51 protein-coding genes (1 of these 51 only partly in view) are annotated in these 56095 nt (G+C 63.2%); 29 read left to right on the top strand and 22 right to left on the bottom strand.

Annotation, left to right across the window (positions count from 1 at the left end; genetic code table 11):
* Nucleotides 1-79: 79 nt before the first annotated feature.
* On the bottom strand, nt 80-1849 hold the full coding sequence (locus NKI97_RS18745) for a tetratricopeptide repeat protein (RefSeq protein ID WP_352835782.1): 1770 nt from the start codon (nt 1847-1849) through the stop codon (nt 80-82).
* Between the two features lie 30 nt (nt 1850-1879).
* Entirely contained in the window at nt 1880-3088 is a 1209-nt protein-coding gene (locus NKI97_RS18740; RefSeq protein WP_352451971.1) for a caspase family protein, read from the bottom strand.
* Between the two features lie 136 nt (nt 3089-3224).
* Here NKI97_RS18740 and NKI97_RS18735 point away from each other — a divergent pair, with 136 nt between their 5' ends.
* From NKI97_RS18735 to NKI97_RS18705, 6 genes are all read left to right on the top strand, one after another.
* Complete coding sequence (locus tag NKI97_RS18735; RefSeq protein WP_352451970.1) at nt 3225-4175, top strand: AEC family transporter; 951 nt, start codon at nt 3225-3227, stop codon at nt 4173-4175.
* Nucleotides 4176-4386: 211 nt separating this feature from the next.
* Nucleotides 4387-5844 (top strand): NAD-dependent succinate-semialdehyde dehydrogenase, encoded by a 1458-nt coding sequence (locus NKI97_RS18730; protein ID WP_352451969.1) that lies wholly within the window; start codon nt 4387-4389, stop codon nt 5842-5844.
* A gap of 81 nt (nt 5845-5925) precedes the next feature.
* Nucleotides 5926-6951: an aldose epimerase family protein gene (locus tag NKI97_RS18725; protein WP_352451968.1), complete on the top strand. Its 1026-nt coding sequence runs from the start codon at nt 5926-5928 to the stop codon at nt 6949-6951.
* A gap of 335 nt (nt 6952-7286) precedes the next feature.
* Nucleotides 7287-9215 (top strand): adenylate/guanylate cyclase domain-containing protein, encoded by a 1929-nt coding sequence (locus NKI97_RS18720; RefSeq protein ID WP_352835778.1) that lies wholly within the window; start codon nt 7287-7289, stop codon nt 9213-9215.
* Between the two features lie 1316 nt (nt 9216-10531).
* Nucleotides 10532-12268 (top strand): adenylate/guanylate cyclase domain-containing protein, encoded by a 1737-nt coding sequence (locus tag NKI97_RS18710; RefSeq protein ID WP_352835775.1) that lies wholly within the window; start codon nt 10532-10534, stop codon nt 12266-12268.
* Between the two features lie 187 nt (nt 12269-12455).
* The gene (locus NKI97_RS18705; protein WP_352726408.1) at nt 12456-12938 is read left to right on the top strand and encodes a GNAT family N-acetyltransferase; all 483 of its coding nucleotides are present in this window, start codon (nt 12456-12458) and stop codon (nt 12936-12938) included.
* Between the two features lie 499 nt (nt 12939-13437).
* Here the strand turns inward: NKI97_RS18705 and NKI97_RS18700 are convergent, their stop codons facing one another.
* The 5 genes from NKI97_RS18700 to NKI97_RS18680 form a co-directional block, all read right to left on the bottom strand.
* Nucleotides 13438-14358 carry a phosphorylase family protein gene (locus tag NKI97_RS18700; protein ID WP_352744755.1) on the bottom strand — a complete coding sequence of 307 codons (921 nt, stop codon included), beginning with the start codon at nt 14356-14358 and terminating at the stop codon, nt 13438-13440.
* Nucleotides 14359-14372: 14 nt separating this feature from the next.
* Nucleotides 14373-15164, bottom strand: a complete 792-nt coding sequence (locus NKI97_RS18695; RefSeq protein WP_352470332.1) for an ABC transporter permease — start codon at nt 15162-15164, stop codon at nt 14373-14375.
* Complete coding sequence (locus NKI97_RS18690; RefSeq protein ID WP_352470333.1) at nt 15157-16044, bottom strand: ABC transporter permease; 888 nt, start codon at nt 16042-16044, stop codon at nt 15157-15159. The genes NKI97_RS18695 and NKI97_RS18690 overlap by 8 nt, the downstream gene beginning before the upstream one ends.
* Nucleotides 16041-17078: an ABC transporter ATP-binding protein gene (locus tag NKI97_RS18685; RefSeq protein WP_352744840.1), complete on the bottom strand. Its 1038-nt coding sequence runs from the start codon at nt 17076-17078 to the stop codon at nt 16041-16043. The genes NKI97_RS18690 and NKI97_RS18685 overlap by 4 nt, the downstream gene beginning before the upstream one ends.
* A gap of 125 nt (nt 17079-17203) precedes the next feature.
* On the bottom strand, nt 17204-18244 hold the full coding sequence (locus NKI97_RS18680) for an ABC transporter substrate-binding protein (RefSeq protein ID WP_352747786.1): 1041 nt from the start codon (nt 18242-18244) through the stop codon (nt 17204-17206).
* Nucleotides 18245-18390: 146 nt separating this feature from the next.
* Here NKI97_RS18680 and NKI97_RS18675 point away from each other — a divergent pair, with 146 nt between their 5' ends.
* Nucleotides 18391-19440 (top strand): LacI family DNA-binding transcriptional regulator, encoded by a 1050-nt coding sequence (locus NKI97_RS18675; protein ID WP_352747784.1) that lies wholly within the window; start codon nt 18391-18393, stop codon nt 19438-19440.
* A gap of 12 nt (nt 19441-19452) precedes the next feature.
* Here NKI97_RS18675 and NKI97_RS18670 read toward each other — a convergent pair whose 3' ends face one another.
* A complete protein-coding gene (locus tag NKI97_RS18670) occupies nt 19453-20037 on the bottom strand; it encodes a TetR/AcrR family transcriptional regulator (RefSeq protein ID WP_352451959.1) in 585 nt (194 codons plus the stop codon).
* A 107-nt stretch (nt 20038-20144) separates the two neighbouring features.
* On the opposite strand from NKI97_RS18670, the gene NKI97_RS18665 reads away from it, so the two are divergent.
* The 3 genes from NKI97_RS18665 (at nt 20145) to NKI97_RS18655 (ending at nt 23001) form a co-directional block, all read left to right on the top strand.
* The gene (locus NKI97_RS18665) at nt 20145-20960 is read left to right on the top strand and encodes an oxidoreductase (protein ID WP_352451958.1); all 816 of its coding nucleotides are present in this window, start codon (nt 20145-20147) and stop codon (nt 20958-20960) included.
* A gap of 86 nt (nt 20961-21046) precedes the next feature.
* Nucleotides 21047-21994: an alpha/beta fold hydrolase gene (locus NKI97_RS18660; RefSeq protein WP_352744742.1), complete on the top strand. Its 948-nt coding sequence runs from the start codon at nt 21047-21049 to the stop codon at nt 21992-21994.
* Nucleotides 21995-21999: 5 nt separating this feature from the next.
* Complete coding sequence (locus NKI97_RS18655; RefSeq protein WP_352724868.1) at nt 22000-23001, top strand: NADP-dependent oxidoreductase; 1002 nt, start codon at nt 22000-22002, stop codon at nt 22999-23001.
* Here NKI97_RS18655 and NKI97_RS18650 read toward each other — a convergent pair.
* Complete coding sequence (locus NKI97_RS18650) at nt 22994-23923, bottom strand: sugar kinase (protein WP_352747779.1); 930 nt, start codon at nt 23921-23923, stop codon at nt 22994-22996. The genes NKI97_RS18655 and NKI97_RS18650 overlap by 8 nt on opposite strands.
* Nucleotides 23924-24080: 157 nt before the next feature.
* On the opposite strand from NKI97_RS18650, the gene NKI97_RS18645 reads away from it, so the two are divergent.
* On the top strand, nt 24081-24527 hold the full coding sequence (locus tag NKI97_RS18645; protein WP_352451991.1) for a FixH family protein: 447 nt from the start codon (nt 24081-24083) through the stop codon (nt 24525-24527).
* Nucleotides 24528-24534: 7 nt separating this feature from the next.
* On the top strand, nt 24535-25734 hold the full coding sequence (locus NKI97_RS18640) for a cytochrome-c peroxidase (protein WP_352835771.1): 1200 nt from the start codon (nt 24535-24537) through the stop codon (nt 25732-25734).
* A gap of 201 nt (nt 25735-25935) precedes the next feature.
* Here the strand turns inward: NKI97_RS18640 and NKI97_RS18635 are convergent, their stop codons facing one another.
* Nucleotides 25936-26388 (bottom strand): Lrp/AsnC family transcriptional regulator, encoded by a 453-nt coding sequence (locus tag NKI97_RS18635; RefSeq protein WP_023676441.1) that lies wholly within the window; start codon nt 26386-26388, stop codon nt 25936-25938.
* 163 nt (nt 26389-26551) lie between these two features.
* On the opposite strand from NKI97_RS18635, the gene putA reads away from it, so the two are divergent.
* A complete protein-coding gene (gene putA, locus NKI97_RS18630) occupies nt 26552-30163 on the top strand; it encodes a bifunctional proline dehydrogenase/L-glutamate gamma-semialdehyde dehydrogenase PutA (RefSeq protein WP_352835768.1) in 3612 nt (1203 codons plus the stop codon).
* Between the two features lie 66 nt (nt 30164-30229).
* Here putA and tolA read toward each other — a convergent pair whose 3' ends face one another.
* Genes tolA through NKI97_RS18615 form a run of 3 tightly spaced genes read right to left on the bottom strand, consistent with a single transcriptional unit; the run spans nt 30230 to nt 34206 of the window.
* On the bottom strand, nt 30230-31507 hold the full coding sequence (gene tolA / locus NKI97_RS18625; protein WP_352744734.1) for a cell envelope integrity protein TolA: 1278 nt from the start codon (nt 31505-31507) through the stop codon (nt 30230-30232).
* A gap of 48 nt (nt 31508-31555) precedes the next feature.
* Nucleotides 31556-31987, bottom strand: a complete 432-nt coding sequence (locus tag NKI97_RS18620; RefSeq protein ID WP_352835765.1) for a hypothetical protein — start codon at nt 31985-31987, stop codon at nt 31556-31558.
* A gap of 5 nt (nt 31988-31992) precedes the next feature.
* Nucleotides 31993-34206, bottom strand: coding sequence for a TonB-dependent hemoglobin/transferrin/lactoferrin family receptor (locus NKI97_RS18615; protein ID WP_502901441.1), 2214 nt, complete (start codon nt 34204-34206; stop codon nt 31993-31995).
* A gap of 201 nt (nt 34207-34407) precedes the next feature.
* Between NKI97_RS18615 and hemP the strand changes: the two genes are divergently transcribed.
* From hemP to NKI97_RS18590, 5 genes are read left to right on the top strand one after another with little or no spacing between them, the layout of a single operon-like run.
* The gene (hemP, locus tag NKI97_RS18610; protein ID WP_352451949.1) at nt 34408-34614 is read left to right on the top strand and encodes a hemin uptake protein HemP; all 207 of its coding nucleotides are present in this window, start codon (nt 34408-34410) and stop codon (nt 34612-34614) included.
* A gap of 9 nt (nt 34615-34623) precedes the next feature.
* On the top strand, nt 34624-35682 hold the full coding sequence (locus NKI97_RS18605; RefSeq protein ID WP_352835762.1) for a hemin-degrading factor: 1059 nt from the start codon (nt 34624-34626) through the stop codon (nt 35680-35682).
* Nucleotides 35683-35693: 11 nt separating this feature from the next.
* Nucleotides 35694-36602, top strand: coding sequence for a heme/hemin ABC transporter substrate-binding protein (locus tag NKI97_RS18600; protein WP_352747762.1), 909 nt, complete (start codon nt 35694-35696; stop codon nt 36600-36602).
* Between the two features lie 5 nt (nt 36603-36607).
* Nucleotides 36608-37705, top strand: a complete 1098-nt coding sequence (locus NKI97_RS18595) for a FecCD family ABC transporter permease (RefSeq protein ID WP_352835760.1) — start codon at nt 36608-36610, stop codon at nt 37703-37705.
* Nucleotides 37706-37715: 10 nt separating this feature from the next.
* Nucleotides 37716-38504, top strand: a complete 789-nt coding sequence (locus NKI97_RS18590; RefSeq protein ID WP_352835757.1) for a heme ABC transporter ATP-binding protein — start codon at nt 37716-37718, stop codon at nt 38502-38504.
* Nucleotides 38505-38569: 65 nt separating this feature from the next.
* On the opposite strand, the gene rirA is transcribed toward NKI97_RS18590, so the two are convergent.
* Complete coding sequence (gene rirA / locus NKI97_RS18585) at nt 38570-39031, bottom strand: iron-responsive transcriptional regulator RirA (protein WP_023676431.1); 462 nt, start codon at nt 39029-39031, stop codon at nt 38570-38572.
* A 192-nt stretch (nt 39032-39223) separates the two neighbouring features.
* Between rirA and NKI97_RS18580 the strand changes: the two genes are divergently transcribed.
* The 3 genes from NKI97_RS18580 to NKI97_RS18570 all read left to right on the top strand — a co-directional run bounded on the left by NKI97_RS18580 (nt 39224) and on the right by NKI97_RS18570 (nt 41676).
* Nucleotides 39224-40528 (top strand): DUF445 domain-containing protein, encoded by a 1305-nt coding sequence (locus tag NKI97_RS18580; protein WP_352835754.1) that lies wholly within the window; start codon nt 39224-39226, stop codon nt 40526-40528.
* Nucleotides 40529-40611: 83 nt separating this feature from the next.
* On the top strand, nt 40612-41040 hold the full coding sequence (locus NKI97_RS18575) for a phasin family protein (RefSeq protein ID WP_352835751.1): 429 nt from the start codon (nt 40612-40614) through the stop codon (nt 41038-41040).
* A gap of 138 nt (nt 41041-41178) precedes the next feature.
* Complete coding sequence (locus NKI97_RS18570; protein WP_292664992.1) at nt 41179-41676, top strand: MaoC family dehydratase; 498 nt, start codon at nt 41179-41181, stop codon at nt 41674-41676.
* Between the two features lie 30 nt (nt 41677-41706).
* Here NKI97_RS18570 and NKI97_RS18565 read toward each other — a convergent pair whose 3' ends face one another.
* Complete coding sequence (locus NKI97_RS18565) at nt 41707-43110, bottom strand: aminotransferase-like domain-containing protein (RefSeq protein WP_352451942.1); 1404 nt, start codon at nt 43108-43110, stop codon at nt 41707-41709.
* A 113-nt stretch (nt 43111-43223) separates the two neighbouring features.
* On the opposite strand from NKI97_RS18565, the gene NKI97_RS18560 reads away from it, so the two are divergent.
* Nucleotides 43224-44123 carry a DMT family transporter gene (locus tag NKI97_RS18560; RefSeq protein WP_352451990.1) on the top strand — a complete coding sequence of 300 codons (900 nt, stop codon included), beginning with the start codon at nt 43224-43226 and terminating at the stop codon, nt 44121-44123.
* Between the two features lie 42 nt (nt 44124-44165).
* Here the strand turns inward: NKI97_RS18560 and NKI97_RS18555 are convergent, their stop codons facing one another.
* Nucleotides 44166-45614 carry an MFS transporter gene (locus NKI97_RS18555; protein WP_502901440.1) on the bottom strand — a complete coding sequence of 483 codons (1449 nt, stop codon included), beginning with the start codon at nt 45612-45614 and terminating at the stop codon, nt 44166-44168.
* Between the two features lie 139 nt (nt 45615-45753).
* Between NKI97_RS18555 and NKI97_RS18550 the strand changes: the two genes are divergently transcribed.
* Nucleotides 45754-46647 (top strand): LysR family transcriptional regulator, encoded by an 894-nt coding sequence (locus NKI97_RS18550; protein ID WP_352835802.1) that lies wholly within the window; start codon nt 45754-45756, stop codon nt 46645-46647.
* Between the two features lie 19 nt (nt 46648-46666).
* Here the strand turns inward: NKI97_RS18550 and NKI97_RS18545 are convergent, their stop codons facing one another.
* From NKI97_RS18545 to NKI97_RS18535, 3 genes are read right to left on the bottom strand one after another with little or no spacing between them, the layout of a single operon-like run.
* Nucleotides 46667-47707: a zinc-dependent alcohol dehydrogenase family protein gene (locus tag NKI97_RS18545; RefSeq protein ID WP_352451941.1), complete on the bottom strand. Its 1041-nt coding sequence runs from the start codon at nt 47705-47707 to the stop codon at nt 46667-46669.
* A 33-nt stretch (nt 47708-47740) separates the two neighbouring features.
* Complete coding sequence (gene maiA, locus NKI97_RS18540) at nt 47741-48391, bottom strand: maleylacetoacetate isomerase (protein ID WP_352451940.1); 651 nt, start codon at nt 48389-48391, stop codon at nt 47741-47743.
* A complete protein-coding gene (locus tag NKI97_RS18535) occupies nt 48388-49098 on the bottom strand; it encodes a fumarylacetoacetate hydrolase family protein (RefSeq protein WP_352451939.1) in 711 nt (236 codons plus the stop codon). The genes maiA and NKI97_RS18535 overlap by 4 nt, the downstream gene beginning before the upstream one ends.
* A 372-nt stretch (nt 49099-49470) precedes the next feature.
* On the opposite strand from NKI97_RS18535, the gene NKI97_RS18530 reads away from it, so the two are divergent.
* Nucleotides 49471-50493 carry an acyltransferase family protein gene (locus tag NKI97_RS18530; RefSeq protein ID WP_352451938.1) on the top strand — a complete coding sequence of 341 codons (1023 nt, stop codon included), beginning with the start codon at nt 49471-49473 and terminating at the stop codon, nt 50491-50493.
* Nucleotides 50494-50512: 19 nt separating this feature from the next.
* On the opposite strand, the gene NKI97_RS18525 is transcribed toward NKI97_RS18530, so the two are convergent.
* Together NKI97_RS18525 and NKI97_RS18520 are read right to left on the bottom strand one after the other, a co-directional pair.
* Nucleotides 50513-51001: a GNAT family N-acetyltransferase gene (locus tag NKI97_RS18525; protein ID WP_352451987.1), complete on the bottom strand. Its 489-nt coding sequence runs from the start codon at nt 50999-51001 to the stop codon at nt 50513-50515.
* Nucleotides 51002-51032: 31 nt separating this feature from the next.
* Nucleotides 51033-51797, bottom strand: coding sequence for a copper homeostasis protein CutC (locus tag NKI97_RS18520; RefSeq protein ID WP_352451937.1), 765 nt, complete (start codon nt 51795-51797; stop codon nt 51033-51035).
* Between the two features lie 241 nt (nt 51798-52038).
* Here NKI97_RS18520 and NKI97_RS18515 point away from each other — a divergent pair, with 241 nt between their 5' ends.
* Nucleotides 52039-52494, top strand: a complete 456-nt coding sequence (locus NKI97_RS18515; protein ID WP_352451936.1) for a carboxymuconolactone decarboxylase family protein — start codon at nt 52039-52041, stop codon at nt 52492-52494.
* 27 nt (nt 52495-52521) lie between these two features.
* Here the strand turns inward: NKI97_RS18515 and NKI97_RS18510 are convergent, their stop codons facing one another.
* Nucleotides 52522-53430, bottom strand: coding sequence for a LysR family transcriptional regulator (locus NKI97_RS18510; protein ID WP_352451935.1), 909 nt, complete (start codon nt 53428-53430; stop codon nt 52522-52524).
* Between the two features lie 122 nt (nt 53431-53552).
* Between NKI97_RS18510 and NKI97_RS18505 the strand changes: the two genes are divergently transcribed.
* The 4 genes from NKI97_RS18505 to NKI97_RS18490 all read left to right on the top strand — a co-directional run.
* Nucleotides 53553-54056, top strand: a complete 504-nt coding sequence (locus NKI97_RS18505) for a nuclear transport factor 2 family protein (RefSeq protein WP_352451934.1) — start codon at nt 53553-53555, stop codon at nt 54054-54056.
* Nucleotides 54057-54115: 59 nt separating this feature from the next.
* Complete coding sequence (locus NKI97_RS18500; protein ID WP_352451933.1) at nt 54116-55099, top strand: alpha/beta hydrolase; 984 nt, start codon at nt 54116-54118, stop codon at nt 55097-55099.
* Nucleotides 55096-55650, top strand: a complete 555-nt coding sequence (locus NKI97_RS18495; protein ID WP_352451932.1) for a nuclear transport factor 2 family protein — start codon at nt 55096-55098, stop codon at nt 55648-55650. Before NKI97_RS18500 ends, NKI97_RS18495 begins: the two co-directional genes overlap by 4 nt.
* A 130-nt stretch (nt 55651-55780) precedes the next feature.
* On the top strand, nt 55781-56095 hold the 5' portion of the coding sequence (locus tag NKI97_RS18490; protein ID WP_352835744.1) for a nuclear transport factor 2 family protein. 132 nt of this gene lie beyond the right edge of the window; only the first 315 of its 447 coding nucleotides appear in the window; the start codon lies at nt 55781-55783; its stop codon lies off the right edge, out of view.

Genomic DNA, 56095 nt, shown 5'->3' with positions numbered 1-56095 from the left:
GGCGGGCCCCGGTGACCGGCATATAGGGATGGCAAAGCCGGCTGAAAGACAAGCCGAGTGCAACCTGCGGCCGAAAAGCCTATTTCTTCGCTATCTGCTTCTTCACCAGATCGATCTTGCGGTCGGTCAGGGGGATGGGGAGTGTGTAGCCGGCTTCGGTAAAGCCCTGCTTGGCGTTCTCGAAGAATTCGATCGCCTTTTGGTATTCGGCATTGCCACCGCCATAGCTGCCGCGGTTCCAGTGGACGTCGCCGAGATTGTTCTGCTCGAAGGCCCATTGCATCGGCTGGCTTTCGCGAGTGAAGACCTTGAGCGTTGCCTCGAAGGCGGCTTCGGCTTCGTCCAGATATTTGCCGGTGCGTTCGAGATTGCCGAGATTGATCAGGCTCATGCCGATGCCGTTCTGCGCGTTTGCCCAATCGACGGGCGCGGTTTCGAAGGTCAGTACCTCCAGCGCCGCCCGGCGCGCGGCGATCGATCCGGCCAGTTTGCCGGGATCGGCCTCGCTCATGCTCAGCCATTGCAGCGCCGAGCCTAGACCAGCCTGCGCCAGTGCCCATTGCCGCGGCGTCGTCTCGCGCTTGTATTCGCGAAGTGCATCGCGATAGGCCTCGATCGCCTCCTCGTAGTGCACCGGCTTGTCGGTCACGCCGCCGAGCAGTTGCAGCGTGTTGCCGAGATTGTAGTGGGTCATCGCCCAGTCGAGCGGAAACTCCTTTTTGGTATAGACGCGCTGTGCCGCCCGGTATGCAGCGGCCGATTGCTCAAGCCTGGCAGGATCGCGCGTGCGCTGGCCGAGCGTCTGGCAGATCGAGCCGAGATTGTTCTCCGCTGAAGCCCAATCCGTCGGAAAGCGCTGGCGTGTGAATATGGTCAGCGCGTCGCCATAGGCGGCAGCCGCCTCTTCGAGCAGGCCGGTGCCGAGATCGAAACGGGCAGCACTGCTCAACGCGTTACCCAGATTGAGACGGCTGCTCGCCCAGGAGAGGGGGAAGGTGTCGCGGGTGCGGATTTCGAGCGCGGCGCGGAATGCCGCGGCTGCCTCGTCGATTTTTGCCTTGTCGTTGCGTTGCGTGCCGAGAGACACCAGCGTATTGCCGAGATTGTGCTGGACCATCGCCCACTGAACGGGCGCCTTTTCGCGCGTGTATTCTTCAAGCGCCAGCCGGTAGGCGGCCTCGGCCTCGGTCAGGCGCTCGTCTCCCGGTTCGCGCTCCGAAAGCGCGTAAAGCGCAAGGCCAAGGTTGCTTTGCGAGGCGGCCCAGTCCAGCGGGACTTTGTCGCGCGGCCGCTTCTCCAGCGTGGCGCGCATCGCCACCACCGCCTCGTTCAAGCGTTTCGGGTCGCTCTCGCGTTCGCCGATCTTCAACAGCACATTGGCCAGGTTGTTCTGGGCCGCGGCCCAGTTGATGTCGTCCTTCTCGCGCTCGAACACGGCAAGCGAATCGCGAAAGATTTTCGCTGCCTCTTCCAGCCGGTCGGTTTCGCGCTCGCGCTCGCCGATCGTCTGCAGCACCACAGCCATGTTGTTGCGGGTGATCGCCCAGTCGCGGTTCTGCTCGCCATTGGGGATGAAGTTCAGGATGACGCGGTAGGCGTCGATGGCGCGCTGCAGCGCTTGCCTGTCGCCGGTGGCGTTGCCATGCGCGTTAAGCGCTTCCGCCTCCTGGTTCTTGTAGTTCCAGCGCAGCCTGTCGTCCCATTTCTCGACCAGCGAGAAGGCCTTGCCGTAATCGTTGGCGGCCGACAGATAGTCGAAGACCAGCGCCGAAGCGTCGGCGCGCCTGGCATAGATCGCCGCGTCGGCAAGACGCTTCTGTCTGACCAGATCCTCTGCCCGATCGACCACGCCGCTGGCCTGCTCGACCCGGCCCACCGCCTAGTCGAGGAAGTTGCGCGCGGTGACGATGGCGCCCTGGCCGATCGCCTTGTCGGCCGAGGCGACGAGGCGGCTGATCTCGGGGTCGTCGGTGCGCAGCGCGTCGCGCTCGGAGATCATCTTCTTCAGGCGCTCGGCCTGGGCGTCGAGCAGCTTTTGCAGGTCGGTGGGGTCCTCCGGCATCTTTTCGGTGCCGAGCGCCTTCAACACGCCATAAAGCGCGTCGAGCGGCACGCCGTCCTGCAGCGAGGCCAGTTCGACCTGTGCCCGCTTGGGGTCAGGCAACTCGGCGATCGTCAGCAGCAATTGCCGCCGCTCGCCGGTGATCAGGCCGTCGTCGCCGGTCGGTTCCTGCGGTGCTGCGCCGAAGTAGAGCAGCCGGCGCAGGCTTTCATTGACCCATGGCCGCTGCTTGGCCTTGGTGTCGAGATAGACCTCCTCTGTCACCATGCGCATGACCGAGCCGAATTCGGTGCCCTTCATCGCCGCGAGATGGCGCAGAAGTGCCGCTGCGTAGGGGCTGTTTTCGCCGACGATGCCATCGAGTGCCGGCCGCCCCGGCTCGGCGGCAAAGCCGATCACCGTTCCGAGATTTTCCGTCGCGGTCGCGTTTGCCAGTGCCCTGGCGCCGCGCACCGGCTCCAGGCCGCCGGCGCCAATCGGCGAGGCCGAGGCCGTCGGCGCCCGGCGCAGCACCGCATCCGCCGGAAACGGGTTGGTGCGGCAGGCATCGAGCAGCATGATCGTTACCGGCACGGTCGTGTTCAATTCGTCCATGACGGCGGAGATCGGCACCAGGGCCTGATCGGCGTCCTTCAATGAAGAAACGTCGGCGTCGACCGGCACCAGATAGTTGTCGCCGCCGGCCTCGATGCCGTGGCCGGAATAGTAGATCAAGGCGACGTCGGCGTCCTCTGCATCCTCGGCGAAACGCTCGAGGTCGCGCTTCAGCTTTGCCGTGTCGCGGTCGGTGACGCTGCGCGCGTCGAAGCCGAGATCGGTCAGCATCTTGGTGATGTCGCGGGCGTCGTTGGCGGGGTTGGGAAGAGCCGCTATGTGCTGGTATTTCGACTGGCCGACAATCAGCGCCACGCCCTTGAGGCTCGCCGGCTCCGCGCGAAGCAAGGTCGTGACTAGGCAGAGCAGGGCGGCGACGAAAACCGTCAGCCACGCCTGCTTGAAGAAGTGCTGATTTCCGACAAGGCCCATTCGCCGCGTGTCCCCCGACAACTCTGTATAGCGCCGGCATCCAACCATGAGCAAATTCGGGCAAGATCCGAGCGGCCGGATTGTTGGCCGGGAAGGGCGATTGCGCCGCCGCCGGGGCTCGCCTATCACGGGAAAAATGTCTCCGCTTACCGAAACCGTCCTCTTCGTCTTCAGTCTCGTCGGGCTCGGCTATCTTGCCGGGTTGACCGGCTATTTGAAGCCGGCGAGCGGCGAGGGCGTATCCGAATTCGCCATCAACGTGGCAATGCCGCTTTTGCTGTTCCAGACCATGGTAAAGGCCGATTTCCACGGCGTGGCGCCGTGGTCGCTATGGGGCGCTTATTTCGCGGCGGTCGCGCTCACCTGGGCCACCGGCCATCTGGTTATTACGCGCATTTTCGGACGAGACGCCCGCGCCGGCGTCGTCGGCGGCGTATCGTCGTCCTACTCCAACGTCGTCCTGCTCGGCGCGCCCTTCATCATCGGCGTGTTCGGGCCGGCCGGGTTCGAAGTGCTGTCACTGCTCGTCTCCATTCACCTGCCAGTGATGATGATGGCCTCGATCATCCTTTTCGAGATGTTCGGCCGCGGCGGCAGCGAGCCTGTGCATCCGCTCCGCGTCGTCAGGAGCTTTCTCAGGCGGGTATTCATCAATCCGCTGATCATAGGCATACTGGCCGGGCTGGCGTGGCGCTTCACCGGTGCGCCGCTGCCGGTGCTTGCGACGCGGCTGAGCGACGCGCTGGCCGGCACGGCCGCCCCGGTGGCGCTGTTCGCCATGGGGCTCAGCCTGCGCCGTTTCGGCATTTCCGGCAATGTAAGGCCGGCGCTGGCGCTGTCGGCGCTGAAACTGTTCCTAATGCCGGCGCTGGTTCTCGGCCTGGTCTGGCTGATCGGCCTGCCGCCATTGACGGCCAAGGTGGCGGTCATGGTTGCGGCGTTGCCGTCCGGCATCAATTCCTATCTCATCGCGGTGCAGTTCAACACCGGCCAGGCGCTGGCGTCGAACCAGATGACCATCGCCACCGCCTGTGCGGTCGTGACCACTGCGTTTTGGCTAACAGTGGTCGTCCATGTTTTTGGATAAGAACTCGGGTTTTTGGATAAGAGCCCGGGTTTTTGGATGAGAACCCGGCTGCATCGCCTCTCGCTTTGGCTGGCCCAAACCCTATATGCCATCTTGTGATTGCTTGCGGGGCTTGCCCTGGGCTAAGAGCAGTGGCTCTAGCGATGCTATCGCGCACGTCCATTCACGAAATCAGCGACCGGCCCGCCAGGTGCCGAACGGAGGCGAGATCATGCTTCAGAAAACCAGCCATTTCATGCGGCAGGCCAATCTCATCAATGGCGAATGGGTGCAGGCCGATTCAGGCCAGACGGTCGACGTCAACAATCCTGCCACCGGCCTCAAGATCGGCACCGTGCCGAAGTCGGGCAAGGCCGAGACCCGCCGCGCCATCGAAGCCGCCGACGCGGCCTTCCAGACATGGCGCAAGACCACCGCGCTCGAACGCTCGAAGCTGTTGCGCAAGCTGCACGACGCGATGATGGACAATCAGGACGTGCTGGCCGAACTGCTGACCATCGAACAGGGCAAGTCGCTGTTCGAATCGAAGGGCGAGATCGGCTCGGCCGCGTCCTACATATTGTGGTTCGCCGAAGAAGGCCGCCGCACCTATGGCGACGTCGTGCCGTCGCCCTGGGCGGACCGCCGTATCCTGGTGACCAAGGAACCGGTCGGCGTCATCGCCGCCATCACGCCATGGAATTTCCCGTCCTCGATGCTGGCCCGCAAGCTCGGCCCAGCACTTGCCGCCGGCTGTACCGCCGTGGTCAAGCCGGCGTCGCAGACGCCTTATTCCGGCCTTGCCTGGGGCGCGCTTGCCGAGGAAGTCGGCTTCCCCAAAGGCGTAATCAATATCCTGACCGGCGCTGCCGGTGAGATCGGCGACGAGATCTGTGCCAACCCGCTGGTCAAGAAGATCACCTTCACCGGCTCGACGGAGGTCGGCAAGATCCTGATCCAGAAGTCGTCGGTGACCGTCAAGAAAGTGTCGATGGAGCTCGGTGGCAATGCGCCGTTCATCGTCTTCGACGACGCCGACATCAAGCGGGCCGTCGCCGGCGCCATCACCGCCAAGTACCGCAATTCCGGCCAGACCTGCGTCTGCACCAACCGCTTCCTGGTGCAGGCCGGCATCTACGACCAGTTTGTCGAAAAGTTGGCTGCTGCGAGCAACGGGCTGAAGGTCGGTTCCGGCCTCGAAGACGGCGTCCAGCAGGGGCCGCTGATCGACGAAAAGGCGGTGGAGAAGGTCGAGGAGTTGATTGCCGACGCTACCGCCAAGGGCGGCAAGGTCGTCGCCGGCGGCAAGCGCCACGCGCTCGGCGGCTCGTTCTTCCAGCCGACGGTGATCGCCAATGCGACGCCGAGGATGCGCTTCATGAAGGAAGAGATCTTTGGCCCGGTAGCGCCGGTATTCAAGTTCGAGACCGAGGAAGAGGCCGTAGCACTCGCCAACGACACCGAGTTCGGCCTGGCCTGCTACTTCTACACCGGCGATCTCGGCCGCGCCTTCCGGGTCATGGAAGGGCTCAAATACGGCATGGTCGGCGTCAATGAAGGGCTCATCACTACCCCTGAAGCGCCGTTCGGCGGCGTCAAGGAATCGGGCCTCGGCAAGGAAGGCGGCCATCAGGGCATCGAGGACTATCTCGACACCAAATATGTCTGCATCGGCGGACTTGGTCTCTAGAAGCCTCATGCGGTAATACCGAAAAAGAACCCTGAGCCGCTTCGAAAGGCCGGGCTGGCGTCGAGCAACGAACTTGCGAGCATGGCGATGAAGGACGGCGAGGTTTTCGGCACGACGCAGGCGGGCGAGGAAGTCCGCCGTTTCACCATTCGTGGCGGCGGCCTCACCGCCAACATCATCGGCCTGGGTGCGATCATCCAGGATCTGCACCTGGCCGGGCACGACGCACCGCTGGTGCTCGGCTATGATCGTTTCGAGCACTATGAGACGGATACCGCCTTCTTCGGCACTGTCGTCGGGCGCTATGCCAACCGTATCCGCGACGGCCGCTTCACGCTTGCCGGCAAACGCTACCAGACCGAGCGCAATTTCCTCGAAAAGCACACGCTGCATGGCGGTTCGCAAGGTTTTTCGCGCCGTGCCTGGGCGGTTTCGCTGCATGGCAGGGATTTTGTCACGCTGACATTGCACGACCCGGACGGCACGATGGGCTTTCCCGGCGCGCTCGACGTGACCTGCACCTACCGGCTGAAGATCCCCGGCACGCTCAGCGTCGAACTGACCGCCACCTGCGAGGAGCCGACGCTCTGCAACCTCACCCAGCATTCCTATTTCAACCTGGACGACGGCGGCGCCGGCGACATTCTCGACCACCGGCTGATGCTGAATGCCGGCGCTTATCTTCCTGTCGACGCCGATCTGATCCCGACAGGCACGGTCAAGCCGGTTGACGGCACACCTTTCGATTTTCGCCAGGCGCGGCCGCTGCGCATGGAGACCGAGGGCGAGCAGCTCCCTTACGACCAGAATTTCTGCCTCGCCTCGACGCGTGGGCCGCTGAAGCAGGCGTCGTGGGCGCAAGGCGCGAATTCCGGCGTCGAGATGGAACTCTGGACCACCGAGCCGGGCGTCCAGCTCTATACCGGCCAGTATCTGGCACCGTCCTCGCCTGGACTGGGCGGGCGTCAATACAAGGCGTTTTCGGGCTTTTGCCTGGAGCCGCAAATCTGGCCGGATGCGCCCAACCGGCCCTATTTCCCGCAAGCCACGCTGTGGCCGGGCCAGATCTACCATCACGTGACGGAATACCGGTTCAGGCTGCCTTAGGGCATGACCCCCGGAAACCGGCATGGTTTTGCTGCGCTGACCTCCGGTTCGGAAAGGATCATGCAAAATTCAAAGTGTTATAGCGTCCTTTGCGCGTCCAATGACGCGCGGCGCTCTGGAGTCAAAACGCAATCACTCTGAACGACCGACTTCGAACCCTCTCGGACCTTTGACGCCGAGAGCCCTGACGACGCAAGTTGACCCGTTGAAGACGTTCATCCGCACCCGGTCGAAAGTCAGGAACGGCTGACGAGCGGTCATTCACCGCGCGGCCAACGGCGCGTTCTGGCTCCGACGCTTCCATGGGTGTAGGGTTGTGCCATAAAGAGGCGCATATGGCGGTTCCCCCTCTCAATCGGAAGCTGCTGGCGATCCTGGCGGCCGATATGGTTGGCTACTCGAAAGCGATGGAGGCCGATGAGGCCGGAACCATTGAGCGATTGAAAACCGTTCGTTCCGAGGTGTTCGACCCCGCCATCTCCCAGCACCATGGCCGCGTCGTCAAGTTGATGGGCGATGGCGCGCTTGTCGCCTTCGAAAGCGTGGTCGACGCAGTCGCCTGCGCAGCGGAAATCCAAAGCGCGGCGGCCGCGCGCAATGAAGGTCTGCCAGAGCCTGAGCGCATCGTGTTCCGCATCGGGGTCAATCTGGGCGACGTTGCGCTGGTTGACGGCGATGTCTATGGCGACGGCGTCAATGTCGCCGCGCGGTTGCAGCAACTCGCTGAGCCGGGCGGCGTGATCGTATCGGGCACGGCCTTTGACCATCTGCAGGGCAAGCTTGATTTGCCCCTCGATTTCGCCGGCGAGCAGCAGGTCAAGAACATCAGCCGCCCCGTGCGGATGTACCGACTGAGGCTCGATGGCAAGCGGGTGCGTTGGACCTTACGCAAGGCGATGCCGCGCTGGACCAGGACGACTGCAGCGGCCATCGTCGTGCTGGCTCTGGCGGGTGGAGGGACCTGGTGGTTCTTTCAGCCCGCGCCGCTGGGGGCCAAGCCATCGGTCGCGGTGCTGCCCTTCAATAATTATGGCGGCGACGAGGCCACCGGGCGTTTGGCCGATGGCTTGACTGAGGATATCATAACCGACCTCGCGCGGTTTCCCGAACTTGAGGTCGTGGCCCGGAATTCGACGGAAGTTTACAAAGGCAAGCCGGTGGATGCCCGCCAGGTAGCAAGTGCGCTCCATGTCGGCTTCGTACTAGAAGGCTCTATCCAGCGGCAAAATGGGCGGGTGCGGGTCACCGCGCAGTTGATCGATGCACAAACCGGCAACCATCTTTGGTCGGATCGTTGGGACCGGCCTGCTGAGGACGTTTTCGCCGTCCAGACCGAGATCGCAGAGCAAGTCACCAACCGTCTGGGCGGCGGCGTAGGGTTGATTCAGGCGGCCGGGCGGGCCGCGGCCAAACGTAAACGACCTGAAAACCTGAATGCTTATGATTATTATCTGCTCGGGACCGAGAAGATTGAAAAGATCACCATAGCGGATGAGGAGGAGGCCATCGCGCTTCTCAACCGCGCCGTTGAGCTGGACCCCGGGCTGGCCCGGGCCTGGGTAGAACTTTATCATGCTCATGGTATATTGGCTGGCTTCGGTATCAATCCCGAGAGCGAGATCAAGGCGGCTGCCGATGTGGCCGAACGCGCGGTGCGGCTCGATCCAAGTGACGCTGAGGCACACGCCGTGTTTGGTATGAGCCTCAGCCAGAAGGGCGACAACGCCCGCGCCAAGGCTGAGCTGGACACGGCCCTTCGTCTAGCTCCCGGTTCGTCCGAAATCCTGACATTCTATACCGGCTTTGCGGCACGCTTCAATGAACCCGAACGCGGCGCTCAGATGGTCGACCAAGTAATGCGGCTCGACCCGAACTACCCGATGTGGACGTCCAACTTCTTCGCCCCTGCCTATTTTATGGCCGGCCGATATGAGGACGCGTTGAAGATGCTGGAGCGCATGACGCCTAACAACTACGACAAGTGGAAGTGGGTGGTGCTTAGCAGCTCCCTTGCGGCTCTGGGTCGAATGGATGAGGCGAATGCTTCGGTTAGGGAAACTCTCAAGCAGTACCCGGACCTGACCGTCGAGAGCATGATTAATGAAGTGGGCTTGAGCACTAAAGAGCGCAGCCGGTTTATTGAAACAATGCCGCTCGCCGGCTTTCCGGCTTGCACCAAGCCCGAGGCGCTGGCGAAACTCGCCAAACCTGTGCGATTGTCGGAATGCGAGACGGGGGAGGCGAAGCCTCTCGGGCAGCCATAGAACACCCCTGTGCAAAGAAAGGCGAGGGCCGCTGCTCGCCAGCGCGCGAACGGCGCGCGTTGCCAGGAACGACCGCTGTGCATCGAAAGCGACAGTTCACTGGCCAAACGATGAATGGCGGCAAGTGGCGCTTAAATTTGGGTCCTTATCGGCTGCCGGAGAGCCAATCGCTCTCGAGTGCAGGCACTCCAGTGGAGTCCAGACGTTGGATTGGACCCTCGACCTCTACAAAAGCTCACTGAGCTTCGGGTCGGGCTACGACGGCATTCCGAAGCGATCGCTTCGGCGAGAAGTCGTCGTTCTCAATCGGGCGAAGGGGGAGACATCGGCGAAGACGGCATAAGGGAGGATGGGCCAGACCGAGCCGACGGAAAGGTCGTAGCCATTGGAGCGCATAGCGCCTGGCCGGGAGGCCGCCGCCAGCCAGACCTACGCGGCGCGTCGTTGAGCGAGGTGGAGACCCGAACGGGCTCGACGAGGGTCCACGGCGGTCACAATGTGGTGGTGGTGATCGCAGTAGACGCGATCCGGCGAAGTTGGCCCAGCACAAAAACGATAGCCGCCGGGTACTGACGGGTCTTCGCTCACCGGGAAGCGGCACTGATAGAGGCCTAGCTGAATGAGAGGGACGTCTCTCGAAGTTAGTCTGATATTTTCAGGCATGATGGTTTCCTAGTTCACAGCAATTGCCGGCTGACGGCCGCAGTGCGACCCGTCGGGGCGAGCTTCTCTCGTTTGGGAGGGCTACGGACTATATGGTGTTGGTAGCACCGTCAATGAAGCCCGACGCCCTGCTTCTGAAGCCAATAGTTTGCGACTTAAGGCCACACCCGCGAACGCATTGGCAATCTACCATCGTGTCCCCGAGGCACCCGCCCGCCGGTGTTTGTCGGCGGCGGGGCACTGGCTTGTGGCCCCCTATGAGACGCGCTCTGCCGACCCCCTCGTTCACAGTCCGGACCACCTCATGCCGGGTCGCTCTAGCCGCCAAAACCCAAATCACTCTAAGACGACCGAGTTCCGACCCTTGCAGTCGATCAGTTGCGAGCGTCGCATGACGCGATCTGACCCTGAGCTGCCCTTCGTCGGCCCATTTCACTGCCCGATAGCCGACATTCGCGGCACTCGGCACTGACCCCTTGCTGACCTTCTCCAAGACGAGCCCCAAGCGCAAGTCGTGGCCCCAGTGGGGACAATCGACAGGCGCGATCACCCTATGTAGCTGCTTGGCGATCGAGCCTCGAAGTCAACCTGATAGACTTTTGAAATGGGCGGCATAAAATTCGCTTTTCTGCTTTCAATGAAAGCAACGCGAAATGGCCGAAGAACGCGCCCAACGCCGCCTTGCCGCCATATTGGCTGCCGACGTGGTGGGCTACAGTCGACTTCTGGACCAGGACGAGCAAGGAACGTTGGCCGCTTTAAGGAGGAGGAGGAAGGAAATCCTCGAACCACTCGTCCGCGACCGTCATGGCCGTATTGTGAAACTGATGGGTGATGGCGTTCTGGTCGAGTTCGGAAGCGCGGTGAACGCCGTGTCATGCGCCGTGGACCTTCAGAAGCGGATGGCGGCCGCAAACGAGGGTGTGACCGCCGACCGGAGAATCTACCTGCATATCGGCATCAATCTGGGCGATGTCGTTGTCGAGGACGGCGATCTGTTCGGCGACGGCGTCATTGTCGCAGTGCGGCTCCAGGCAATGGCCGGGGCAGGAGACGTCTGTGTGTCCGGCAGCGTCTACGACCAAGTCAAGCGGAAGCTCGATTGCGGCTTCGACGAACTTGGTCCGCAAGCGATCAAGAACGTCACCGAACCAGTGTCTGTCTACCGGATCCGGCTGTCGACCGCATCGGACGATGGCGGGTTCGCGGAGAAAGCGCCTCTGCAGCTCCCCGCCAAGCCCTCCATTGCCGTCCTCCCCTTTACGAACATGAGCAATGATCCGGAGCAGGAGGCATTTGTCGATGGCCTCACCGAAGACTTGATCACGGATCTGTCGAGGACAAGCGAGTTGTTCGTCATCGCCAGCAACTCGGCATTTGCATACAAAGGCAGGCACGTGGATGTGCGTCGCATCGCGCGAGAACTGGGAGTTCGCCATCTTCTTGAAGGTAGTGCACGGCGGGCCGCTGGACGGGTGCGTATCAACGCCCAACTGATCGACGCGATCGCGGGTGACCACCTTTGGGCCGAAAGATTCGACCGGAGCCTAGAAGATATCTTCGCCGTTCAGGACGAGGTGACCGGCAAGATTGTCGAGGCTCTGGTTGGACGCCTGACCACCGCGCCGGCGCGCAACAGACCGAGCAACCTGGAGGCCTATGATCTCTGTGTGCGTGCCCGGGCCCTTGGCTTGCAAACCGCGCTCACCGCGAAAGAGGCCATTTTGCTGCTAGACCGGGCAATCGCGCTCGACCCGGAATACGCGGAGGCGCACCGTTGGCTGGCACTCAACCTCTGGCTGGGCTGGGAGTTCTGGGACGAACCGATGGACCCCAACCGCGCAAGAGCGCTCGCCGAAGCACAGCTGGCGGTCGAACTCGACCCGAACGACGCCGGGAACAGATGGGTATTGGGCGTCATACTTGGACATGAGAGTCGCTGGGTGGAATCGGATGCCGAATTCGATGCTGCCCACGAGTTGGACCCCAACCACGCCGACGCTTGGGCAATGCAGGCCGAGTTGACGACGGAAAAGGGCCGACCTGCCGAAGCCATAGAGCAGGTCCGCAGGGCACTGCGACTCAACCCTCACCCGCCCGGTTGGTATTACTGGATGTTGGGCCAGGCCCAATATGCCATGGGCGACTACGAATCCGCGATCCAAACGCTGCGCAGGCCCGAAACCTATCGCACGACTTCACGACGCCTGCTTGCAGCAAGCCTTGCGCAACTTGGCCGTTTGGAGGAAGCGCGCTGGGAGGCGAAAATGTTCATGATAAGCAATCCGCACTTCACTATCCGGCACTGGTCGGATTCGCAGCCATTCCCAGCCGAAGACGTGCGCCGGCATATCGTGGAAGGTTATCGCATGGCGGGGCTGCCAGAATGACTGTCATTGGTTATACCTTCGGCCTGCTGTCGACAGGCGTCCCAAGGCTGCCGCAGCAACGAATATTTTGGTCTTCTGACGGAACGAAATTCGCCATATCGTGCGTTTGTTTCGCCTCATGGTGTGCTTGAACATGGCCAGTGAAGACTTTCGGCACCGGATAGCGCGACGCGAGGACCTCGCCTCCATGATTGCGCTCATGGATGCAGCGATCTCCGAACTCCAGAAACCGTTTCTCGACGATGACCAGATCCGATCCAGCCGCGCAATCATGGGACTGGACACGCAGCTTGTCGATGATGGCACCTATTTCGTCGTGGAGCACGAGGGCGTCCTGGCAGGCTGCGGTGGCTGGAGCCGGCGCACGACCATGTATGGTGGTGATCAGTCACCGGGACGCAACGCGGCACTGCTTGATCCAACCACGGACGCGGCGCGTATCAGAGCCATGTATACGCATCCGGACTTTGTCCGGCGAGGCGTCGGTCGCCTTATCCTTTCGCTGTGTGAACGTGCCGCTAAGGCTGAGGGCTTCCGCCGTGCCGATCTGGCAGCCACGATGGCAGGAGTGCCGCTCTATCGAGCCTGCGGCTACCAGCCCGCCGAGAAATTCGTCGATGACCGTGGCGGCGCTCCGGTTCCGATCCTGATGATGAGCAAGACGCTCTGAGCTACGCTCAAAGGCCACTCGCTCGCGGCCGGCATTCGCTCCGGCCAGTTTGGCAGGAGGAGGATGCTGGAGATTGAACCAGGCCATCTCGAACGAAACAGTACTTCGCCTGTACTTCCGCTCCATGGTCGAGTCGCGACCGACGTGGAGGTTTTCGCGAACGTCTCGAGATGGCGCACGTGGTCGGGTGGCGCGTTGAGTTTAACCGGATCAAACGACCATCCGCTTCGGGTCCGCATCAGGTCGTAGCGAGAACGACCGCAATGGTGAAGGGCCATGATTGTCAGCAAATGGCGCTCTGTGCTCATTCCCGCCGACTAATTCAAACGGCAAGTTCCGCCCATCTGGGCCATTGGCGGCAGCCAGTCTGATTGAGTTTTGACCCTAATCCTCAAACGCCGCCCTCAGCGTTTCGAACGTCGCAAACACGCCCAATGCAGCGCCCTCGGGATTCTTGGTCGGTGGCAGAGCTTCAGCTATCCGGCGCACCAAGGTCGTCTCAGAACCGGCTGGAGCGTTCTTTCGGCTGAGGCGACTTCAAGCCGTGACAGGAGCATTCCGGATCAGCGGGAAGTCGCGCGGCGGTCTCCAGCGCGACCCGCGACGCAGTCATGGAGAGGCTCGGCAACACGTCCTCCTGCAGCAGTTTCTGGCGATTGCGATCCATATAGTCGTTGAAGCCCGCCGTCACGAACGCGCAAGGCACGAAACACGCGCCGATCTCGCGCGACAAGGTCGCCTCAGGGGCTATGGAATGGTTGAGTACATCGGCCCCCATGCCCCGATATGCCAAGGCTTCGGCAGGCGTTGTCAGCCGGGGCCCATAACAATGGGCAGCCACCAACTGCTGTTCGATGCCATAAACGCGGCATTCGGCTGGCCAATGACGGCGCGCCGTTTCGACCAGAACCGCCGCACATCTTGGACACACGATTTGCTTGCCCGAACAGTCAAAGCTCTGACGGTCAGGAAGCAGTGAAAACGGGGTCTGCGTCAGTTCGATGATATCGGCGGGCACCACCATGTCGCCCGGCTGGATCGCCTTGTTGACGGCGCCTACAGTCGAGCAGGCGAGAACTTGCCGTACACCCGCCCGCATCAATACCCAGAACGCGCGGCGATGGCAGGAATGGTCGATACGGTCGCGGGGATTGCCGTGCGAATACATGCACAGCGCGCGTTTTGCTCTCCCTTCGGCTGTGATCGACGCATCGAACTCGAGCAGCTTCCAGTTGTCGGTGCGACCGAAAGGTGTTTCAAAACTCATGTCGCGCCGCAAGGTGCGCACACCATCGAATTCGACATCTTCCGGGAAGGCAAGCCCCCAGTTTGCCGACCCGGTGATGATGGCCAACCCTACCTGAGGGATGTCCGTCGAATGATCCGTCAGATCGTCGGCTGCATGGTAATTGGTGGGCATGTTTCCAGTCTCGGTCAGGATTTTTGGCGAAGGGTCACAATCAGGACCACAGCCACGACGATGACGGTCCACAATGTCGAGATCGCCGCAATGGTCGGATCGATCTGATCGCGCAGCGACAGGAACATAAGCTTCGGCATCGTGCTGTTGCGACCACTTGCGATGAAGATCGAAATCACGGACTCGTCGAGCGAAGTCAGGAACGCCATCAATGTCGCCGACAGCAAGCTGATCCGAAGTTGCGGAACGATGATTCCGCCAATGGACCTGGCCCAGTTTGCACCGAGGCTGCGCGCCGCCTGAACCTGGTTCCAGTCAAAGCGGGCGAGAGCGGGTAGCAACACAATGCAGGCGACCGGAACGGCCAGCACCACATGTCCGACCAGCACACCGAATAGCGTTCCGATCAGATGTTGTGCGGCCAACACAAAGAAGAGACCGATCGCAAGCAGGATACCTGGAGTGATCGAGGGGGTCAGCAGGACGCTCTGGATGGCCGCAGCGGTCTTTCCGCCCAGCCGATTCATTGAAATGCAGGCGAGCAGCGCGAAAGGCACCGCGATCAACGCCGTCAACGTCCCAAGGATCAAACTCGTTCTGAGCGCGGCCATCCACGTTGCCGAGCCGAAGAAGTTCTCGTACCAGCGCAATGAGTAGGCGTGCGGCGGAAACTCGAGGAGATTCGACGCCGAAAAGGAAAGCGGCACCACCACGAGCGTCGGCAGCATCAGAAATGCCATGACAAGAGCGGCAAAGCTCCAGAGCAAAGTGCGGGCGAGCCTGTTTTGCGGATAGGCTTCAAGCATGGGAGGCTTCCACGGTGTTCCGGGCAACCAGACGGCGTGCCGCCAGCAACATCACGCCGATCAGCGCCATAAGAACGAGGAGCAGAATGCCCAGGACGCTTGCCGACCCCCAGTCCTGAAAGGTCGAGAGTGTACGCTCGATCCGGGTAGAGAGCGGATTTACCTTGCCGCCGCCAAGCACCGCCGGCGTGATGAAAAAACCTATGGCGTAGATGAGGACGATGATCGAACCCGAGAAGATGCCGCCCGCCGAAAGCGGCATAATGACTGTGCGGATGACCTGCCTGAGAGTGGCTCCCATGCTCGCAGCCGCGCGAATGAGATTTGGGTCGATATCGCGCATCGCAGCATAAACAGGCAGCAGAAAAAGTGGCAGCATGTAGTGCACCATGCCGATGAGCGTTCCCGTGAAGTTGTAGACCAGCGGCAATGGCTCCGCCGTCAGGCCTGAACCGGTCAAAGCCGCGTTGATCAGGCCGTCGCGCCGCAAGAGCACGAGCCAACCATAGGTACGCACCAGAATAGAGGTCCACAGCGGCAGCATGACGAACGCCATGAGCACGTTGGCCAGCCTTGGTCTGACGCTGGCTAGCGCCAGCGCCAGAGGAGTGCCGAGGAGAATGCAGCCCGCCAGCGTACCCAAGGACAGTTCGAGGGTCGTGACGAGCGCCGACCACGTCAGTCCGCTCGAAAGGACCTTCTCGTAGTTGCCGACGGTGTACTCACCCCCGGTGGTCAGGAAGGATTGCCGGATGATCCAAAGGATGGGCAGTATCGCCGCCAGTCCAACGATGAACAGCGCCGGGAGCGAAAGTGATAGAAAAAACCGCCGCTCGCGCCGCGCATCCGCCGCGAGCGCCGGGTCCCGGACGACGGTCACGCCATCGCTCCCGGTATCGCGTGAATCTTCGCTGCTGGTGCATATGCGGTCATCCGCTGACCGGCGGCAAGCTCGGCGCAGCCGCCGGCCAGCGCTGCCGGAATGCAGACAAGAACCTCTTGCCCGCCGTCAAGCGCCAGCGTCAAAAGCCAGTTCTCGCCGCGGAACGCTTTGGCGCGCAGTATTCCTTCGAGAGCCACTCCGTCTCCCCCGACGAGCTTCGCATCAAGATGGAAGCTTTCGGCGCGGATCATCAGGGTTTCGCGTGATGCTTCGGCGCCGTCGATTCTGCGCGCTGAGCCCGGGGCCACAATGTTGGCCTCGCCCATGAACTCCGCGACGAAGCGGGTCGATGGACGATCATAAATCCGCTGCGGCGTATCTATCTGCTGGATGCGGCCAGAATTCATCACCGCAATCCGGTCAGACATAATCAGCGCTTCGCGCTGGTCGTGGGTTACATAGATTGTGGTGATCCGTAGATGATCATGCAGACGCCGGATCTCATACTGCATGGTCTCGCGCAGGTTCTTGTCGAGCGCCGACAGCGGCTCGTCCATCAACATCACGCGCGGTTCGAAGACGATAGCCCGCGCCAATGCCACCCGTTGACGTTGGCCGCCGGATAGTGCGGCAATATTGCGCTCCGCCAGACCATCCAGCTTCACGCGGGCCAAGGTATCAAGCGCCCGCTGACGCGCCTCCGCTCTCGGTACCTTGCGCAGCACCAGCGGATACGCGACGTTCGCCAGGACATTCATGTGGGGAAACAAGGCGTAATTCTGGAATACTATGCCGATGTCTCGTTTGTTGGGCGGCAGGCGGGTGATGTCTCGATCGCCCAAGAAAAGTTTACCGGAATCCGGCCTGACAAAACCGGCCAGAGCCATGAGTAACGTGGTCTTGCCCGATCCCGATGGTCCAAGCAGCGTGAGGAATTCGCCAGCCTGAATGTCGAGCGAAACATCATCCAGTGCGACGTAGGACCCATAAGCCTTGTGCACGCTTTCGATGGTGATCGCGAGCGACTTCATCATGTGCTCCAGCCTTGAAGCGCATCGCGTTCGACCGGCTTCACGCGACGCGCTTTAGGTTCTTGTTTTCATGCATGTCGTTGTCGCGCTGCACATTTTTGCGCGACATGCGTCAGAGCTGAGAGTCAGCGAGCCATCATTTCATCGAAGGCTCTTTGGGCAGCCTCGCCATTCTTGACCCACCATTCTGAATTGGAAAACACCGAAGTGCCAGCATTTTCAGGCGCTGTCGCAAGGGTCTTCAGACGGTCCTCGGGAATAAGGCCACCCTTATATGCCGCAGGATTGACTGGGCCGTAGGCAATGAAATCGGTCAGCTTGGCAACCCGCGCGGGCTGCGTCATCGCTGCGATGAGCTTCATCGCGGCTTCCTTGTTCGGCGCTCCCTTCGGCACCCCAAGACAGTCCGTGCCGATGACCGAACCCTTGAACGTGTAGTCAGCCGCGCCGCCATCGGCTTTCACGGTTTGGGCGCGTCCGTTCCAGGTAATGACCAAATCCGCCTCACCGTCTTTCAGCAACTGCGCGGACTGGGCGCCCGAGGTCCACCACACGGCGACATCTGGTTTGATCGCTTCAAGCCGCTTGATGGCGCGCTCTAGCCCTTCCGGCGTGCTGAGCACGGAATAGACGTCCGCCGGTGCCACGCCATCGGAGAGAAGCGCGATCTCGATCGAGTCTTGCGCATTGGCGCGCAACGCGCGACGGCCAGAAAATTTGGCAACATCCCAGAATTCCGCCCACGTCTTCGGCGGGTTCTCGCCATAGGTCTTGGTGTTCCACGACATGACGGTGCCATAGGAGTCAAACGGATAGCAGTAGTCGGACTTCGCACCCTCCGGCACGGATTTCGGATCGATGATCTTGTAGTCGAGTGGCTCCAGCAGCGATTGTGCGGCCGCCTGGGCACCTTCCGGTGAGCCCAGGTGAATGACGTCGGTCGTGACCGCACCCGAGGTGACCTGCATCTTCAAGGCGGCCAGGCCGTCGCTTAGGGTCTCCTCGCGGACATCATAGCCAAGCTCTTTTGCAGCAGGCCCCCACATGGCTTCCTTCATGGCATTACCATAATCCCCACCTGCGGTCGTGATGGTGACTGTTTGCGCATGAACGGGCAGGGCAGCCGAGATTGCGAATGCTGTTAAGGAAATGCGTAGCCAGGACATAGGTTCTCCTCCCCAACTTTATCAAACATCGCTCAAAAGAGCCATTATTTTGTAATCGTAACGTTACGATTGCATCTCAATGCGCTGGAGTCAAGCTGCTTCCTACGGGAGTTTCGATTGACCGGGATGTCGAATTCGGTAACGTTATGGCGGTCAGCAAATCAGCCGGCGCTTTCGCAAATGAAGTCGGGCGAACAATGGCCAATCTAAAGCAGATCGCCGCGGAACTTTCCCTCTCGGTGACCACGGTATCCCGCGCTCTGAAGGATGGGCCGGAGGTGCAGCCCTCGACCATAGCCCGCGTCAAGGAGGCGGCTAAGCGGGTCGGCTATTTACCAAATCATCATGGTCGCGCGCTCAAAACCGGTCGAACGCAGACGCTGACGGCAGTACTCCCGATGGAAACACGAGACCATCTGTCCGATCTGTTGAAGCTTCCTTTAATCGAAGGCATGACGCTGGCGGCGCGGCAAGCCGGTTATAGTCTGTCCATCTATTCCACCACTCCCGACGACGATCCCGTCGAGAGTGTGCAGCGGCAGCTTCAGGCGCGCAGCGCAGACGGCCTGATCATCACGCGCCTGGTGTCGGCTGATCCGCGCGTCAAGCTGCTGCTGGATAAACGCATGCCGTTCGTCGCGTTTGGAAGAACCGACCTGGATATCGCGTATCCTTATGTCGATGTCGACAATGAACAGATTGCCTACGAGGCGACCCGGCGGCTCATGGATAAGGGCTGTCGACGCATTGCGCTGCAACTTCTCGTTCCGGAGGACCAGGCGAGTGCCGTGCGTCTTTCCGGGTATGGAAGGGCAATGGCCGAGGCTGGTATTCCGATCGACCAATCGTTGATCGGTCATGGCATGTTCACCATGGAATCGAGCGCAGGCTGGTTCGATCGCTTGCTGGCGTCATCAGATCCGCCAACGGGCTTGGCGTGCGCCAACGAACTGGGCCTTCTGGGAGCGTTGCACGCTCTCGGCAAGCGGGGTCTCACACCAGGCCGCGACGTTCACATTGTCACCCGTGACAGCACGCGGCTGGCACGCTTCCTGCCGGCAAAGATCGGAGTTCATTCCGTGGATATGGCGGGTGTTGGACGCAAACTTATCGAAGTCCTGGAGAGCCGGATCATCAATCCGCTTGGGCCGGTGGAGACAGTCTTGGTGCAAGGCAGATTCGAGCCGGCCGAATAGTCCGGGCTGCCCTCAGGAGGCCACCTCGTCTTGAACCGGCCGGATCAGCGCCTTTGCGGCAGCTGCTCCCGCCGCTAGGATACGATCCGATAATTCCGTTCCTTCCACGGCGCGCGCGAGTTGAAGCGCGCCGATGAGCGTTGCAAACATGCCCAACGCAGCGCCCTCGGGATCGTTCGTCTGCGGCAGAGCTTCAGCTATCTGGCGCACCAGGGATTGAGCGCGCTCGGCATAGAGGGCTCGCGTTTCAGGCGGCTGCCGCGCGATTTCCGGCAACAACGCGGCCGAAGCGCAACCCTTTCCAGGATTGTCCCGGTGCTCGGCCGATAGATACGTCTCTATGGCCATTTCCGGACCGCCGGCGGCCAATGCTTCCTGCACTTCATGCGACTGCGCGTCCAAGGCCGCCGCCACGCTTTCACGGACGAGCTCCGCCTTCGACTGGAAGTGCGGATAGAAGGCGCCGTTCGTCAGCCCGGCGTCGCTCATGATGGTTGCCAGCCCGGACGCCGCGATGCCGTCAGATCGAAAACGTTCGGCGGCGACCTCCATGATCCGGCTGCGTGACGCGTCTTTTCGGCCCTTTTCGTAGCGCATGGTCTTTCTTTCCTGTCCTGCTATTGCATTATGCTCATAATCTGATATTACGATCATAATTCAACTCGTGGAAATAAGCTAGACCTCTCGAACCTGGAACATCAAAAATGAATGGGAATTCTGAAAAGACCGCAATCGTGACCGGAGCCTCCTCCGGCATCGGCCGCGCCAGCGCCGAGGCCTTGGCGCGGGCGGGTTTCACTGTCTTCGGGACAAGTCGCCGCAAGACCAGTAATGGTCCGGGCGGAGTGACCATGCTGGCATGCGACGTGACCGATGATGCGGCCGTCAATGCGCTCGTTGCCACCGTGCTCGCGCAGACCGGCCGGATCGACCTCCTGGTCAACAATGCCGGTGTCGGTCTGCTAGGAGGCGCCGAGGAATCCTCGGTCGCCCAGGTACAAGCCCTGTTCGACGTCAATCTGTTCGGCGTCATGCGAATGACCAATGCGGTGTTGCCGTCGATGCGGCGGCGCGGCGAAGGGCGCATCATCAATATCGGCTCCATTCTGGGACTGGTACCCGCGCCATACTCAGCTCATTACTCGGCGGTCAAGCACGCGCTCGAAGGCTATTCGGAATCGCTCGACCACGAGGTGCGCGCCTTCAACGTCCGCGTTTCCGTCATCGAGCCGGCATTCGTTCGCACCGTCTTCGACCAGAACGGCATCGAGCCGGATTCGCTGTTGAAGGAATACGATCGGGCTCGAGCCGGGCTCAAGGCGCTGCTGGGCGATGTGATGCCCAAAGCCGATCGGCCGGAAGTGGTGGCGGATGTGGTTGTCAAGGCAGCGACCGATGCCCGCCCGCGACGGCGCTATACCGCTGGCAACGCAGCGCGCCAGGTCAGCCTGCTGCGCCGCTTTGCCCCCGCGGGGATTTTCGACAAGAGCCTGCGCAAGCAGTTCCGCTTGCCGGTCTGAACAACGGCGAGGCAGAGGATTTCACGCACATGCGACTAGCAACTACGACACATTTGGCCAGGCCCTACGAAACGGAGGCGCCAAGCATGACACATAGATCCAATCGGTCGCCGCGTTCACCGGCGTTGTTCCAGGACGCGCCAACGCGCTCCGTCGATGTCGGCGGCATAGCTTTTGCGTACAGGGAACTCGGGCCCAGGACGGGCGTGCCAGTGATCCTGCTCAACCATCTGGCTGCTCAGCTGGACAATTTTGATCCGCGCATCGTCGATGGCCTCGCTGCGACCCGGCGGGTAATTGCCTTCGACAATCGCGGCATCGGTGCTTCGGGTGGCAAAACTCCGTCGACCATTTCCGGCATGGCGCGGGATGCAATCGCCTTTGTCCGGGCGCTGGGGTTCGAAGAAGTCGATCTCTTCGGCTTTTCACTCGGCGGCTTCGTGGCGCAAGAGATTGTGCTGACCGAGCCCAAGCTTGTGCGCAAACTCATCCTGGCTGGCACGGGGCCGGCCGGTGGGCAAGGCATCGACAAGGTAACGCCGCTGACGATCGTGGACATGATCAAGGGCGCGCTGACTTTTCGGGATCCGAAGTACTATCTCTTCTTCACAAGAACGCCGAATGGGCGCCGCGCCGCAAACGCATTTCTGGAACGGCTGAAGGAGCGCCGGAACAACCGGGACAAGGCGATATCGCTGAGCGCGTTCGGCGCGCAACTCAAGGCGATCAAGGCCTACGGACTCCAGGCGCCACAAGACCTGAGCACCATCCGCATTCCCACTTTGGTTGCGAATGGCGACCAGGACAGGATGGTGCCGAGCAGCAATACCTATGATCTCGCCGGGCGTATCCCGGGGGCGCATCTGGTCATCTATCCGGATGCCGGGCATGGCGGGATATTTCAGAACCACGCCGATTTTGTCCCGAAGGCCCTGTCCTTCCTCGAGGCTGAGGCCTTGCCGCAAGGCGGCTATGCAGCTGAAAACGTTCGGCTTGTTTCGTCCCGAACAGCAACAGGCATTCTTAGAAAGTAACTGCCATGAAGGCATTCGTTGTCGATAAGTATAACAAGAAGGCTATTCTGCGGCTGGCCGAAATGCCGGAGCCGGAGCTCCAGGACAGCGATGTCTTGGTCGAGGTCCATGCCGCAGGGGTGAACCTGCTCGATTCCAAGGTCAAAACCGGAGAATTCAAGCTCATCTTGCCCTACCGCCGGCCCTTCATCCTGGGCCACGACGTGGCTGGGAAGGTTATCCGCGTGGGATCGAAAGTCAGCAAGTTCAAGGTCGGCGACGAGATCTATGCGCGGCCGCGCGATGGCCGGATTGGGACATTCGCCGAATTCATTGCCGTGAATGAGGCCGACGTAGCCTTGAAGCCCGAGAATCTCAGTATGGAAGAGGCGGCGTCGATTCCCCTGGTCGGTCTCACCGCCTGGCAGACGCTCATCGAACGGGCAAACCTGAAGAAGGGACAGAAGGTCTTCATTCAGGCTGGTTCCGGCGGCGTCGGGACATTTGCTATTCAGTTGGCCAAGCACCTCGGCGCGACCGTTGCGACAACCGCGAGCGCGGCGAGTGCCGATCTGGTCAAAAGTCTCGGCGCCGATGTCGTCGTCGACTACAGGAAAGACGACTTGGAGAAAGTTCTGTCGGGCTACGATGTCGTCTTGAACAGCCAGGACGCCAAGACACTGGAAAAATCCCTGAGGGTGCTGAAACCGGGTGGCAAGCTCATCTCCATCTCCGGTCCACTGGATGCCGAATTTGCCAGGGAAAAGGGACTGAACTTAATGCTGAGGCTGGTGCTCAGCTTCCTGAGTCGCGGAATTCGGGCCAAAGCCAAGCGCCGCGGCGTGCAGTTTTCGTTCCTTTTCATGTGGGCGCAGGGCGATCAGCTGAGCAAAATCACCGCTCTCATCGAAGCCGGCGCGATCCGCCCGGTTGTGGATCGGGTCTTTCCATTCGAGGCGACCAATGACGCCCTGGCCTATGTCGAAACAGGACGCGCCAAGGGCAAGGTCGTCATCAAGGTCAGATAGCAGTTGCCTCGAACGCAGCCTTGAGCGTCTCGAACGGCGCCAGGGCGCCGCGCACCTGCACGACGGCGGCGGCGACGCGATGGGCGCGCAGCACCGCCTCTGCCGGGGCATGGCTGGCAAGGCGAGCGGCGAGGTAGGCGCCGTTGAAGGAGTCGCCGGCGCCGGTGGTGTCGACCGGGGTGGCGACGTGTACCGCCGGCACCGATTGCGAGGTTCCGTTTTGCGCGATCAGCGCCGGTTCCTCGCCGTTCTTGACGACGACTTCGCCGACCAGCTTTCGCAGCCGTTCAGCTGTTTTCTGCGGTGTTGTATCACCAAACAGCATCTGCTCGTCGGGAAAGGTCGGTAGCGCGATGTCGGCGACGGCGAGCGCCTCGAGGATCGCGGCCTGCGCTTCCTCGCTTTGGCGCCACAGCCTCGGCCGGTAATTGGGGTCGAAGGCAATCAGCGAGCCGGCCGCGCGCGCCTTGGCCACGGCCGTCAGCAGTACCTTGCGTGGAGCCTCGTCGAGGATTGCCAAAGTTATACCGGAAAAATAGACAAGCGCTTGGTTTTCAAGGCTTTTCTGCAATGCGGCTGGGTCCGAAGCCAACTGCCTTGCGGCCGCATCGGCCCGCCAATAGGTGAAAGAACGTTCGGCGCCGGTCAGCGTGATCGCATAGAGGCCGGGGCGGGCGCCCGCTATCACCGGGCTGGCGCCGATGCCGATGCCGTTCTCGGCCAGGAACTTGATCTGGTCGCGTGAGAACGGGTCGTCGCCGAAGGCCGACACATAGGTCGCCGGCCGCTCGCCGCTCAAAGCATGCAGCGCCCACAAAGTGTTGAACGTGTCGCCGGCAAAGCCCATGCGCCAGTTCGGCCCGGCCTGGCCCGAAAGCTCGAGCATGCACTCGCCGATCGAGGCGATGCCGATTCCTGCCATGAAGCACTCCTCCATCCTGCAATTGCGGTGCTGTAGCTTTTTGCTGCCGGCAGCGCCATGCTTGGCGACGGCGGATTCTTACACTGGGCGCGATTTCCCACAGGGGCGTGGGACGCGATCTGCCCAGCGAAACGTTATCCGCAGAACAGGAATGGGTTTGGCATCGTTATGGCGTTATCTTCTTGGAGGCCTCGGCCTGGCTGCCTTGCTCGCCGGCGTGCTGGCAATCGTCTATCTGACGGCGCCGCATGCGCCGCAACCAAGCTCGGATGTCGGCCGTTCCAAGACGACGGCGAACAAGCTGTTCGCGGCGACTTTCGAGCCCGAGAAAGGCGTCATCCGGCAGGGCGAACTGGAATCCTGGCTGCTGACGCTCAAAACCGTCGAGGGTGCGCCGGTGGAAGGTGCTGCGATAACGATTTCCGGCGGCATGCCGCAGCACAAGCACGGTCTGCCGACCAGCCCGCAGGCGACCGATTACCTCGGCGCGGGGCGCTATCGCATCGACGGCGTGAAATTCACGATGAGCGGGTGGTGGCAATTGCATTTTGCCATTTCCGCTGCGGCCGGTTCGGACACTGTCGTCTTCAATGTGGTGCTGTGAGCCACTGATGAGCCGGTTTCCCAGTCTTCTCGCGTTGGTGGTGGTGGCCGTACTTGCCGGCTGCGGCAGACCGGAGTTTTCCGATGCCGAAAAGCAGACCATCGCCTCGCTGGCGCTATCCAAGCTGCCGCCGCTGAAGCCCGATACCACCAATCGCTTCGCCGATGTGCCGGCCGCCGCGGCACTCGGCTCGACGCTGTTTTTCGACACCGGGATGAGCGGCGACGGCACGGTATCGTGCTCGACCTGCCACAAGATCGACCGGCAGTTCCAGGACGACCTGCCGCAAGCGGTCGGCGTCGGCCGCACCAACCGTCGTACCATGCCGTTGGCCGGCGTCGCGCATGATCCCTGGTTCTTCTGGGACGGGCGGCGCGACAGCCTATGGGCGCAAGCGCTGACACCGCTCGAAAATCCGCTGGAGCAGGCCGGCAACCGCGCCGCCTTCGCGCATTACGTCAAGGCCCGCTTCGGCGGGCGCTACGAGCGCATCTTCGGGCCGCTGCCTGACCTTTCGGGCGTGCCGGCCAATGCCGGCCCGTTCGGCACCGATGCCGAGAAGGCGGCCTGGAACGCCATGCCCGCCAGCCAAGCCGAGGAGGTCAACCGCGTCTTTGCCAATATCGGCAAGGCGATCGCCGCCTTCGAGCGCTCGATCGCGCCGCCGCAGACACGCTTCGACCGCTTTGCCCTCGACCTGGCTGCGGGCGCCGAGCCGAAAGGCGACGCCGCCTTTTCGTCGGAGGAAATCCTCGGCCTGAAATTGTTCATCGGCAAGGCCAATTGCGTGACCTGCCACAACGGCCCGCGTTTTACCGACGGCAGCTTCCACAACACCGGCGTGCCGCCGGTCGCGGGCCTGCCGCCGGATCGAGGCCGCGTCGAGGCGGTGGCGCAGGTCGAGGCCGATCCGTTCAACTGTTTCGGCGCCTTTCGCGACGGCGATGCCAGCGCCTGCCGCGAGTTGCGCTTCATGGTCAAGACCGGGCCGGAACTCGTCCGCGCCTACAAGACGCCGTCGCTGCGCGGTGCCGCCGCCCGGCCGCCCTACATGCATGCCGGGCAGTTTTCCTCGCTGGACGAAGTGGTGGCGCATTATTCGAAGGCGCCGGCAAGTGTCGAGGGTGTGTCGGAGGTCCACCCGCTGCAGCTTTCGGACCGCGAGCGCGCGACGCTGGTGGCGTTCCTGAAGACGCTGGCGGAGTGAAGGCGGCGGGGTAGCGATCCTTCGTGCCCCCCTCTGTCCTGCCGTACATCTCCCCCTCTAGTGGGGAGATTGGCAGCTTCGGCGCGCCGTTCACTCCTGCGACGTTTAGAGATTGGCGAAAGCGGCAGTGACAACCGATCTCCCCCCTGGAGGGGGAGATGTCCGGCAGGACAGAGGGGGGCGCTGTCCCGCCGGCGTTTCCTACCGATCCTTCACCGTCTCCATCGCGACAAACGTCGAGGTCTGGGCAACGTGCGGCAGGGCGGAGATGCGCTCGCCGAGCACGCGGCGGTAGGCGGCGATGTCGGTGGTGCGGACCTTCAGCAGATAGTCGAAGCTCGATGCCATCATGTGGCACTGCTCGATCTCCGGCACCGCCTGCACGGCGCGGTTGAAGGCGTCGAGCGCGGCCGAGCGGGTGTCGGACAGTTTCACCTGGACGAAGGCGACATGGCCTTCGCCCATGCGCTCACGGTCGATGATCGCCTGGTAGCCCCTGATGAAGCCGTCCTTCTCCAGCCGTTTGACTCGTGCCTGCACCGGCGTCTTCGACAGGCCGACTTTCGCCGCCAGTTCCGACATGGAAAGCCGGCCATTGCTGCCCAGAGCCGACAGGATGTTCCTGTCGATCCGGTCCAATTGGTCTTCTGTCATCAGATTTTTGGCCACATTGGTGATTGCCGACCCGCAATCATAGATCAATCGACCTGTCTTGTCGATTTCTTTGGACCGACCGAAATCCGTACTTATGTTAGGTTGCGCCATTCGGCCCGGTGACCGCCGGCCCGCTCCCTTATGCTCGTTCTACAGGACCGCCATGCCAGCGCTCGACACCATCCGCCAGCAAATCCGTGCCAATTATTTGCCCGACGAAGACCAGGCGGTGAAGCGGCTGGCCGAGGCGGCCGGGCTGTCCGCGCAAGACCGCAAGGCGATTTCGGCCCGTGCCGCCGATCTGGTGCGCGCGGTGCGCGGCTCGTCCGATCCGCGGCTGATGGAGGTCTTCCTGTCCGCCTATGGCCTCTCGACCAAGGAGGGCGTGGCGCTGATGTGCCTGGCCGAGGCGCTGCTGCGGGTGCCCGACACCGAGACGATGGACGACCTCATCGCCGACAAGATCGCGCCGCACGACTGGTCGGCGCATTCGGGCGGCTCGAGCTCGATCTTCATCAATGCATCGACCTGGGCGCTGATGCTGACCGGCCGCGTGCTCGATGAAGGCGAGGGCGGCATCGAAGGCACGCTGCGCGCGATGGTGCGCCGGCTGGGCGAGCCGGTCATCCGCAAGGCGGTCGCCGCCGCCATGCGCGAGATGGGCGAGCAGTTCGTGCTCGGCCGCACCATTGCCGAGGCGGTCAGGCGCGGCCGGCCGATGACGCAGAAGGGCTATCTCTATTCTTTCGACATGCTGGGCGAGGCGGCCCGCACCGAGGCCGACGCGCTGCGCTACCTCAAGGCATATGCCGATGCCATCTCTTCGCTCGATGCCGGCGCCAACGGCCCCGACATCCGCCAGAACCACGGCATTTCGGTCAAGCTTTCGGCGCTGCATCCGCGCTATGAAGTGACGCAGAAGGAAAAGATGCTGCCCGTCATGGCCGAGCGGCTGCTGTCGCTGGCGCTGGCGGCGCGCCATTCGCGCATGGGCCTCAACATCGACGCCGAGGAGGCCGACCGCCTCGACCTGTCGCTCGACGTCATCGAACGGGTACTGGCCGAACCGGAGCTTGCCGGCTGGAACGGCTTTGGCGTCGTCGTGCAGGCCTACGGTCCGCGCGCGGTCTTCACCATCGACTGGCTCAATGAGCTGGCGAGGAAATACGACCGCAGCATCATGGTGCGGCTGGTCAAGGGCGCCTATTGGGACACCGAGATCAAGCGGGCGCAGACGCTCGGGCTCGACGGCTATCCGGTTTTTACCCGCAAAGCCAATACCGACGTCTCCTACCTGGCCTGCGCGAAGAAGCTTTTGTCGATGACCGACCGGATCTACCCGCAATTCGCCACCCACAACGCCCACACCGTCGCCGCCATCCTGTCGATGACGACGGACCGCGATACGTTCGAGTTCCAGCGGCTGCACGGCATGGGCGAGGCGCTGCATGAGACGGTGCGGCGGGCCGAAGGCACGCGCTGCCGCATCTATGCGCCGGTCGGCGCGCATTCCGACCTGCTCGCCTATTTGGTCCGCCGGCTGCTGGAGAACGGCGCCAATTCCTCCTTTGTCCACCAGCTTACCGATGAAGAGGTCGAGCCCGAGGACATCGCCCGCGACCCGATCGACACGATGGAGAAACAAGGCCCCGCCGCCAATCCGGCGATCGTGCCGCCGTCGGCGATGTTTGGCCCCGGCCGGCGCAATTCCAAGGGCTTCGATATCACCGACACGCTGACGCTGGCTGCGATCGACAAGGCGAGGGCCGAGTTCGCCGGGCCGGAGCGCTGGCACGCCAAGCCGGTCAGCCGCGCCGCCGGCTACGGCAAGCAGCGTCCGGTGGTCAATCCGGCAAAACCTTCCGAAGTGGTCGGCACGGTCAGCGAGGCCGGCGCCAAGCAGGTCGAGACCGCCGTGCGCATCGCCGTCGAGGCACAACCGGCATGGGCAAGACGCCCGGTCGCCGTACGCGCCGCCATCCTCAAACGGGCGGCCGATCTCTACGAGGCGAACGCCGTCGAGTTCTTTGCGCTGGCCGCCCGCGAGGCCGGCAAGTCGCTGGCCGACGGCGTTGCCGAGGTGCGCGAGGCCGTCGATTTCCTGCGCTACTATGCTGCCGAGGCGGCCAATGCCGAAGCGGGCACCGAGGCGCGCGGCACCATCGCCTGCATCTCGCCGTGGAACTTTCCGCTCGCCATCTTCACCGGGCAGATCGCGGCGGCACTCGTCACCGGCAATTCGGTGATCGCCAAGCCGGCCGAACAGACGCCGCTGATCGCCTTCCGCGCCGTCCAGCTACTGCGCGAGGCCGGCGTGCCGGAAGACATCATCCAGCTTCTGCCCGGCGACGGCCCTTCGGTCGGCGGCCCGCTGACCGCCGATCCGCGCATTGCCGGCGTCTGCTTCACCGGCTCGACCGAGGTCGCCAAGCTGATCGAAAAGCAGCTGGCCGAGACCGCCGCGCCCGACGCCATGCTGATCGCCGAGACCGGCGGCCTCAACGCCATGATCGTCGATTCCACAGCACTTCCCGAACAGGCGGTGCGCGACATCCTGGCCTCCGCCTTCCAGAGCGCCGGCCAGCGCTGCTCGGCATTGCGCATTCTCTACGTGCAGAAGGACGTCGAGAAGAAGATGCTTGAGATGCTGAAAGGCGCGATGGAAGCGCTTAGCCTCGGCGACCCGTGGCGGATATCGACCGATGTCGGCCCGGTCATCGATGACGAGGCGCAAGCGTCGATCCGTGACTATTGCACCAAAATGGGCCTGCAGGGCCGGCTGATCGCCAAGCTTGAAGCGCCGAAGGACGGCCGCTTCGTTGCGCCGCACGTCTTTCGGGTCAAGGGCATCGAGGAGTTGGAGCGCGAGGTGTTCGGGCCGGTGCTGCATGTCGCCACCTTCGATGCCGACGAGATCGATGCGGTGATCGCTGCGATCAACCGCAAAGGCTATGGCCTGACCTTTGGCCTGCACACCCGCATCGAAGGCCGCGCCCAGCATTTCGTCGATGGCATCCATGCCGGCAACATCTACGTTAACCGCAACCAGATCGGCGCCGTCGTCGGCGCGCAGCCGTTCGGCGGCGAGGGCCTTTCCGGCACCGGGCCGAAGGCCGGCGGGCCACATTATCTCCGGCGCTTCCGCAAGGGGCCGGAAGCCGGCACCCATCTTGCCGAAGGCCGCAAGGTGACGGCGACCGAGCTCGCCGACAATCTGCCGGACCCGGCCTTTGGCGGCTGGTCGACGCGGCCGGATCGCGTCGCCATCCTGAGGAAACATCTGCGCGGCAAGGGTGCCGCGGCTATCGGCACTGCCGCCGGCATCGATTTCGGCCAGGTCGACCTGCCCGGGCCGACCGGTGAGGCCAACACGCTGTCGCTGTCGCCGCGCGGCCGCGTGCTCTGCCTTGGCCCGGACGCAGATACGCTGCTTGCCCAGACGATCCAGGCGCTGGCCGCCGGCAATGCGGTGCTCGCCGTCGCGCCCGGCGCGCCGGCAGCACTTTCGTCACTGACCGGCAAGGGACTGCCGCTGGCGGCCATCGACGGCAGACCGGACCCGGTCGAAGCGCGCTCGCTGCGGGTCGATGTCGTTGCCTTTTCCGGCACGCCCGAGGCCGCGCGCATCGTGCGCAAGGTCATCGCCGAGCGCGCCGGCCCGATCGTGCCGCTGATCAGCGAAGTCTATTATCCGGCCGCCTACGCCCACGAGCGCGCCGTCTGCGTCGACACCACGGCGGCGGGCGGCAATGCCAGCCTGCTGGCCGCTGCGTAGGTTCGCCAGGGCTCGCGTATCGCGGGCAGGGCGGCGCCAACTTTGGTGCCGGCATGGGGACGGTCGCTATCTGATACCGAGCGGCACTTCGAACTGCCAGGCCGAGCGACCGGCTCCGTCTGGAATAGGGGGAAACGGAGAAGCCCGGCGGACCGCGTCGAGTGCGGCCTTGTCCAGCGCGGCAACGCCCGAACTGCCCGTCAGCCTGGCCGACCGGACGCTGCCGTTCGAACCGACAGTAAAGGCAACCGTGGCTGTGCCAGTGGCGCGCGTGCGTGTCGAATTGAAGGCCCGCACCAGCTTTGACCTGATCTTGCCGGGATAGTTCGTGACGGCTGCATTGCCGATGCCTGATTTGCCGCCCCTGCTGGCGGTCAGGATCTTGCCGTCCTTCCTGCCGTCGGCCATGCCGCGCGCGACATCCGTTTCGTCACGGCCGCCGGAGCCGGTCTTTTTCTTCTTGGAATCGGCTTTCGCAAGTGCCTTGCTCGCCTTCCTGCGCAGGGCCGGCTTTTCAGGCTCGTTTGGTTCGGCCTTCCTGGCCCGCTTGTTCTTTGCGGTTGCCTTCTTCGGCTGCTTGGGCTCCGGCCTGTCCGGCTTCGGTTCTTCCGCCGCGCCGACTGTCTCGGTCGTCTGAACTGTTTCCGCCGGCGCCGGATCGGCTGGTGCCGGTGCGCTTGTCTCGGCAGGCTCGGCCGTTTCGGCCGCGCTGACTGGCGGCGGCACGGCATTGCCGTCGGCAGGCACCAGCCTGTCGGTCACAAGAACGTCGGGCGATGGGTCCTGGCGCGCCGGCTGCGCGGGTGCTGGTTCGGTGCGATCGGCAGGCGCAGCAGTTTCCGTGGCGGCCTCGTTGACCGGCTCAACCACTTCTTTGTCCGATGTCTCCGCCGCATCGGTGACCGGCTGGAGCGTCTCCTCTGCCGCGGCCGCCTGCGCCTCGACCGTTTCGACCGGCTTGGCGTCGAGCATGGTCACCATCGTCACGTTGGCCACTTCCGGATCGTCTCCGACATCGCCGGCCGCCTGCTGCGGGTCGGCGCCGAGCAGCATTTCGCCTTGCTGATCGGCACCTTCGATGCTTGGCCGGTCGTCCGGCAGCGTGAGGAAGGCCAGCGCCACCGCCACGTGGAATGCGCAAGAGCAGGCGATCGCCACCGTCCAGTTGCGGCGCCGCCGCGTCTGTCGTGCCTGCCGCAATGGCTCCGCAGGCACCGTCGGCAAGTCGCCGTCGGCGTCGGCGATGTAACTGTCTTCCGGCCTGTCGCGCGGCGAAACACGCAGCGCCCCGCGCGGGATGGCGAAATCCGGATCGTCCGGTTCCGGCGGCAGGAAACCGGCCAATGGCCACGCGACGGGGTTTCGTGCGAATGCGGGTTCCGGTCCCAAAATTCAGACCCCGAAGGCGATGCCGGTCCTGGCCTGCGTTTTCAGCCCGCGCATGCAGGCATTCGGCTCGGCGCCGGCGCATTCCGTGGCGCTGTTGATCAACACGCGGCTGACCTTGCCGCAATCCGTGCCGGCAAGATCGAAACGCGTCACCTTGGTCTTGCCTGCCGGCAGCTCCTTGAAGTCGAGCACGGTCAGCCGGTCGACGACGCCGGCCTCGTTGAACAGCGCGATCTCGAACGCCGCCTTGGAAAGGTCGGCGCCGAGATTGTTGGTGACCACGAAAGTCAGGCGGCAGCCCTTGTCGGAAGGCTGCGCGCCATTGAGCTCGAGGATCAGCGCCGGTGCTTGCTGCTGTGTCCATGCCGGAGCCGCCGCAAGCAATATTGCCAGCACCGCGGCGAACAGACGAAGGGATGCCGTCATGCCTTTCATTGTCGTCAGCCTCCAAACCTCATGGTCGCCGCCAGCTTCAGGGTGACGCCGGGCTCGTAGACGACGCTCGTCGTCGATGCGTTCAGCGGGTTGGCGTATTTGACGTCGAACAGATTGTCGGCGCGGAAATCGACCTTGAAATTGTCGGTCGCCTGGTAGCTGGCGAAGGCATTGACCAGCGTATAGTCCTTGGCCACCGGGTTGCCCTGCGGCTTGCCATTGTACTGCACCTCGCCACCGATGGTCAGCCTGTCCTCGAGGAAGCGAAAGCCGAGTTGCCCGGTGATCTGTGAGGAGGGGACGGTGACAAGGTCCGCCCGTTCGCCTTCATAGGAAATCGTGTGGCCGTCGGTGAACGACGCCGAAAGCCCGGCAAAGCCCCAGGTGGCATCATAGACGCCCTCCATCTCGAAGCCGTGAATCTTGGCCTTGGCGAAATTCTGATACTGGAAGCAGATCGGTATGCCCGGACCGAACGGGCAGCCGCTGGTCGGGTCGAACGGCGAGAGCGTCACGCCGTCGATGTAGTCATCGACATTGTTGTTGAAATAGGCCGCCTTCAGCCGCAGCGCGTCGTCGGCCTCAATGACGCCGTTGGTGCTGTAATTGACGCCGAATTCCACGGTCTTGCCGGTTTCAGGCTTGAGATCGGGATTGGAGAGGAACGGGAAGCTGACGCCGGCCGGATGATTGCCGCTGATCAGGGTCTCCGACAGCGACGGAGAACGGTAGCCTTCCGCATAGGTGCCGTAGAATTGCAGGCCGGAAAGGCTGGCGGTTTCGAAGGGCGAAATGCCCACTGTGATGCGTGGCGACAGCCGGTCGCCAGAGGTTTCGCCGACATCACTGTCGAGCTTGTAGCTGTCGTAACGCAGCCCGGCGATGACCTCGAGCCAGTCCCAGGTGAGCTTGTCCTGAACGTAAGCGCCGGAGACGTTCCTGTTGCCCGAGGGCGTATAGAAGCTGTCGCCGCCCGCCGTGCCGCCTGTCTCGACATCGTCGCCAACCCAGTCGCCGCCATAGGTCAGCTCATGCGCGATTCCAACGGTCTCGAATCTCGACGTGTTCCAAATGTCGATGCCGGAGGTGCCGATGTCGAACGTCGATTTCGAACCCGCCGGCAAAACCACGGGCAGACCGGTGACCGGATCAAACCGGTTTTGCGCCACAAGGGTCGTCAGATCGAGCTTGGTCTTGTTGTAGGACGCGTTGATGTGGAGGTCGAGCCAGCTCTTGTCTTCGTCGGTGATGTTGTAGCGGGCCGTGAAGGTATTCGCCTTCAGGTCGGCGTCGTTCACCGGCGCGCTGCCGCTGGTCTCGGTCCATCCGTCGTTCGAGCCGATCCAGCCCAGCTTCAGCTCGCTGTTTTCGCTGGGGCGGATGGTCGTCTTGAGGAGGCCGCTCAAGACGTCGAAGCCGGTGCCCGCTACAGCGTCGCCGCCGCCATGCTTGTAGTCGTCATAGTCGCGGTAGACGATATTGCCGAGCACGTCCCAGTTCTCGTTGATCCGATAGGCGCCGGTGGCGCTGGTGGTCCAGCCTTCGCCGTTGGTTTCGTAGCGCCCGGTCGCGGATGCCGCCCAGGTCTCGTCAGGCTTGAGGAAATCCTGCGCATCCTTGGTGTCGAAAAATACGACGCCGCCGATCGCCCCGGAGCCATAGGTGTTGGCGACCGGGCCGCGGATCACATCGACGGATTTGATCAATTCGGGATCGATGTAGAAGGTCGATTGCGTGCCATGATCCGAGCGCTGGAAATTCTGGCGGGCGCCGTCGACGATGACGGAGACGCGGCCGAAGTCCTGCAGGCCGCGGATGTTGATGCTGGAACTGACACGCCTTGCGTCGGCCTGGACGGCGACACCCGGCACACCGAACAGCATTTCGTTGGGCGTGGTCGCCATGCGGCGCTCGAGCTGTTCCTCGTCGACATGGCTGGCTGAAGCAAGCGACTCGATCGCCGTCTCGCCGGTACGGCTGAGGATCAGGATCTTGTCGAGCAGTGTGGCACCCGCCGGGGCCGGCTTTACCTTTTCGCGCTGTTGAGACGGGTCAGTCTGCTGCTGGTCGGCTGCTGGTTGGGCGGCCTGCTGTGCGCCGGCCGGTGTGGCGAGCAGCGGGATCGCCGCCGCGCCGGCCAGCAACGCGGCCATTTTGCTTGTCATAGAACAATGTGTCAGGCCGCTGCCCGCCAGCCGTCCCCAATTCGCCAACCCCATGCTGCAACTCCAAGAATCCATGTTCGATGCTGGCTGGCTTGGGGCTCGCTGGCATTTTTCATCGCGTCCGGCGTCTTAAATGTTGACTCATTTACTCCGGTATTGCACTGCTAGATAACATGATCATTCGAGTCAAGAATTGAATCGGCATTTCACGCAGGCCCCGAGCCAGATGCCAGGCACAGGAAAGGGATCGAACCCATGAACACGCACAATCCCAGCGACTTTCGCTATCGCGTCCGCCGTTCCGACGAAAATTCCGTCCGTTTCGACCGGGTCCAATCGGCCGTGAGAACGCTGTCCAGCAACACGCTGTTCCAGGGCGAGCACGAGATCGGCATCGAGCATCATGGTGCGCTGTACCGGCTGAAGATCACCCGGCAGGGCAAGCTCATCCTCAACAAGTAGGTGGCAGAAATGGACCAGCGCGTAAAACCCGCCCCGCACGAGATCCGGCGGGCACGGGCAGACAATCCGAAAATGCGCGAGCGCGACCTCGCCGCCCAGCTCGGTATTTCGGAGGCCGAACTGGTCGCCGCGCATTGCGGCGACGGCGTCGTGCACGTCGAGCCGCGTGTCAACGACCTTTTGACTGGCCTCGAAGCTGTCGGTGAGGTGATGGCGCTGACCCGCAACGAAAGCGCGGTGCACGAGAAGATCGGCGTCTACGACAAGGTCGTCACCGGCAATCACAATGCCATGGTGCTCGGTGAGAATATCGACCTGCGCATTTTCCCAAAAGTCTGGGCGCACGGCTTTGCCGTGGAAAAGCGCGATGGCGCCGACATCCGCCGCAGCCTGCAGTTCTTCGATACCGCAGGCGAGGCGGTACACAAGGTGCATCTCAGGCCAGCCTCCAACCTTTACGCCTATCAGAAACTGGTGGCCGGGCTGGAATCGCCGAACCAGGAGCCGACGGTGGCGATTTCAGCGGGCACGGCCGACGAGACCGAGACTGCGGACAACCCGGCGAGCATCGACGATCTGCGCGACCGCTGGAGCCAGCTGACCGACGTGCATCAGTTCTTCGGCATGCTGAAGACACTGAAGATCAGCCGCCGACAGGCGGTGCGCATGGTCGGCCAGGACTACGCCTGGCTGGTCGACAAGGATGCGGTGAACGCCATGTTCAACCACGCCGCTGCCGGCGCCATGCCGATCATGTGCTTTGTCGGCAATCGCGGCTGCATCCAGATCCATTCCGGCCCGGTCGCCTCGATCAAGCCGATGGGACCATGGCTCAACGTGCTCGACCAGAACTTCCATCTGCACCTGCGGACCGACCACATCGATGAGGTCTGGGCCGTGCGCAAGCCGACCAAGGACGGCCATGTCACGTCGCTCGAAATCTATGGCGCCGACGGCAAGATGATCATCCAGTTCTTCGGTAAGCGGCATGAAGGCGAAAGCGAGCGCGAAGACTGGCGCTTTCTGGCCGAAAACCTGCCGCGTATCCCAAGCCCGACCGCAGCCTGAGGAAAACGACGATGGTTCTTTTCTCCAGGCTGGCATCGGTCTCCAGGTCGGCGCCTGGTCCTGCGGCGGCTGTTTTCCTGGCGTTCGCCGCGCTGATGCCGGCTCAAGCCGCCGAGGGCATCGCGACTTTCGCCGACCGCTCGAGGATCGTTGCCATCGGCGGCTCGATCACCGAGATCGTCTATGCGCTCGGTGAACAGGATCGTCTTGTCGCGCGCGATTCGACCAGCCGCTATCCGCAAGCGGCGGCGGAACTGCCTGATGTCGGCTACATGCGCCAGCTGTCGCCGGAGGGTGTGCTGTCGGTCAATCCGTCGGGCATATTGGCCCTGCACGGCAGCGGACCGAAGGAAGCCGTCGACGTCTTGAAGAAATCAAGCATCCCATTCATCGAGGTGACCGAGCGCTATGATAATCAAGGCATTCTCGAAAAGATCCACATCGTCGGCAAGGCGCTTGGCACCGAGGCCAAGGCCGATGCGCTGGCGGCCCAGATAGACGCCAGGCTGAAGGCAGCCGAAAAGCAGACCGCCTCGATCAAGGATCGCAAGCGCATCCTGTTCGTGCTGTCGATGCAGGGCGGCAAGCTGCTTGCCGCCGGCAGCGACACCGCCGCGGAGGGCATCATCAAGCTTTCGGGCGGCATCAACGCCATCGACGGCTTTGCCGGCTACAAGCAATTGTCGGACGAGGCAGTCATCACCGCCAGGCCCGACGTGATCCTGATGATGAACAATGCCGGACCGGCCACCGCGGATGACGAATTGTTTTCGAACCCTGCCGTGGCTTCGACGCCGGCGGGTGCAGCCCGCAGGCTGATCCGCATGGACGGCGGCTACCTGCTCGGCTTCGGTCCGCGCACGGCCGAGGCCATCCACGATCTCGCCGTCTCGCTCTATGGCAGCCAGGTCGCGGATTGAGCGCGATGGCCGAACATTCGATCGCCGGTACGGCGGGCATTATGGCGACGGCAGGTGACCGTTCGCGGCGTGCCCGCCTCGTCATCGTGCTGCTCTGCGTCGGGCTGGTTATCGCCGTGCTGTTGTCGCTGACCTCCGGCGCGTCCGATGCCTCGGCCATTGGCGTCATGCACAACTGGCTGTTCGGCGCGTTGCCCGGCGACGCGGCGTTGAGCGCCCGCGACCGCCTGATCATCCATGACATCCGTCTGCCGCGCGTTGTTCTGGGCGTGCTGATCGGCGCATCGCTTGCAGTCTCCGGTGCCGTCATGCAGGGGTTGTTCCGCAATCCGCTGGCCGACCCCGGCCTGATCGGCGTTTCGGCCGGATCGAGCCTCGGTGCGGTCGCCGTCATCGTGCTTGGCTCGACCATGCTGGCGCCGCTGACTTCGGCGCTCGGCACGATGGCTTTGCCGCTGGCTGCGTTCTGCGGCGGGCTGGCTACGACATTGCTGCTCTATCGGGTCGCGACACGGCAAGGCCGGACCTCGGTCGCCACCATGCTGCTCGCCGGCATCGCGCTGGCGGCGCTTGCCATGGCGCTGACCGGCATCCTGATCTTCATGGCCGACGATCGGCAATTGCGCGACCTGACCTTCTGGCAGCTCGGTTCGCTGGGCGGCGCAACCTGGCAGAAGATCGGCTCGGTCGGGCCGGTCATCGTGCTGGCGTTGGCGGCAATGCCGTTCCTGGCGCGCGGCCTCAACGCGCTGGCGCTCGGCGAGGCCACGGCCGGCCATCTCGGCATTCCGGTTCAGCGGCTGAAATACACCGCGATTGTCGGCGTCTCGGCAGCGGTCGGCGCGTCGGTCGCGGTCAGCGGCGGCATCGGCTTCGTCGGCATCGTCGTGCCGCATTTGCTGCGCCTGCTGATCGGCCCCGACAACCGTTATTTGCTGCCGGCATCGGCACTGCTTGGTGCGGCGCTGCTGCTGTTGGGAGACGCCGTTGCCCGCACCATCGTTGCCCCGGCCGAATTGCCGATCGGCATCGTCACCGCGGTCGCCGGTGCGCCGTTCTTCCTGTGGATCCTGCTGCGCAAGCGCGGCGTCATCGACTTGTGAAAGTTTGCCTATGATCGAAGCGCGGGATGTCTCGGTGGCGATCGGCGGCAAGCGCATTGTCGCCAATGTCGATTTCGAGGCGCGGCCCGGCGAAATCGCGGCCATCGTCGGCCCCAACGGTTCGGGCAAGACGACCTTCCTCAGAGCACTGTCCGGCGATCTTGGCTATTCGGGAGAGGTCACCGTCAACGGCCGCAATCTATCGGCGATGAAGCCGATCGAAGCGGCGATGCTGCGCGCCGTGCTGCCGCAGGCGACGACGCTGTCGTTTCCGTTCACCGTGCGTGAGATCGTCAGGCTAGGCCTGGTCGGCGGGCGCTCCGGCGCGCTGTCCGGCGAGGACCAGCGCCTGCCCGAACGGGCGCTGGCTCGCGTCGACCTCGACGGTTTCGCCGGCCGCTTCTACCAGGAGCTGTCCGGCGGCGAACAGCAGCGCGTGCAGCTTGCTCGCGTGCTCTGCCAGGTGTGGGCGCCGGTGCTCGACGGCAAGCCGCGCTATTTGTTCCTCGATGAGCCGGTGTCCAGCCTCGACATCAAACACCAGCTGATCATCATGGACATCGCGCGCGATTTCGCCAGACGGGGAGGCGGCGTGGTCGCCATCCTGCACGACCTCAATTTGACGGCGATGTATGCCGACCGGATTTTCGTCATGCATTGCGGCAGGCTCGCCGCTACAGGTTCGCCGCAACAGGTGCTCAGCGACGAGCTGATCGAAAAGGTCTTCGATTGCCGGCTGAAGGTCGGCGTGTTGCCGGCGGCAAACATGCCGTTCGTATTGCCGCAGTCGGTCTGTTGATATTCAGGTGATGCCGGCCTGACCTGAATCTCAACAGACCTCACCAACTGAGATGCGACCAAAAATCAGGCGGCCGGCGCCCTTTGCACCAGCATGTCGATGCCGAGCAGGTGCCGCACATTCGGGCGCGCCGCCACCAGATCGGCGATCGTGTAGCGCGACAGCACGGCGAAGAAGGCGTTGAGCGCTTCGCGCAATGCCGAATTCAACGCGCAGCTGTCGACCAGCGGACATTCGGCGGCGTCGTTCTCGAAGCACTCGGCCATGGCAAAGCTTTCCTCCGTCACCCGCACGACATCGAACAGGCTGATTGATTCGGCCGCGCGGCCGAGCCTGACGCCGCCATTCCTGCCGCGCACCGTTTCGATCAGGCCGTTTTCGACCAGCGGCTGCAGGATCTTGAACAGGAAAAGTTCCGATACCGAATAGGCGGCGGCGATCTCGGGGATGCGGCTCAACCGCTCGGTGTTGGCGGCGCAATACATCAGAATGCGCATGGCGTAGTTGGTCTGACGGGTAAGCCGCATTGTGTCCTCACATAACAGTGGTTGGCGTCAATATGGCCTATAGTTTGGAACAATTCCAGACTGGCGCTGCATAATAGATGAATTCCGGCGTCAAGTTTGCGTGCACGATTGCGCGCACCGGAACCAGCGGGGCGCTTTCTGAGGCAGGCGACACTAGATAAGTTTGCATACACGATCAGGAGCGGCCCCATCATGTCACGACCAGCCCCGGCATTTGCATCCGTCGCGTCCGCCCGGTTCGATGCCGATGCCGATGCCAAGCTTTCGGCGCTCAGGCGCACCAAGTTCGTTGCCGGCGCAGCGCTTGCGTTTTGCGTGCTGGTCTTTGCGGTGGCGAAATCGCTCGAGAGCCGGCATGCGTGGTTGGGCTTCGTCGCCGCTTTCGCCGAGGCGGCGACGATCGGCGGGCTGGCCGACTGGTATGCGGTGGTGGCGCTGTTTCGGCGGCCACTCGGCCTGCCGATCCCGCATACGGCCATCATCCCGGAAAACCAGAATCGCATCGCCGACAATCTCGGCCGCTTCATCGAGGTGAATTTCCTGGCGCCGGAACCGGTGCGCGAAAAGCTCGCCGAGGTCGACTTTTCCGCGCTGGTCGCGGACTGGCTGGCCGACCCGAACCGCGCCGCCGATTTGTCGCGCTTCGTCGGCCGGCTGGTGCCGCAGGCGCTGGCGGCGGTCGAGCAATCCGGACTGCGCGGCTTCGTCACCAGCCGCATGCTGGAGCAGATCGAAAAGGTGCCGCTGGCGCCGCTCGCCGCCGAGCTGCTGTCGGCGCTGACCGACGATCGCCGCCACCAGAAATTATTCGACGAGTTCACCAAGGTGGTCGGCCGCTTCCTGAGCGACGAGCAGGCGCTGGCGACGATGCGCGAGAAGATCCGTGAGGAACTGCCGTCGCTGTTCAACCTGTTTCGCGCCGACGCCTATCTGTTGAAGAAGATCGTTGCGTCGGCCGGCTCGCTGCTCGATGAGGTGCGGGCCGATCCGCACCATCCGATGCGAGCCGAATTCGACCTTTTCGTCGAAACCTTCGTCGAGCGGCTGAGGACATCCAAACAATATGCCAGGCGCGCCGAAAAGCTGAAGCGCGATTTCCTTGCGCGGCCAGAGTTCAGCGCGCTGGCCGGCGATATGTGGGACAGCCTGCGGCTGTTCATCGAACAGGACGCCAAGGCGCCGAATTCGATGATCCGCGACCATCTCGCCACCATGTTCGTCGAGGTCGGCCGCCATCTTGCCGACGACGCGCAGATCAGGGCCGACATGAACCAGGGGTTCATCGTGGCGCTGGCGTCCTTCGTCGAAAGCCAGAAGAGCGGCGTGTCGAAGTTCATCGCCGACCAGGTCAAGCGCTGGGACCTCGCGCAACTGACAAGGCTTATCGAAATGAACATCGGCAAGGACCTGCAATATATCCGCTTCAACGGCATGATCATCGGTGGCCTTGCCGGGCTCGTTCTCTACACTGCCGAACGGCTGTTTCTTGTCGGCTGACTCGTCCGAATGGACCGCTGAGCTTCGCTGCACTATCTTCCGTGCAGTGGCGGCGTTCACGGCAACAAGGGGAGAGAACCAGCATGGCAAAACGACCGGAGTCCGAGTCCTTCATCGACATGTTCGGCAAGTTCGGCCGCGACCTGAAGCTGCCGAATGTCGACGTCGAGGCGATCCTCGCCCACCACGCCAGGAACCTGGAAGCGCTGGAGAAGTCGGCACGGGCGAGCGCCGCTGGAGCCTCCGCGCTGTTGTCAAGGCAACGCGAGATGCTGCAGGACACGCTGCGCGAAATCACCGACATGGCACAAAGCTACAGAGCGCCCGGCAATCCGCAGGAAATGACGCAGAAGCAGGCGGCGTTCGCCAGGAAATTCTTCGAGACCGCGCTGAAGAATGCCGGCGAGATGGCCGAACTGGCGAGGGCGTCCGGCACCGAATCGATCGAAATCCTGCGCAGCCGCATCAAGGAGGCGATGGAGGAGATCCGCGCCGGCCACGACAAGAAATAAGCTGTTCCCCGGCAGCACACTTGCCGGCGGCGAAGACTGGCGGTTCGCGGCCGAAGATTATGGGCTGGAATCGCACTGGCGAATTGACAGGGGCGGCCCGTCGTGGTCCGGAACAGGCAAGCGATCGGGAAAGCAGGAATGACGCAGATACGGCCGAGGACGCCGCCGACCTTCGAGCAACTCAGGGCGATGGCCGGGCAGGAGTTGGGCGTTTCGGACTGGACACTGGTCGATCAGCACCGCATCGACCAGTTTGCCGAATGTACGGGCGATCATCAATGGATCCATGTCGATCCCGAGCGGGCGAAGCGGCAAAGCCCGTTCCGCACCACGATCGCGCATGGCTATCTGACCCTGTCGATCATCGGCGCGCTGGCGCTCGAGATGGGCATCGTCCCCGAAAACACGCAGGCCGCCTTCAACTACGGTTTCGACAAAGTGCGTTTCGTGGCGCCGGTCAGGGTCGGCTCGCGAATCAGGCTGCGCACCACGCTGTTGTCGATGGAAGACAAAGGTCCGGGGCAATATCTAATGAAGGCCGCCAATACGGTCGAGATCGAAGGCGAGCAGAGGCCGGCGCTCACCGCCGAGACGCTCGTCATGCTTTACGCACGCCGCAAGCGGGCCGGCACCTGAGAGTTCAGCCTCAGTTTTGCGGCAGCGCAATCAACGCGACATCGCCTCTTCAAGCGCCCTGAAAACCCGGTCGTCTCCCGATTGGGCGACATTGAAGCGCATGTAACGGCTGGCCGACCGGGACAGGCTGAACGCATTGCCGGGCGCAAGCACGACATTAGCCGACAGGGCATGGCGGGCGACATCCGCGGCATCTATCCCCTCCGGCAGCCTGCACCATAGAAACATGCCGGCGGGCTGATCTATCCATGGCACGATGCCGATCGCCCTGAGGCGGGTGCCGGTTTCTTCCATGGCGCGCGAGAGCCGCGCGCGCAGCAGATCGACGTGCTTGCGATAGAGGCCGTCCTTCAGCAGCGTCAGCACCAGTTCGGATGCAAGTCGCCCGCTGCCAAACGACGTGGCGATCTTGAGATCGGTCAAACCTTCCATCCAGTCGCGAGGAGCGGCGATGAAGCCGCAGCGCACCGATGCCGACAGCGTCTTGGAAAAGCTTCCGATATGGATGACCCGGCTGAGGCCGTCGAAGGCCGCCAGCCTGGGCGCGGGCGTGTGTTCGAAGTCGGCGAAGATATCGTCCTCGATGATCGTCAGCCCCGACTGGTCAGCGAGCTTCAGCAGCCGATGGGCAACGACCGGGGACAATATCGCGCCGGTCGGATTGTGGAGCGCCGAATTGGTGATGTAGAGGCGCGGCCGGTGCTCGTTCAGCGCCTGCGCGAACAGTTCGATGTCCGGACCCGAGCGCGTGTAGGGGACGCTGATCACCTTGGCCCGATGGGCGCGCAACAGGGCATGGAAGTTGAAGTAGCAGGGATCGTCGACCAACACCGTGTCACCCGGTTCGAGCAGGAACCGGCACAGCAGGTCGATCGCCTGGGTGCCCGATTCCGTCAGCATGATCTGGTCCGGAGAGGCTTCGATGCCGTGCTCGGCCATGCGCCGCGCCAGCAGATGGCGTAGCGCCGGCAAGCCGAGCGGCGTGCCGTAGTCGGTCAGAGCGGCGTCGTCGGCGCGGGCCGTCGTCCGCAGTGCCCGGCGCAATCCAGCCTCGGGCATCCATGTTGCCGGCAGCCAGCCGCAACCTGGTTTCAGGACGCCGTCGCCCGCTTCCAGCGATTGGCGCGAGACCCAGAGCGGGTCGACGGCACGGTCAAGCCTGGGGCCGATCTCGGCCAGCGACAACGGAGCCAACGGTCCGGCGGCATAGAAACCCGAGCCCGGCCGCGAGCGGATCATGCCTTCCGCCGCAAGACGCTCATAGGCTTCGACCACGGTGGATTTGGAAACCTGCATGGCCTTGGCGAACGCCCGGATCGAAGGCAGCCGCGTTCCCGGTGTGAGGCTGCGCGCGGCGATCCTGTGCCTGATCGTCGCCATGACGCTTTCGACAAGCGTCCGGCTGCCTTCATCAGTTGTCGTCTGCTCGTCCATCCGTACTGCTCGCCCTACCATGACGGTTTTGTCAAACTGTACCTGATTGTCTCTGGCGGAGCCAGACGCCCGGCCCGATAGAGGGCGAAATCAGCGGGGCATCGATGGACAAGATGGCGAGTAGTTGGGCGGCGAGTAGTTGGGCGGCGAGTGGTTGGGCGGCGAGTGGCTGGGTCAACGGGTTCATAGGCGTGCTGATCTTCAGCGGTTCGCTTCCGGCGACGCGCGTGGCGGTGATGGATTTCGATCCGGTATTCGTAACGGTCGCCCGTGCGGCTTCGGCGGGCATCCTCGGCCTGGCGCTGCTGCTCGTTTTTCGTCAGAAGCGTCCGGAGCGGCGAGAACTGTTCCCGCTGGCGATCGTGGCGCTTGGCGTCGTGGTCGGCTTTCCCCTGCTGACGGCGCTGGCGCTCAAGCACATCACGTCGGCTCACTCCATCATTTTCGTCGGCCTGTTGCCGTTGGCGACCGCGATCTTCGGCGTGGTTCGAGGCGGCGATCGCCCGAAGCCGGCGTTCTGGCTGTTCTCGTGCCTCGGTAGCGCCCTTGTCGCCGGTTTTGCAGTCACGCAAGGCCTGTCGGTCTCGCCGCTCGGCGACATCTTGATGCTGGCCGCCATCATCGTGTGTGGATTGGGCTATGCCGAAGGAGCGGCGCTGTCGCGCAAACTCGGCGGTTGGCAGGTGATTTCGTGGGCGCTGGTGCTGTCGCTGCCCCTCATGCTGGCGCTGACGTTCATCACCATGCCGCCGTCGCTCGAAAGTGCCGGCAGGGGCGCATGGATTGGCCTGGCCTATGTTTCGCTGTTCAGCATGCTGATTGGTTTCGTGTTCTGGTATCGCGGCCTGGCGCAAGGCGGCATCGCCGCGGTCGGGCAGTTGCAACTGCTGCAGCCTTTCTTCGGCCTTGGGCTGGCAGCAGCGCTGCTGCATGAGCAGGTCAGTCCCGCCATGATCGTCGTCACCGCCGCCGTCGTGCTTTGCGTCGTCGGTGCCAAGAGATATGCGAGATAGATGCGCCGGCTGCCGGAGTTGCATGCGAACCGGGTGGAATCCTCAAGGATGCTTGGCAACGATATCAGTTCGCCCGGCAGTGGCGCGGGCTGAAAATACCGCAAGGATCAGCGCCATCAGCACCAGGCCCGTCGCCACCTGGAAGGTGACCTGCATCCCTCGTGCCGCTGCCGCAGGTGCCAACACTGCCAAGCCAGTGCCTTCCCCAGCCGATGCGAAGGCGAACACCGCGCCCATCACCGACGCACCGGTGATCAGGCCGAGATTGCGCGACAGATTGAGCAGGCCGGAGACGACGCCACGCTGGTCGGATGCGACGCCCGTCATCACGGCCGAATTGTTGGAGGTCTGAAACAGGCTGTAGCCGGTGCAGACGATGATGATTGGTACGGCATAGCCGGCAATACCGAATTCCGCCCGCGACAGAGCAAAGGTGCCAATAGCGAGATCGAACAGGCCGACGATCATGATCCGGTTCGCCCCGAAACGATCGACCAGGCGTCCGGCCGGCAGCGCCGCCAATGCGGTAATCAGAGGGCCGGTCGACAGAACCAGCCCGACCATGGCTGCGTTCAGCCCGAGCGCGCGCGACAGATAGAATGGTGCGACCACCAGCGTCGCCATCATCACCGTGGCGACGATCAGGTTCATGGCGAGGCTTGCGTTCAACGCCTGGTCGCGGAACCTCGCAGGTTGAATCAAAGGGTTCTGGACCCTTGTCTGCGCAACGACAAACAGCAGGCCAGCCACGGTTGCGGCAATCAGCAAGCCGACATTGAGAGAACCAAAACTGCCACGCCCAAGGGTCATGGCGAGCGCATAGGCGGCTAGCGTCAGCGCGAGCAAAGCCGTGCCGATCCCGTCGAAACCGCGCCGACCTGGCGTCTTTTTTCCGGCCGGCAGGAAGCGCCAGGCAAGCGCAAAGGCCAGCACCCCCAACGGCAGATTGATGAGGAAGATCGCGCGCCAGCCGAGGCCGGCAATCAACAGTCCGCCAAGGGAGGGGCCAAGCGTGGTGCCGATCGCCGACATGGCGCCGAGCAGGCCCATGGCGCTGCCGGTTTTATCCCGGGGAACTGCGTCGGCGACAAAGGCCAGCGTCAGAGCCATCATGACGGCCGCGCCGAGCCCCTGTGCCGCCCGTGCGGCAATCAGCAGCCAGAACGTCGGCGCGAGCCCGCAAAGCACCGATGCGAAGGTGAACAGGGCGATGCCGCCGAGCAATAGCGGGCGGCGACCGACTATATCGGCGAGGCGCCCGGTGCTGACAATCAAGGTGGTGATGGCGAGCAGATAGGCCAGGACGACCCATTGCACGAGCTGGAACGATGCGCCGAATGCCTGCATCAGCGATGGCAGCCCAACGCTGGCGATGCTGGTGGCGAGCGACGACAGCAGCGTTGAAAGCGACAGGCTTGCCAATGCCCATCGGGTCGAGCGTGCGCTCACCGGGGCAACTTCGGCCCAGGTCTTTTCAGCGGTCGATGCCAAGGTGAACTCCTTTGCCGGCAGCCCCCAATCGGAGCTGTCGGACGCTATTCCCTCGCATGATGTGGCGGAAGGCGCAGTATTTGCATCTTATTCGTGCATGAAACGCCACATCGCGGCCGAGCTGTGCTACGGTCCTTCCATGTCGTCGCCAGATCTCAATCTGCTTGTCGCCCTCGATGTGCTGCTGACCGAGGGCAGTGTGGCGCGCGCGGCCGGGCGGCTGCGCCTCAGTCCCTCGGCGATGAGCCGGACGTTGGCGCGGTTGCGCCAGGCGACAGGCGACCCATTGTTGGTCCGGGCCGGCCGTGGCCTGGTTGCGACGCCGCGCGCGCTCGAATTGCAGCAACAGGTAGGCCGAGTCGTTCAGGATGCGGAAGCGCTGCTGCGCCCGGCCAAGCTCCTCGACCTCTCTGCTCTCGACAAGGTCTTCACGCTGCGCGCCAACGAAAGTTTCGTCGAGGAGTTCGCACCGCGTCTTCTGACCCGTGTCGAAGCGGATGCACCTGGCGTGCGGCTGCGTTTTGCGCCGAAATCCGACAAGAACGACATCTCGTGGCGTGACGCGGCGGTTGATCTCGAAATCGGGGTTGCCAGTGAAACGAGCCCTGAAATGCGCATTCAGGCGCTGTTTCGCGACCGCTTCATCGGTGCGGTGCGAACGGGTCACAGGCTGGGCGAGGGCCCAATGACGCCGGAACGCTATGCGGCCGGCCGCCACATCAGCGTTTCGCGGCGCGGCCGCGAAAGGGGCCCGATCGACGAGGCCTTGAAGCGGCTGGGACTCGAACGGACGATCGTGTGCATGGTTTCCAGCTTCTCGGCCACGCTCGCCATGGCGCGCGCCTCCGATCTGATCGCCAGCGTCCCCGAACGGCACACGCTGGGCGCGCGCACGGGCATGTACAGCTTCCCGTTGCCGGTCGATATCGAGGAGGTCACCATTTCGATGCTGTGGCATCCGCGACTCGATGCCGATCCGGCACAAGGCTGGCTGCGAGCCTGCGTGCGGGAGGTCTGCGCGTCGTTTCGCTGATCCAGACTCGGGGCGTGATCTAGAATCTGGTCACCACGCCGATGCCTATGCCTTCGAAGCTGCCCATCGCCATCAATGCGGCCGGCGCCTCTTCGAGGCTGATTTTCTTGCCGACCAGCAGCTCGGGTTTCAGCTTGCCGGTGCGGATCATCTCCATCATCGCCTGGTAGCGGAAGGCCTGCATGCCGTGGCTACCGCGGATTTCGAGCTCGAATGCGATCACCTTGTCCATCGGTATCTGCGGCCTGGCATGGTCGCCGAGCATCAGGCCGACCTGCACGTGGCGGCCGCGGCGGCGCAGGTTTGCGATCGAGTTGAACGAGGTACTGGGGTGGCCGAGCGCGTCCATCGACATGTGCGCGCCGCCATTGGTGATCTGCTTGACCGCCTTGACCACGTTCGGCGTCTTTGCCGCGTTGATCGTCGCCACCGCGCCGATCTTTTTGGCAAAGTCCAGCTTCTCGTCCGTGAGGTCAATGGCGACGACATTGGCGCCCATGGCGCTGGCGATCATGATCGCCGACAGGCCGACGCCGCCGCAGCCGTGCACCGCCACCCATTCGCCGGGCGTCACCCGGCCCTGGTCGACGATGGCGCGGAACGAGGTGACGAACCGGCAGCCGAGGCTGGCGGCGGTGGCGAATTCCATCTCGTCGGGCAAGCGCACGAGATTGGTGTCGGCATGGTCGATGGCGACATATTCGGCGAACGAACCCCAGGCGCTGAAGCCGGGCTGGAACTGATGTTCGCACACCTGGTGGTTGCCCGAGGTGCATTCGAAGCAGCGGCCGCAGCCGACGGCAAACGGCACGGTGACGCGCTCGCCGTCCTTCCAGCGGGTCACCTGGTTGCCTGCGGAGACCACGACGCCGGCCAGTTCGTGGCCCGGCACATGCGGCAGGCGGATGCCGTCGTCGTGGCCCATCCAGCCATGCCAGTCGCTGCGGCAGAGGCCGGTCGCCTCGACCTTGATGACGACGCCTTCCGGCGAAGGCGTCGGATCCGGCACCGTCTGGATCGTCGGCGCCTCGCCGAATTTTTCGAAGACGACGGCTTTCATCGGCAGTTCCTCATCACTTCACGCAATTTGCGGCTATTCGGCATCGATCTGGTTCTCAGGCGCGGCCTTCTGGAACGCCGGCAGCGCCATGCAGGCGGCATTGATGCGCGAGATCGTCGGGTAGGGCGTCATGTCGACGCCGAAGCGGGCATTGCTGGTGACCTGTGCGACCAGGCAGATGTCGGCCAGCCCCGGCGTGTCGCCATGACAGAATGTCTTGGTCTCGGGCGAGGAAGCCAGAATCTTTTCAAGCGGCTGGAAGCCTTCGTTGACCCAGTGCCGGAACCAGTTGACGACATCCTGGTCGCCGGCGCCGAACAGTGTGCGCAGCGAGGTCAGCACGCGCAGATTGTTCACCGGATGGATGTCGCAGGCGATCATCTGCGCCAGCATCCTGACGCGGGCGCGGCCAGGCGCATCCTTGGGCAGCAGCGGTGGCTCAGGCGTGGTCTCGTCGAGATATTCGATGATCGCCAGCGATTGCGTCAGCAGCGTGCCATCGCCCAGGACCAGTGCCGGCACCAGCCCTTGCGGATTGACCGCGAGGTAGGCGGGTTCGAGATGCTCGCCGTGGCGCAAATGATGCGGCACGTAGTCGTAGGACAGGCCCTTCATCTCCAGCGCGATCCGCACCCGGTAAGAGGTCGAGGAGCGGTAATAGTTATGGAGGACGATGTCGCTCATCGGATCGGTTGGCCGATGGTCAGTTCGATTTCGCCGATGCCGTCGACGCCACCGGTGATCTTTTCGCCCGGCCCGACGGCGCCGACGCCAGCCGGTGTTCCGGTGAAGATCAGGTCGCCTGGCCGGAGTTCTACCGCCTCGCTGCAAATCGACACGATGTCGGGAACCGGCCAGATCAGTTCGGCAAGGTCGCCGTCCTGCCTGATCTCGCCGTCGACCGCGAGCCAGATGCAGCCCTTTTCGGGATGACCGGATTTTTGCGCCGGGACCAGCGGGCCGCAGGGCGCTGAACGGTCGAAGGCTTTCGACCAGTCCCACGGCCTTGCCGCCTTTTTCGCCTCGTCCTGAAGGTCGCGGCGGGTCAGGTCGACACCGACGCCGTAACCCCAGACATGGTCCAGTGCGCGCTCGCGCCGGATGCGGAAGCCGGCTCCGCCGATCGCGACGACCAGCTCGATTTCGTGATGCAGGTTTTGGGTCAGCGGCGGGTAGGGGATAATCGTACCCGAACCGACCGCCGCATCGACCACTGCGTCGCCTGGCTTGGTGAAGAAGAAGGGCGGGTCGCGCTCATCATTGCCGAGCTCGCGGGCATGAGCGGCGTAGTTGCGGCCGACGCAGAAGATCCGGCGCACCGCAAAACGCTCCGGCGAGCCGGCCACGGCCACCGACGGGGTTGCGGGCAGGGGAAGGACGAAGCCGGTCATGCACTGTCTCTGTTTCAGTGGATATGTCGCCGGCACATTCGACCGATTTGGCCGGTCGGGCAAGGCATTGCATCGCGCAAAGGCTAGGCCTGCCGCACGGTGCCGCGGAAATCGCCGGTACATTTTGCTCTGCCGGCCAGATGGCAATGTACCATTTGGGAATAAGCCGGCCACGGCGCGAAGCGCCTGCCGCCAACGCCTGAGACTGTCGACCGTTGGTTTCGGGGAACGGACGTAACAGCCCCATTCGGTCCGTCCTGTGCTTCGGGCGTGTCGTTATCTCGCACTTGCACAAAGTTCTGGTGCGCTGCAATATAGCTGGAGGAATGCGGCCTCCAGCCCGCCTTTCGCAGGTTCAATGAAGGGACCGGCATGACGGACATCTCCGCGACGCGTCTTGTCGTGTCCAGGCCTGTCGCCGATAGCTCGGCAAGAACCAGGCTTGCCTATCTCGACGGCTGGCGCGGCCTGTCGATCGCGCTGGTGCTGATCGGCCATTTCTTCCCCGTTCCCGGCATCAATCTCGGCGTCCTGGGCGTCGAATTCTTCTTCGTGCTCAGCGGCCGGCTGATGGCCGAGATCCTGTTTGTCGAATACTATCCGCTGAAGAAATTCTTCAAGCGCCGGTTCTCCCGCATCTACCCGGCACTGCTGATTTTTGTCGTCGCCGCGATGGTTGCCTTGTCCGGCACATTCATCGCCTTCAAATGGAAGGCGGCGCTGACGGCGCTGACGTTCACCTACAACTATGCCGGAATTCTCGTCACCCGCGCCGGCGCGCTCGACCATATCTGGTCGCTGTGCGTCGAAGAGCACGCCTATATCATCTTGGCGCTGATCAGCGTCGTCGTCTCGGGGCGGTCCCGGGTCATCATGTTGCTCGGCGCATTGTCGGTGCTGGCCATGGCAAACGGCGCCATCTCCTACCGGGTGCTCGCAATAGGCTACGAGGGCACCTATTGGCGCACCGACGTGCACATCGCCTCGATCCTGCTGTCAGCGGTGATATGCCTGCTCAAGGCCGACGACAGGCTGCCGGCGCTGCTCAAGGGCCCGCATGTCGCCTTGGCGGCCGCTGTCGTGGCGATGCTAGTGTTCATGGCTGCCGTGCCTACCCCGATCCACTATCTGGTCGCGGTGCCGCTGCTGGCGCTCGCCGTCAATTTGCTCGACTTCAGCAGCCGGTATCTGACCGGGTTTCTATCGTCCCTGCCGATGACGATGCTGGGGCTGTGGTCGTATTCGCTCTATCTTTGGCAGCAGCCCTTTTATCAATTCGTCGACATAAAAGGCAGTTCGCCGTGGTTGATGCTTGCGGCGGCGTTCGCTTGCGCGCTGTGCAGCTACTACATCATCGAAAAGCCGGCCCGCTCCTGGCTGAACCGCAATTGGTAGGGCGAACGGCGCCCGCCGTTCAGCCGGCGATCCGTCTTGCATAATACCGCACGGCTTTCCTGCCGCCGTGGATCACCGCGTCGCCCACTTCCGCAAAGCCGAGTGCGGCATGGAAGGCGTCCGAAGCCGGATTGGGTGGCTCGGCATTGACTTCGCAGGTGACGATCGCCTGGCCCGCGCGTGACGCCTGCTCGAACAGATCCTCATACAGCCGGCGGGCATGGCCGCGCCCGCGCGCTGCGGCGGCGACCACGACGCGATCGACATAGACGAACCGCGGGAAGCGCTGGCGAAACCACAGGAAGTTCGGGCTGTCGTAGCTCGCGTGCTGGTCGAAGGTCATGATGAAGGCTTCGAGCGCACCGATACGGCGCGCGTAAAACGCTTCGCCGAGCAGGAAGGACAGGCTCTCAGGTTCGAGCCATGATAATTCCGCAGCGTGCTCGTTGTTGAGCGCGAGGATGGCGGGCTCATCCTGCGGCGAAACCCGTTCGATCGGCAAACGCATTTCGATCATGTTTTTGTTCGATCTTCCAGGATCATGTCCGGGCAGCGGCGATGGTCGCCGCCACCAGCGCCTCGTCGGTCACGGTGTTGCGGTATTCGCGGTCGAGGTCGGTGCCGCCCATGCCGACCCTTGGGTTGCGGTAACGCATGGCGCTCGGCACGTCCTTGAGCGCGGCGAAGTGCATTTCGCTCAACCCGGTTTTCCTCCGCACCTTGCCGATGTTCTCGGGATCAAGCCCGCCGCAGCCGAGGATGATGATGCGGTCGCCGGCCTGCCTGACAAGATCGGCGAGCAGGTCAGCGCCCTCCAGTGCCGTGTCGCGCTGGCCGCTGGTCAGCACGCGGCCGACCTTGCAGCGGATCAGCGTCTCCAGCGCCTCGGTCGGGTCGCGGGTCATGTCGAAGGCGCGGTGGCAGGTGACGTTCAAGCTCCCCGCTGCCTGCGCCAGTTCGCTCATGCGCTGCTCATCGATCGTGCCGTCGGCATTAAGGCAGCCGATAACGACACCGGCGACGCCGAGCTCGGCAAGCGCACGGACATCGGCGAGCATCGAACGATATTCGGCTTCGCTATAGAGAAAATCGCCGCCGCGCGGCCGCACGATGACGTGGAACGGGATCGTCGCCAGCTCGAGCGCGGCGCGCACCGTGCCGAAGCTCGGCGTGATGCCGCCCTCGATCAGGCTGGCACAGAGCTCGACACGGTCGGCGCCTGCGGCTTGCGCGGCCAGCAGGCCGTCTATGCCTTCGACGCAGATCTCGATCAGCGGGAGGCGAGGGCGTTCGGTCTCGGTCATGGGCGATCCGTCGATGATTTCAGCTGGCCAGCGGTAGCATCGGGCATGGTGCGATGAAAGCCGGAAGTGTTGGCTCAACACGCGACAGGGCGGCCGGCGGTGCTCCAATTTTGCCGCTTGACACATCCATAACCGTTCAGCTATATGTCGATTCATAGCTAGCGAGTTATTGATTGATTAACAGCGCAGCCGACCGAAAGCTAAATGTGCGGCCGGCAAAAACACGCCTAAGGAGACCACCATGCAAGCACGGTTGAAAAACCCGGTGATGCTCATTCCCGGCGCCTTGCAGGCACTGCTCGCGCTGGACAAGTCGACGGAGACGGCCGACCTGTCCTATGTGACGCGCAAGCTCGTCCATTTACGCGCCAGCCAGATCAACGGATGCAGCCTCTGCGTCGATATGCATGCGCGCGAATTGAAGAAGGCCGGCGAAAAGGACGAGCGCATCTTTGCCGTGTCCGCATGGCGGGAGACACCCTACTTCACCGACGCCGAACGCGCGGCGCTGGCACTGACCGAGACGGCAACCCGGTTGGCCGACCGGCCAGACGCGGTAACGGATGCGGTCTGGGATGAAGCCGCCCGGCACTATGACGAAAAGGCGCTTGCCGCCCTGGTCGTCCAGATTGCCCTGATCAACGCATTCAACCGGCTCAACGCAACCACCAGGCAGATGGTCGGCGCCTGGGGCTGAACGGGACTCGCTTTTCGCAACGGCACGTCAGATCCGCAACTCGTGAGCGTTCGCGCGCACGAAGTCGATGAAGGCCCGCAGCTTCGGCGGTACCAGGCGGCGGCTGGGATAATAGAGGTGAAGCGGCTCGTAAGCGGGACAGAAAGGCTCCAGCACCTTGACCAGCGCGCCTGAGGCGAGAAGCGGCGCGGCGAGGCCCTCGACGGCGAAGGCGAGGCCAAGCCCTTGCGCGGCGGCGGTAATGCACAGCGGAAGCGTGTTCACGACCAGACATGCGTCCGGCGTGAATGCGACTTCGCGTCCCTCCACGATGAACTCCCAGGGTGAAATCGTGCGGGTGCGGGTGAGGGCGAATGCGATGCAGCGATGGGCGGCGAGGTCTGCCGGCCGTTTCGGTGTGCCGTTGCGCGCCAGATAATCGGGGCTGCCCACCACGACCATCTGCAGGGGCCCGCCCAGGCGCGCGCCGATCATATCTCTCTCGAGAAGCTCGCCGATGCGCAGGCCGGCATCGAAGCCGTCGGCGGCGATGTCGACGAAGCTGTCGTCGAAGATCAGACTAAGCCGCACTTCGGGATAAGCATCCATGAACGGCCGCATCAATGGCTCTATCAGCAGCGGCGCGGCGATCCAGGGCAAGCTGAGGCGCAGCGTGCCGGCGGGACGGTCGCGGCTCTCGCGCAGAGCCGCACCAGCCGCCCAGATGTCTTCGGCTGCCGGGCGCACGTGGTCGAGGTAGTGGGCGCCAGCCTCGGTCAAGCCAACGCTGCGGGTCGTGCGGTTGAGCAGCCGCACCCCCAGACGCTCCTCGAGCCCCTTGACCGCCTCACTCAACGAGGCCGGAGCGACGCCGAGCTCGGCGGCGGCGCGGGTGAAGCTCCTGGCCTCGGCGACTTTCACGAAGGCGACGATGCCGCTGAATTGGTCGAGGCGCATTGTAAGGATTTTCCAAATAGCCCTGTCGAATTCTACTGGTTTTTCCGGCGAACAAAAGGCGTCATGTTGGGTCCGACGAACGGGCCTCGGGAACGGCTCGAAAAGACAAGGAAACAGGATCGATGACCAGGCTTGCTTTACTCGCCGCCGGCACTCTTCTGGCGGTGTCTGCCGCCCCGGCGCACAGCGGGTCACTGGAAGACCGCAATATCCAGCTCATCAAAGACTATTACGCAGCTTACGCGACCGGCAATACCGAGGCCGTGCGGCCCTTCCTCGCGCCCGACATCGTGTGGCGCATTCCCGGTCATCATCCGCTCGCCGGCGACAAGCGCGGGCCGGACGAGGTGGTCGCCTTCTTCCGCGGCCTGGCCGATGGCAAGTTCAAGGCCGGGCCGATCTTCTTCCAGGCGCAAGGCGACCTCGTCGTCGACGTCCATCGCGGCTGGTCGAATGTCGGCTCAGGTCCGGAGATCGACCAGCTCTACGCGCTGATGTTTCGCATCCAGGACGGCAAGATCGCCGAGGCACAGAATTTTTTGACCGACATGTACCAGTCGGACGCTTTCTACTGGGCGCATTACCCGCTGAAGCCGCTGCCCGGCCGACTGGCTGGCGAGCGCTGAGACGGCGGTCTTTCTCGCAACGCGCCGCGCTTCTCATTCCAAGCCAAAGGAGACTTGCTATGCTTAAAACCCTGACACTTGTCGTAGCAACCACCGCCGCGCTCGCCGCCTCCAATGCCGTCGCCGTACCGCGCGTCGAGCGCGTCGCTTTTGCCTCGTACGGTGAGCAGATCATCGGCGAGCTCTATCTGCCGGAGGATATGGACGCGGCGAAACCTCGGCCGGCGCTGGTCGTGACCGGCGCCTGGATGACGGTGAAGGAACAGATGCCGGCCCGCTACGCCCGCGAGATGGCCGATCGTGGCTTCGTCGCCTTGACCTTCGATTTTCGTGGGTGGGGCGAAAGCGGCGGCATACGCCGCCAGTACGAGGATCCTAACGCCAAGATCGCCGACATCGAAGCGGCGGTCGCCTATCTCTCGCGCCGGCCCGAAGCCGATCAGGACCGCATCGGCGGGCTCGGCATTTGCGCCAGCTCCGGCTATATGGTCACCGCCGCCGCCGAAAACGCCGCGATCAAATCGGTCGCCCTCGTTGCGCCCTGGTTGCAGGATGCCGAAGTGGTCGAGCAGGCCTATGGCGGCCGGAATGGCGTCGTCAGGCTTGAGGCCGTGGGCGATGCGGCCGAGGCTGAGTATCGCCGCACCGGCAAGCAAGCGTTCTTGCCGGCCGCCAGCCTGACCGACGAGCGCGCGATCATGTTCAAGGTGCCCTATTACACCGAACCCGATCGCGGCATGCTCCCGGCCTGGCGCAACGAGGCCGATCCGGCGTTCTGGCGCGGCTGGCTGAGGTTCGACGCTATCCAGGCTGCTCCGCGCCTGCACCAGCCCTTTCTGATGGTGCACAGCGAGGCGGCTGCCATTCCGAAGGGGGCGCACAAATTCTACACGCGGCTGACCAGCTCCAGGCGGGAGCTGTGGCTCGACAATGTCACCCAATTCGATTTCTACGATCGTGCCGCGCCGGTGAAGGCCGCAAGCGATGCCGTCGCCGCGCACTTCCGCGCGACGCTGGGCAGTGCGGGGGAGGCGGGACAATGAGCCTCGTCACCCGCCGGCATGTCCTGGCCTCGGCGGTTTCCGCCGCGATGGTTTCCGCCGTCTCGGCGCCCGCCTCGAGCGCTCCGGGAGATGCGCTGACAGTCGAAGACAGGATCGCAATCGCTGAGGCAGTGGCCGGGATCGGCCTCTATGCCGATCTGCGTGAATGGAACCGGGTCAGATCCTATCTCGCGGCCCGTGTCACGACCGACTATACCAGCCTCTTCGGCGGCGAGGTCACGACCAGCGGCCGCGACGCGCTGATCGCCCAATGGCAAGCGCTGCTGCCGGGCTTCGACGCCACCCAGCACCTCATCACCAACATCATTGTAGAAGGCGGGGATAACGGTGCGGTTGCGCGCAGCCATATCCGCGCAACCCACTGGATCGGCGGTCGGTTCTGGACGGTCGGTGGCAGCTATCTCCACCGGCTGGTGCGGACGCCGGAAGGCTGGCGCGTCAAGGCAATCTCCATCCGCCGCTTGTACGAAGAGGGGGATCGCGCCGTGCTGGCCGCCGCTGCCGGCCGGGTAAAGGCGGAGGCCAAATGAGTGTTCGGGTTTGCGCATGCCCAATCGCGCGGCGAGGTTGCTCGGAGCATCGGCAACGTGAATATTGATCGAAATGTCGGGGCAGGCTTGGCGCATGCGGCATTAGTGCCGCCAACCGCGGAGACAGGACATGACCCTTTCATTGCAGGAGGTTTCCGATAGGCTTGAGATCGAACAACTGCTTGTTCGCTATTGCTATGCGGTGGACGATCGCGACTGGGAAGCCTATTGCAAAATATTCACACCCGATGCCGTGCTTGACGACACTGTAACAGGTGGAATCAGGAGCGGTGTGGATGAGCATGTTGCTTACATGAAAGGCGCCCTTTCGAAGATATTGATCTCGCAGCACGCCATTTCGACAATCCTTCTGGATCTCCGAGGGGATGAGGCCAGCGTGCGCGCGCATTGTTCATGCCCGATGGTGGTAGACCTCGGCGAAGGC

This window comes from Mesorhizobium sp. M0296 (assembly GCF_040321675.1).
Classification (GTDB): domain Bacteria; phylum Pseudomonadota; class Alphaproteobacteria; order Rhizobiales; family Rhizobiaceae; genus Mesorhizobium.
Note: the sequence above shows the minus strand (reverse complement) of the source record. Positions and strands in the feature narration are given on the sequence as shown.

Bases quoted from the DNA above. Each gene is read 5' to 3' on its own strand.
- NKI97_RS18695 (WP_352470332.1), bottom strand. From the start codon at position 15,164: ATGCTTGAAGCCTATCCGCAAAACAGGCTCGCCCGCACTTTGCTCTGG.
- NKI97_RS18500 (WP_352451933.1), top strand. From the start codon at position 54,116: ATGCTTAAAACCCTGACACTTGTCGTAGCAACCACCGCCGCGCTCGCC.
- NKI97_RS18655 (WP_352724868.1), top strand. From the start codon at position 22,000: ATGAAGGCATTCGTTGTCGATAAGTATAACAAGAAGGCTATTCTGCGG.
- NKI97_RS18710 (WP_352835775.1), top strand. From the start codon at position 10,532: ATGGCCGAAGAACGCGCCCAACGCCGCCTTGCCGCCATATTGGCTGCC.
- NKI97_RS18550 (WP_352835802.1), top strand. From the start codon at position 45,754: ATGTCGTCGCCAGATCTCAATCTGCTTGTCGCCCTCGATGTGCTGCTG.
- NKI97_RS18545 (WP_352451941.1), bottom strand. From the start codon at position 47,707: ATGAAAGCCGTCGTCTTCGAAAAATTCGGCGAGGCGCCGACGATCCAG.
- NKI97_RS18725 (WP_352451968.1), top strand. From the start codon at position 5,926: ATGGCGATGAAGGACGGCGAGGTTTTCGGCACGACGCAGGCGGGCGAG.
- NKI97_RS18510 (WP_352451935.1), bottom strand. From the start codon at position 53,430: ATGCGCCTCGACCAATTCAGCGGCATCGTCGCCTTCGTGAAAGTCGCC.
- NKI97_RS18590 (WP_352835757.1), top strand. From the start codon at position 37,716: ATGATCGAAGCGCGGGATGTCTCGGTGGCGATCGGCGGCAAGCGCATT.
- NKI97_RS18600 (WP_352747762.1), top strand. From the start codon at position 35,694: ATGGTTCTTTTCTCCAGGCTGGCATCGGTCTCCAGGTCGGCGCCTGGT.
- NKI97_RS18570 (WP_292664992.1), top strand. From the start codon at position 41,179: ATGACGCAGATACGGCCGAGGACGCCGCCGACCTTCGAGCAACTCAGG.
- NKI97_RS18505 (WP_352451934.1), top strand. From the start codon at position 53,553: ATGACCAGGCTTGCTTTACTCGCCGCCGGCACTCTTCTGGCGGTGTCT.
- rirA (WP_023676431.1), bottom strand. From the start codon at position 39,031: ATGCGGCTTACCCGTCAGACCAACTACGCCATGCGCATTCTGATGTAT.
- NKI97_RS18650 (WP_352747779.1), bottom strand. From the start codon at position 23,923: ATGGCAGGAATCGGCATCGCCTCGATCGGCGAGTGCATGCTCGAGCTT.
- NKI97_RS18615 (WP_502901441.1), bottom strand. From the start codon at position 34,206: ATGGGGTTGGCGAATTGGGGACGGCTGGCGGGCAGCGGCCTGACACAT.
- NKI97_RS18635 (WP_023676441.1), bottom strand. From the start codon at position 26,388: ATGACAGAAGACCAATTGGACCGGATCGACAGGAACATCCTGTCGGCT.
- NKI97_RS18700 (WP_352744755.1), bottom strand. From the start codon at position 14,358: ATGCCCACCAATTACCATGCAGCCGACGATCTGACGGATCATTCGACG.
- NKI97_RS18620 (WP_352835765.1), bottom strand. From the start codon at position 31,987: ATGAAAGGCATGACGGCATCCCTTCGTCTGTTCGCCGCGGTGCTGGCA.
- NKI97_RS18535 (WP_352451939.1), bottom strand. From the start codon at position 49,098: ATGACCGGCTTCGTCCTTCCCCTGCCCGCAACCCCGTCGGTGGCCGTG.
- NKI97_RS18665 (WP_352451958.1), top strand. From the start codon at position 20,145: ATGAATGGGAATTCTGAAAAGACCGCAATCGTGACCGGAGCCTCCTCC.
- NKI97_RS18515 (WP_352451936.1), top strand. From the start codon at position 52,039: ATGCAAGCACGGTTGAAAAACCCGGTGATGCTCATTCCCGGCGCCTTG.
- NKI97_RS18575 (WP_352835751.1), top strand. From the start codon at position 40,612: ATGGCAAAACGACCGGAGTCCGAGTCCTTCATCGACATGTTCGGCAAG.
- NKI97_RS18605 (WP_352835762.1), top strand. From the start codon at position 34,624: ATGGACCAGCGCGTAAAACCCGCCCCGCACGAGATCCGGCGGGCACGG.
- NKI97_RS18495 (WP_352451932.1), top strand. From the start codon at position 55,096: ATGAGCCTCGTCACCCGCCGGCATGTCCTGGCCTCGGCGGTTTCCGCC.
- hemP (WP_352451949.1), top strand. From the start codon at position 34,408: ATGAACACGCACAATCCCAGCGACTTTCGCTATCGCGTCCGCCGTTCC.
- NKI97_RS18640 (WP_352835771.1), top strand. From the start codon at position 24,535: ATGAGCCGGTTTCCCAGTCTTCTCGCGTTGGTGGTGGTGGCCGTACTT.
- NKI97_RS18565 (WP_352451942.1), bottom strand. From the start codon at position 43,110: ATGGACGAGCAGACGACAACTGATGAAGGCAGCCGGACGCTTGTCGAA.
- NKI97_RS18720 (WP_352835778.1), top strand. From the start codon at position 7,287: ATGGCGGTTCCCCCTCTCAATCGGAAGCTGCTGGCGATCCTGGCGGCC.
- NKI97_RS18580 (WP_352835754.1), top strand. From the start codon at position 39,224: ATGTCACGACCAGCCCCGGCATTTGCATCCGTCGCGTCCGCCCGGTTC.
- NKI97_RS18525 (WP_352451987.1), bottom strand. From the start codon at position 51,001: ATGCGTTTGCCGATCGAACGGGTTTCGCCGCAGGATGAGCCCGCCATC.
- maiA (WP_352451940.1), bottom strand. From the start codon at position 48,391: ATGAGCGACATCGTCCTCCATAACTATTACCGCTCCTCGACCTCTTAC.
- NKI97_RS18735 (WP_352451970.1), top strand. From the start codon at position 3,225: ATGTCTCCGCTTACCGAAACCGTCCTCTTCGTCTTCAGTCTCGTCGGG.
- NKI97_RS18740 (WP_352451971.1), bottom strand. From the start codon at position 3,088: ATGGGCCTTGTCGGAAATCAGCACTTCTTCAAGCAGGCGTGGCTGACG.
- NKI97_RS18660 (WP_352744742.1), top strand. From the start codon at position 21,047: ATGACACATAGATCCAATCGGTCGCCGCGTTCACCGGCGTTGTTCCAG.
- NKI97_RS18560 (WP_352451990.1), top strand. From the start codon at position 43,224: ATGGCGAGTAGTTGGGCGGCGAGTAGTTGGGCGGCGAGTGGTTGGGCG.
- NKI97_RS18730 (WP_352451969.1), top strand. From the start codon at position 4,387: ATGCTTCAGAAAACCAGCCATTTCATGCGGCAGGCCAATCTCATCAAT.
- NKI97_RS18675 (WP_352747784.1), top strand. From the start codon at position 18,391: ATGGCGGTCAGCAAATCAGCCGGCGCTTTCGCAAATGAAGTCGGGCGA.
- NKI97_RS18670 (WP_352451959.1), bottom strand. From the start codon at position 20,037: ATGCGCTACGAAAAGGGCCGAAAAGACGCGTCACGCAGCCGGATCATG.
- NKI97_RS18705 (WP_352726408.1), top strand. From the start codon at position 12,456: ATGATTGCGCTCATGGATGCAGCGATCTCCGAACTCCAGAAACCGTTT.
- NKI97_RS18520 (WP_352451937.1), bottom strand. From the start codon at position 51,797: ATGACCGAGACCGAACGCCCTCGCCTCCCGCTGATCGAGATCTGCGTC.
- putA (WP_352835768.1), top strand. From the start codon at position 26,552: ATGCCAGCGCTCGACACCATCCGCCAGCAAATCCGTGCCAATTATTTG.
- NKI97_RS18530 (WP_352451938.1), top strand. From the start codon at position 49,471: ATGACGGACATCTCCGCGACGCGTCTTGTCGTGTCCAGGCCTGTCGCC.
- NKI97_RS18595 (WP_352835760.1), top strand. From the start codon at position 36,608: ATGGCCGAACATTCGATCGCCGGTACGGCGGGCATTATGGCGACGGCA.
- NKI97_RS18685 (WP_352744840.1), bottom strand. From the start codon at position 17,078: ATGAAGTCGCTCGCGATCACCATCGAAAGCGTGCACAAGGCTTATGGG.
- NKI97_RS18680 (WP_352747786.1), bottom strand. From the start codon at position 18,244: ATGTCCTGGCTACGCATTTCCTTAACAGCATTCGCAATCTCGGCTGCC.